The sequence below is a fragment of the Gilliamella sp. Choc4-2 genome (genome assembly GCF_001690355.1).
Lineage (GTDB): Bacteria > Pseudomonadota > Gammaproteobacteria > Enterobacterales > Orbaceae > Gilliamella > Gilliamella apicola_A.
Genome location: NZ_LZHG01000033.1, coordinates 1 through 55,089, shown reverse-complemented (window position 1 = coordinate 55,089; position 55,089 = coordinate 1). Strand labels below are relative to the sequence as shown.

Here is a 55,089-nt window from a genome sequence, read left to right as displayed (position 1 = left end):
AGTTGGAATTGTTTTACAAGCATTCGTAAGAAGTGTGAAATCAATAATGATTAGGATCACAATAATAATCCAATGCCAAAGTTCCGTTGCAGTGCTAAACCCCAAAATCCAACACAACTCAAAAAAGCAAGTTAGGATCACAAATGCCCATTCTTTATTTATGCTAAAAATCTTATTTATATTAAACATTGCTACCCCACTATATTTATTTTTTTACATTTATTATTTGATTATGCTCTTTTAGCGATATTAACCTATATAAAAGGAAGATGGTTCGCAAACAAATTATTTGCCACCGTAAGATCTAAATGTTTATGTGTAGAAAAGACAGCTCTTTTTATATTAAGACACCAATACTATCTAAAATATCTTTACACTGTATTATTTTTATTTATCCACTACTTGAACAATTCTATAATGGAGAAGTATAAATGACAAGATTAAAATCTTTATTAATCAATATATCACGTATTAACTTAACCGCTTTGCCATATATTGATTAGGCTAGTTCCTGCCATTTGACTTTCATATTTGTTAGTATGTGATTTCATTGTATTTGCTAATAGAATAATAGCTAATTGAAATTTTAGCTAAATTTATAAAATCAATTATGTTAAATAAGTTAATTAATTTAGCCATATTTCACTCATTATCTGCAAAATATGACTAAAATTACTATTTTAGTTGTAATTTCCGATATTCAACAATATCTTCAATAGTCACTACTGGCATATGATATCTTTTAGCAAATTGAACGACCTCTGGTGCCCTTGCCATTGTTCCATCATCATTAGTTAACTCACACAATACGGCAGCAGGTTTTAAGTCGGCTAATGTGACCAAATCAATCGATGCCTCAGTATGACCACGCCGAACCAATACCCCCCCTTCTTTAGCGACTAATGGAAACACATGTCCAGGGTGATTTAAATCACTTGGCTTAGCACTATCAGCTATAGCCGCTTTAATTGTTGTTACACGGTCTGTGGCCGATACCCCGGTCGTTACTCCTTCAGCAGCTTCAATGGAAATGGTAAATGCTGTATTATTTTTACTCGTATTATTGGCAACCATCATAGGCAAATCTAATTGTTTGCAATGTTTTGGTAGCAAACATAAGCAAACAATGCCACTACCATAACGAATAGTGATAGCCATTTGTTCAGGGGTAATTGACTCAGCAGCCCAAATAATGTCACCTTCGTTTTCGCGATCTTCGTCGTCTAACACGAGCACACCTTGACCTGCTTTAATAGAGGCAATCGCTTTTTTGACACGCTCAATCGGCGTTCCAAATTCATTTAAATTAAACTGATTCATGGTAAATACCTATATTTTTTTAACTTGCCCATTTCATTATTTACTTAATTAACCGTTTAGCAGTGATACTATTTAGCTATTAAATTAATTAAGTACAAATAAATAAAATACCAGAATCAGGGCAGTGCTTGACCAGCATGGCTTTGCCTTTCAGCAAATATTGGAAAGATAAGCAACTCTCTTTTATCCAGACTTTAACTGTCGGCTTTGGAATTTCACCAAATCTGCTTGACCTTAACCTATCAAAACTAACCGAACAATAAATAAATCATCATTGTTAACAAGACAAATTAAGCGCTCGTGGGCTATACCACCGGTGGGGATTTACACCCCGCCCTGAGAATTTTGCCAAAAAATTGGCAAATCACACTATAATACAAAATGATAAAAAAAACACGGGGATTTTTAAACGAAATATTGCCGCAAAGTGCGGCAAAAATAGAAAGTGCAACTTGTTAATGCATACCAGTTTCATTTATTTTACGTCGTTCCGTTTTACGCATCCATAACCATGAAATAAACCCAATAATTCCAACGATCAATAAAATAATTGTTGCAAGCGCATTAACTTGCGGATCGACCCCTAATTTTACTTTAGAGAAGATTAATTTCGGTAATGTCATTGCTCCAGGCCCCGTTACAAAATTAGCAATCACTACATCATCAAGTGATAAAGTAAAAGCTAATAACCAACCAGAAACTAATGCGGGCGCAATCATAGGCAATGTAATAATAAAAAACACTTTTAATGGATTAGCACCTAAATCTAAAGCAGCTTCCTCAATTGATTTGTCAAGTTCGCGGAGCCTTGCACTAATAACTACGGTCACATAAGCCATACAGAATGTAGTATGTGCCATCCAAATAGTAATTGCACCACGATCTTTTGGCCACCCAAGAATCTGCCCCATACCGACAAATAAAAGCAATAATGCCAAGCCCGTAATAATATCAGGCATAACCAGTGGGGCTGTTGTCATAAATGAAAACAGATTTGCGCCTTTAAATTGTTTGAAGCGAACAATAGCATAAGAGGCAAGAGTACCTAATACTGTTGCAAAAGTCGCAGCACACACGGCAATTGCTAAACTCAAACCTACAGCTTTAAATAATTCTTCATTATGCATTAGCACAAAGTACCATTTAGTTGAAAATTCAGCCCATACTGTAACTAAGCGAGAACTATTAAATGAATAAACAATTAGAATAATCATTGGGATATATAAAAACGAAAATGCCACCAATAAAATAAGCCCTTTAAGGCATCGGAAAATGAGTGCTAATGTCACAACCACTGTCACAATCAGGCTAAACATTAAACTGTTGACATATAAGCTTGTATTGGTAAGTAAATCTAACCCAGCCGAACTAATCAGTACCGATAGTAATAACGAGCCTAATAAAAATGAGATAAATACAATCACAGAAGATCGCAAAATAACAGGTAAATCATTCATCTATTTACCCTCCATTTGCCGGTTTTGAAATTTATTGAAATAGTAAATTGGCACTATCAAAATCAACAACATAACTGTCGCAACTGCAGCTGCTGCAGGCCAATCAGTATCTCGAGAGAATATAGTCCAAATTTGCGTACCAATCATAATACTTCGAGAAGGCCCTAACAATTCAGGTATCACATATTCACCAACAGCTGGAATAAACACTAGCATACCGCCAGCAATAATGCCATTTTTGGTGAGTGGTACAATAATCTTAAAAAAGGTTTTAATTGGCTTACAACCTAAGTCTAATGCGGCTTCAATTAATGTCGAATCGACTTTACTTAATGAAGTATAAATCGGTAATACCACAAACGGTAAATAAGAATACACAATACCAATATAAACAGCCAAATAGGTTTTTATAATCACAAGTGGCTGATCAATAACCCCTAACCACATTAAAAAGTGATTTAACAAACCTTCTTGATTTAAAATACCGATCCACGCATAAACTTTAATTAAAAATGATGTCCAAGATGGTAAAATAATTAATAATAACAGAATATTACGTGTCGATTGTTTACATTTTGAAATTGCCCATGCTAATGGATAACCAATTAAAATACATAATATGGTTGAAATAGCCGCAATTTTTAATGATTCTAAATAAGAATCAAAATAAATATTGTCATTAACTAAGTTAATATAATAACCAAAGTTCAAAGCAATATTTAGTAACCCATCATCATAACTAAATAAATCAGTATAAGGAGGAATGGCAAAGATTTTTTCAGAAAAACTAATTCTAAAGACAATTAAAAATGGTAATAAAAATAACAATAACATCCATAAATAAGGAATGGCAATAACAATTAAACGCCCATAAAGTGTCATCAGGTCAGTATCTGAACGTTGTTGCTGCATTTTTTTATAGGCAAAATAAATTGCCACAAGCCCAGCAGGAACAAACAATATACTACCAGCAATAATCAGCCGATAAGCAAACTTAGAAGGTTTATAATTTGCTAAATATAACCCCAAGCATGACAATAAAAAGCTCAATGTCATTGCGGTAAATAGCGCATCTAAAAATAAATTGTCAAAGGCACCTGTTGTTACAAAACGCCAATAAACATTGAGCAACACAAATGCATTTAACAACAATCCTAATACAATGGATCGCATTATGATATCCTTTTTTGTTTATTCAGTAAGCACAACACAACTATCAACTTCCCAACTTAAGTTAACTATGTCACCCCAAGTTGGCATGCCTTTACGATAACGATGTTCATTTTGTAGCTGAGCGATGATAATTTGCCCGCTTGGTAATTTAACATGATAAATAGATAGATCCCCAAGATAAGCAATTTCGACCACTTCACCAGTTGCCAGATTGTAGCCGTCTTCTGGAATTTCGTCGCATAATTTAATTTTTTCAGGGCGTAGTGCAACTTGTATTGGCACACCTTCAACCGCTGGCGAATCATAATCGACTTTTAATGGACGCTTAATCATAGGGCAGCTAATGATCAAACCATCTTCTTGCGTTTCTTGCAAAATACCATCAAAAACATTTACCGAACCAATAAACTCAGCACTATAACGGCAATTTGGGTGTTCATAAATCTCTTCAGGCTCACCGATTTGTACAAATTGGCCTTTATTCATAATGGCAATACGCCCTGCCATGGTCATGGCCTCTTCTTGATCATGAGTTACCATCACACACGTTGCGCCCACTTGCTCTAAAATGCTAACCACTTCAAGTTGCATTCGATCTCGAAGCTGTTTATCAAGTGCCCCCATAGGTTCATCAAGTAATAACAATTTTGGACGTTTAGCCAAACTACGAGCTAGTGCCACACGTTGTCTTTGCCCACCAGATAATTGATGCGGTTTACGTTTACCAAATTGCTCCATATGCACAAGGGCTAACATTTCATCAACACGTTGTTTTATTTCATCCTCATCTAATTCATCTTGTTCTAAACCAAAGGCAATATTCTGCTCAACCGTCATGTGAGGAAATAAAGCGTACGATTGAAACATCATATTAATTGGACGATCATAAGGCGGAACTTGTGATAAATCCTTACCATCAAGAATAATTTGCCCTGATGTAGGCTGTTCAAAGCCAGCAAGCATTCGTAACAATGTAGATTTACCACTACCTGACGCACCTAATAAAGCAAAAATTTCACCAGCGTAGATAGTCAAGTTGACATCATCAACAGCATAATAATCATCATTAAAAACTTTAGTTAAATTTTTGATCTCCAACAGTGGAGTTACCATCTTTTTTTTAGGCTGCACCTGATTTGTTGTTTTATTGTTCACTCTATTTCCCTCATAACAACAAGCCAAAAAAACGAGACGGAAAGGCTAAATAACCTATCCGTCTAGAATTATTATCTAAATTCGATATACAAAATATCGACTATTTACCAGTTTTAAGTTTAGTCCATGTACGAGTAATTACGCGTTCAAGTTTAGGATCTTTAACCTGCAAAGTGAATAGTTTTTCCATCACTTCTGGTTTTGGATAAACAGCAGGATCGTTTTTCACCTCTGGTTTTACAAATTTGTCATTTGCTTCTTTATTGGCGCTAGCAAAATTCACATCGTTGGTGACTTGTGCGGCAATTTCAGGTTTCATGACAAAATTTAAAAACTCATGCGCTTCATCAGGATTTTCTGAATCTTTTGGAATAGCAAAGGTATCAAAGAAGACTAATGCGCCCTCTTTTGGAATTTGATAACCAATATGCACACCATTTTTTGCTTCGTTAGCTCTATCTCGTGACTGTAAAATATCGCCAGACCAACCTAAAATGACACAAATATCACCATTTGCTAAATCAGTAATATATTGTGAAGAATGGAAATAACGAATATTTGGTCTCACTTTTTCTAACAACTCATAAGCAGCACCAGTATAATCTTTAACATCAGTACTGTTTGGATTTTTACCTAAATATCGAAGTGCACTTGCAAAGATTTCAGTTGGCGCATCTAAAAATGCCACACCACAATCTTTTAATTTTTCCATATTTTCTGGTTTAAAGACTAAATCCCAACTATCAACTGGTGCGTCTTCGCCCAAACGTTCTTTAACTTTATCAATGTTATAACCGATACCTGTTGTCATCCATACATAAGGGATAGCATACTTATTATCAGGATCATGCGTTGCCATTAACTTCATTAAATTTGGATCAAGATTTTTCCAATTTGGTAACTTGCTTTTATCTAACGGTAAATAAACATCTGATTTAATTTGTTTGGCTAAAAAACTATCAGAAGGTGAAACCACATCAAACCCAGAATGGCCCGCCATCAATTTACCTTCAAGGATTTCGTTTGAATCATACACATCATAAACAAGTTTGATGCCTGTTGATTTTTCGAAATCAGAAATAGTATTAGAACCGATTTGACCTGCCCAATTGTAAAAATGTACAACACGATCTTTAGCTATAGCTGATTGAGATAATGCTAATGAAACACCAGCAAGAATTGAAAGAATTGTTTTACGTTGAGTAAACATGCTCACCACTTCTCCTATTGTTATAGGGATATTACATGTCAAACACAAGCCCATTGAAAAGACACAATGAACCCCCCCAAATTTTACCAATATCAATATAGTTTATGAAAAAATATAGTATGGTGAAACCTAGGTAAGCAAGCAATTACTAGTTATTAATTAAATCAAAAATAATTAGAATTAACCTTGCATTACGTGGGATAAAATACCTTCTTTTTCAAAGATGTCTACATAAAATATAAAAAATCTTAAAATTTAGAGTTGATTGACTATATTTTAGTCTCTCAACTCTTATTTAGTAGTCTATTAACAATAAATTTTCATATTTTATTCGGCATTAGCTTGCAAAATTTTTGCATTTGGCTGCCAAATACGATATTTAACTTGCAAATCATTTGGCACATAAAGCACAATAGGTAGACGGCTATTGTAATCTAACCAACTAAGATTAGCAGTAACAAATTGATTTTTATTCGTTGATACTGGGCAAGCCATTAAGGTCGAAATTTCACCATAGACTTTATCAACAACATAATAATTATACCCCCAACCTTTTAACTCCTCCTGCTTTAAGGTTGTTGCTAAATGCGAAAAATTACAATCAACATTCATTTCTTTACCGACTAAAACTTCAACTTTAGCACTATTTTCATCTGTTAACTTTGGCAGATGAATAGCATAACGCGTATAACCTGTTGAAGCTTCTGGATAAGGTGCAACATCATTAATACTTTGCACTGTTTGTGGTAATTTAGAAGTGTTTGAGCAGGCTGATAAAGCTATCCCCATAAACATAATTAACGCTAATTTTTTCATTTTATTACTCCCAATAATATTATATTTCATTAATATAGTCCCATATGATTTTATAACTACAATGCGTATAATAGCACTGTATAGATTAAATATTATGGAAAAAAAATGTCAACCGAAAAAAAAACATACGATTTATTGAAATTAATCTTAAATCTCTTATTAATAGGATTATTTATTATAATCACTTACCGCATTGTTGAAGCCTTTTTATTTGGTTTTTTCTGGGCTGTAATGGTCGTAATTACTACTTGGCCATTAATGATAAAGATTCAACAAAAACTTTTCAATAAACGATGGTTGTCGCTATTAGTAATGGCATTAATTTTAGCCATTGTTTGTGTAATACCTTTTCTTTTGATTATTAGCAGCGTTGCTAAAAATGGGCACTATCTTATCGAATGGGTAAGGACACTTTCCCACCAAGAGCTGCCGACTTTTGATTGGTTGGAAAATGTACCGACATTTGGAAGTGAGTTACATCAAAAATGGTTAGATCTCATTAAGACTGATGGTTCAGATCTCATTACCAAAGCACAACCTTATATTGGAACAATGATAAAATGGCTCATTGAACAAGCCACAAATATTGGTATTTTTATCTTTCATGCAGGAGTAATGATTATATTTAGTCTTTTGCTTTTTTTAAAAGGCGAGAATATAGCAAAGTATGTTTATTTATTTGCTAACCGCCTATCTAAGCAATATGGCGAAATCACTATTACTTTAGCGGGACAATCAATTAGGGCAGTAGCATTAGGCGTCGTAGTGACTGCTATAACTTTGGCTTTAATTGGTGGATTAAGTTTCGTTCTAACAAAAATACCGATAGCTGGAATACTAACTTTAATATTATTTATTTGTTGTGTAGCCCAAATTGGCCCTGTAGTAGTTATGCTTGGCTGTATCATCTGGCAATTTTGGAATGGACATACAATCTCAGGCATAATACTAATTATAGTTGCCATTATCTTAACTACATTAGATAGTGTAATGCGTGCTTATTTAATTAAAAAAGGAGCTGATCTGCCATTTTTATTAATCTTATTTGGGGTGATTGGCGGTCTGCTTGGCTTTGGTATTATGGGGTTATTTATAGGACCTGTTGTATTGGCATTAACTTATAAAATAATTCAAACATGGGTTGATGAGCAATCTTAAAAAAATTATCATCAACTAAAGTTTTTAACAATTACTATAAAATTTAATTCGTTGACAACAATAGATATATCTCTACATTGATATTAAAAGGAGAATTATTTTTCTGGTGTAATTTATGTTATTCTACAAATTAAACCAGTCATAATGATATAAGAATTATGCAAATACCATTTATAAAGTATAATCACCAAAAACAGCTTGATGAGCTACCAAAAATTTCACAGGATGCCGATAAATATCGCATTTTATTTGATCCTAAAGCTTATCATCTTGCATTGCTTGATGCGATCAATAATGCGCAATACCGTATTTATATCGTTGCATTATATTTAGAACAAGACGAAGCAGGAAGTGAAATACTTGCCGCACTCTATCAAATTAAAAAACAACGTCCGAATTTAGATATTAAAGTGTTCGTTGATTGGCACAGAGCACAACGAGGACGAATTGGCGAAGAAAAAACTAAGACCAATGCTAGATATTATTATCAATTAAAAAAAGAAAACCCAAATATTGACATTCCAATTTTTGGCGTGCCAGTAAATCGCCGTGAGGTTCTTGGTGTGCTTCATCTTAAAGGGTTTATTATTGATGACACAGTGATCTATAGTGGTGCAAGCATCAACAATGTATACTTACATAAATTTAATAAATATCGATACGATCGCTATCATTTAATTACCAATAAAGTACTTGCCAATAGTATGGTAGAATATATTAATAGCAATTTTTTACCGTTTGAAGCAATCCAACGATTGGATGTGGAAAAACACAAATCACGGAAACAGATTAAGCCTGAAATTAGAGCTTTACGCCAGCATCTTACGAATATTAGTTATCAATACACTAATGAGGTAAATAATCAAACACTTTCAGTTTCACCTATTTCGGGGCTTGGACGAAATAACTCACTCAATAAAATTATTCGCCATTTGATTAATTCTACGCAACAAAAAGTGATTTTTTGTACTCCTTATTTCAATTTACCTAACATTTTGGTGCGTGATATTATTCGACTACTCCGAAAAGGACGTCAAGTTGAAATCATTGTAGGGGATAAAGTAGCAAATGACTTTTACATTCCCGAAGAAAAACCTTTTAATATTTCTGGTGGATTACCTTATTTGTACGAAATCAATTTAAGAAATTTTATTGAGCGTTTACAGACATTTATTGATAAAGAACAACTTATTATACGATTATGGAAAGATGCAGATCAAACTTATCATCTTAAAGGCATTTGGGTAGATAATCAATGGGTTTTAATTACCGGTAATAACCTTAATCCTCGTGCATGGCGTTTAGATCTGGAAAATGGAATTTTAGTCCACGATCCTAAACAGGAATTAAAGGATCAGTTCATTAAAGAGCTCAATACTATTCGGGAAAAGACAATTTTAGTTAACCATTTTCAACAAATTCAAGCCAGTCAATTTTATCCTAATCATGTACATAAATTAATAAAACGGTTAAGCCGAGTTAAAATAGACAGAATTATCAAACGGTTACTATAAAATCAATCTAAATATAAATTTGATTACCAACAAATATAATATTTTACAATTCCCTATTAAGAATAAACTTTCATTATTTTTATAATGGAAGTTTATTAAAAAAATTAATTAATAAAAATGATTTACTAATACCAACCACTCTTGGTTTTCGTAAGTTATAAAAACTTATGAATAACGACAAACTAAACAATAAGTAATTTAATTTACACTATAGCTGCAATAATACTTTCTTTTTAGAAAGAAATATTATTTAGGAACTGTACTCAAAAGATTATTCAAAGGTAAGACATCAGATAAATACAATAAATTTTGACCCCAGCAGGAATCTAAAACGATAGTTAACATATTGAATAATATAAATACTTAATATTAGTTTCTTTTAAATACCGTCAAAAATACCCATTAAATTTTTTTTGACGGTATTTTATAAAACAAAACCCTCTATACCGTGAAATAATCGAGGGCTTGAATTGGTGCTTTGACGCGCTAATTATACATCATAACATCGATTTCTTCATCACTATTTCACATCAAAATAGCACGAAAAAGCAAAAAAACACTTGACTTTGTAGAGCGCTCTACATATAATAACATCATCAACTAATCGCAATACAAATTAGATAATTTTTAGTTATTCAATAGAGAGGTAAATATGTTTGTATCAATCAAAACCATTAAAAACACTATTCATGTAAAAACTCAATACAACCCTGAATTCACTGAGGCAGCAAAACAAATTGGCGGGGTATTTGATTTTGATGAAAAATCATGGATCTTTGACAGCAAAATTACCGATATTGTAACTACTGAATTATTACGCATTTTTGGAACAGACGGTTACAATCAATCATGCGTTGATGTGGAAGTTACCGTTAAAAAAACAATGAAATCAGAGTTAGGTCCGATTTATTTAGCGGGACGAATTATTGCTCAAGCCAAGGCGCGGGACGGAGGCGCCAGAAATGGGGAGAAAATTACATTTACAAAAAAATCAGCGAACTCAGGCGGCTCAACTAAATATTGGACAACTGAAATTGAGGAGGGAGCTGTTTTTAGAATTCTAGACCTGTACAATGGGGCTGTTAAATTTTTAGATGAATGTGACGCTATAGAATACAAAATCATTCGAAATGTAACAGATGATAAATCTATTGAGCTAGCGAAACTAAAAGCCGAGCTACAGCGGATCACCGCCAGAATCGCGGAATTGGAGAGCTAATCACAGCTAAAGCAGTCACAAGGTAAGGCCTAGCTTTGGGCTTTACAGAATAACGACATTAAACTGTACGGAGGTAAAATGGCACAGACTGAATCGCGAAAACGAGCAATAAAAAAACAGATGCAAAAACGAGTGGGACAACCGAGAATGCCCGGTGCATATATTTCTGATAATGAAAATGCGCTATTAATTGAAATGGGTGAACTGTACGGCTCAAAAAAAGCAGCTATTTTTGCGGGTTTATTACTATTAAAAAAATTTCATTCAGATAAAAACAAAAAAAGATAAAAAAACCACTTGACTTTGTAGAGCGCTCTACATATAATAACATCATCAACTAACAAAACAGAGGAAATAAAAATGACAACTATCACTATTAACACATATGACCCAGCAGGAAGATTTAACATGGACGATGATGAGGCTAAAGCTTTTTTTAATTTTGTTGAAAAAGAGGCGATCGCAGCGGGGTACGATGTTGTACGAACTTGCGCTATCGATGTTGACCCAGAGAGTGAGGAGTTTATGGAAAAAACTTTCCAAAACTATAATGTTTAATAAGCCCGCCCGGGCTTATTATTATAATAACCATGCTCATTACTGTGGCTATGTAGTGAGTGCTAGTTCGGCTTTTTAACGGGAAACTATAATGTTAAATTTACTAACGGATGATTGGATCTGTTTAAACGGTGCATCAAAAACCAATATTGACGAGGTGCTCGACATACCAGTGTATAAAATTTTTGGAACTGTCACGGGTTATCAAAATGCAATAGTTGTATTTATGTTGTTGAAAAATTACTTAAAAAATATTAATGAAAATGATTTTATTAATTTTTTTCAAACACCTATTGATGAATTCATATCACCGAAAGAGGTTACGATTGACCAGCTAGTCTATAACCAGCCACGAGAGAATACAAAAAAGAGAAATACCGATTTTTTTATCAAACGTGGCATGATTAACTGTTTATGTGAGGCGTGTGCGACACAGTCCCTATTCGTAACCGCCCTATTTGGAGGACCCTGCGGAGTGGGTTATTCAACTAGTTCATATTGCAATAAATTATTAATGTTTAAAAATGGGGAAACGATTCGGGAAATAATAAAAAATAACAAAATTGAAAAAAAATATTCATTTAATGAGATATTTTCAAACCCATACAAAATTAAATTTATCAATACTGTTTTCGGTGAGTGTTCATTATGCGGTAAAAAAACAAATTGCTACACCCATTTTTTACGGGAGCCTGCACCACAAACAACCAGAATGGACAATTTACCGCTAGTAGCTAAAAACAAAAATGGGGAGCCGTTTTTTTATCGAAATCGACTAGCCAACATTCAGTTAGTGAGTAAAATAAATGATGGCAGTATAGTGTTGCCAGAAAATATTAACCCTACAGTTAATGATGAAATTAATGCATTTTCTATTTTATATAACAAAGCAAAGCCCCTTAGCACAGAGGAGCATTGTTTTTGTTATTCTGATGTAAATTTGAGTGGTGATATCTATTTTTTATCTCAACAAATAAAAACATTTAGCGTCCATCATGATGACGATTTGCAATACGAAATTGCTATGTTGTTTGAGATTTATTTAAAAAATAATAGCATTAATGAATCGGCAATTAAAATCATGAAACGATTCGTGCCGTCAGATATTACAGCTCTACGCAGTGAAAAACAAAAATCATTGGCTGTTGCTCTAAATCGGGTAGTATCTCGATACCAGGATTAACAGTCTGCTAATCCTCAGCAGGTAGATATAAAAATCCCCACGGATGTGGGGAACTGATAACATATTATTCAATAGCATTTATTTACTATCGGTTTATCCCTATTAATATAGGGAACGGTGTACTAACGAATAAATAGCAATTTTTTATCCCATTCAATGAGAGTAACATTGAAATTATATTATTTATTATTTATATGTCAACTGTTTTTTTTGGTTTTTTTGGAAATTTAGTATTAACATCAGACGCATCAACACGAGTTAATAAAATGCGGTATTTTTTCCACTGTTTTAGCAGTTCCTCCTCGTTTGATTCCTGCATATCCAAATCGATGATATCCTGTAAAACCTCTATTTTTTCATTCGCCTCATTGATTAATACTGTTTTTTTTGATTTATTCACCTCAATAATTTCATTTGGAGTTAAAACATACTCAATAGCTACTGGGCGTCCGTTTTCGTCTGATTTTATTTCCATTCCCATGGTTTGTTGTTGCAATAATTTTGCATGTAGTTCTCTACTGATTTTTATTGAATTTTTAGGAATTGTATTGATTTCTGAATCGTAGAATGCGTTTGCCGCCGCATTATAATAAATTGTCATATGGTCTCCAGTTATTAGTTGCCAATTGCTATCAATGAAAATCTGCCAGCTGCGCCAATAACGCTGCCGGGATTTATAACGCGGGATAAAATTTTAATTGTTGAGCGTGAGGATTTTCCTAGTACATAGCCATACGAGTACGCAGTGCGGTTATCCCACCCATCCCCATTTGCCTCTGCAACAACAACATTAAACAGATTGTTGGGGAACGCAATTGGCAATGTCAGCGTTAATGAGCCAGTTGAATTTGTTATTGAGCTACACCACTGAATTATTAGTCCAGATGGCAATTTTTGATAACCATTTGTTGAGTGTCTAGACTCGAAATCATTTAATACCACCATGCCAGAATTATCAAATTTTGGGCGTTGTTTAAAATAAGTTTCAACGGTCACCTCATATTGAATATCGTTGAGTTTATTGGCTGGCAGATATTTTCCATTAATGAGAGTTGTCCATTTGGTTGCACTAGTTGATGGTTTGGCGTTATCGTTTTCAGCTATTGCAGTGTACAGAATGCCGTTATATTTAATCATTGCATTAACTGGGTATTTTACGGTTTCACTCCATTCAGGTACGCCCTGCTGTAATAGATACAGCATATTTTTATCAATGCGATTAAATGCTCCATTCATCCATTCCATTGGCGGTTTTGATGCTGTTTGCTCAATAGTTATCCCCCACCCTCTATTTACATCAGGAAAATCGCTGATCTCCCCCGTTTTTGCTGAATCAGCAAAAATTAAATAATCTGGTTTTTTCTGAATTTTCATAAAGTTATCCTATTTTTTGAATTCGTGCAAATTTACCTAAATTAAATCCCTGTGAATGTTTATCGTGTGCAAACCCGAACGGTTCGCTATTAGCTAGAACCAAATAGCGATACATCACGCCGATCGGTCGCACTAAAATATCCATTTTACTAATTGCGTATAGTGTTAATGAATTGAGTTGATCGCTATCTACTAGCACATTCATAGTCATGTTTTGCGCATCAATGATATTTCCGCGCTCGCCGATCATGAATTTAATTGATTTAACAATATTTGATATTTCTCCAGTTTGATAATTTTTAGTGATTTTGGATTTAATAAAAAAACGATAGTCATTGTCATTTAAAACGACTGATGCGTGTAATGCGTCACCATATCGATAAAACTCACCAATACCGAACGGCAACGCTGACCTATCCCTGAGCCATCCAAAATATTTTTTAGCTATTGCTGTTGGTAAAATTCGCGATACACCAACATGCCTGCCAACCAAATCCAATGCATAGCCAGTTGCACGGTCAATATTGAGAATGTCCGCCAATTGAATAACATTTTTAAATGTGTTATCTGTTTCTCTGTAGATAGCTCTAATCGTTCCCAGCGCATTAGGTTTGGTTCGATACTGCCAGATGATAAAATTCTCCCTATTCATCAATCAGCACCTCAACATTATTTATCTGTGCATATTCTCGATAACCGATATTGGCAATATTTGAACTATTAACCGTGAGTGATTTAATATAAAACCCGTCAACTAAATTAATGCTTGAAATAATACGCGACGCGTAAACATTCTCACCAATTTCAAATTCTAAATGTTTTAAATTGGTTTTGATTTGCTCAATATTGATATCGTTAAATGACTCATAACGACTAATTACCATTGAGACATTGACATCAATTTTTTTCGGTCTGTCAAAGTAAACTTTTCTTGGTATATCATCTAACAGATAAGACGTTTCAATTTCCCCGAATAGCCCACATCCGCCAATTTTCTTCTTGGTGATCACTTCCGCTATTTTTTCATCAGCACCACCCAAAATAACGGCATTAAATGAGTGAGCAGGAACACCCGTTTCATCAATCTCATTAGTGTAATTTTCGTACACCTTACACTTTGTCACGCCAGTTATATTCATTAATGCAGATTGAATGCCTCGGCGGTCATCGTAATTATTAATTGAGTGTGACAACATGAATCGCCTCAATAGTTGCGCATCAGTTTCCTCATCAACGCCGCCATAACTGTTTGTATTTGCTGTGACTTTATCAACACCAATAATAATTGTGCTTGGTGTAAACTCATCAAGTGCGTTAACATTGTAATTACCCAGTTCTAACGATCTGAATTTAACGCGTGCGCTACCCAGGTCATTTAATGTTATTGATTCAGTTGTTACCCATTTGTTTTTGTTCTTGTCAACATAAATTGAATTATTTGGTATTGTCGTTTTTGGTGATCCAGTAAAAATCACCTCATCAATATACGAATACGAGGCTGTAATTCGTGTTATTCCTGCATACATAGCTCGCTGTTCTAACCAGTGCCCCGTTGCCTGATACGGATCTAACATCTGAACGATAAACGAAACCGCCTGATGAATGTTTGCTAGCTCTTGCGAGAATAAACCCAGTAATTGCCCGTCGGGGGTATCACTATCAAGGTTGACATTCTCACCGTAAATTGACTTGAACGCTCTAACTAATCTATTTTGAATAGTGTATAAATCGTCAATTTCAACGCCCTTATCTGTTATCTGTAACATTGAATGATGCCTCGTTGGTTTTATTATATTTGTCGGTGTAACTGATTTGGATTAGAAATTGTCGAGTATCGCTATCTAACAAAATGTCAAAACTATTGATATTGATCACACCGTCTACCTTGAAAATTTCCGCTTTTACATCAATTTCTAACTGTTTTGTATTCGGGTTTTTAGTTAGATAATCAAACCATGCGATACCGTCCTCGCGATTTAAAAACCAATCTCTTTTTAATGCTAATAATTTAGTTTTTACACATTGAGCTATCGCCTCAGAGCTATCTAAATAGTTACCCAACCCGTGTCCAAACGTCCAGTCATGATTATGATCTAACTCTCTAACTAGCATTTTGGTTCTCCTGTTGTTTCATCTCCGCTCATAACCCCAGTATGAACATGTTCGTTTAGATTAACGCCAATATTAGTTATCACATTTTTAACTCGTAGAACGCCAGTGCTATTTGATTCACCGTCGGTTTGTCCAAAATTACCAGATAAATTATAATAACCAATCTGGATTTTGTTACCGGTTTGAATGTAATCCCCTAATTGTTGATAATTACCGGTGTGAGTGTAATTTCCATCCTGATGATAGTTACCAGTTTGAGTGTAATTTCCTAGTTGTTGATAATTACCGGTGTGTTCAATATGCCCCTTGATATAAATTGTACCGTTCGTTAGTCGGATATGAGTTGAACCGTCGTCAGTTTGCATAGATGCGCCGTCATGATAAAAATCAGGTATTTTATTAGGTGCGCTATTACAGCCAACTATAAAAAAACCATCGCTGAGATCGTTAATTCGGTTATCTAACGGTTTTGATGCGTTACCCGATGCAAACCAGCCGTCTATGCAACGACTAGAAAAAACCACCAACCCCTCATCACCCTCTTTTATCGGCACAGTAATACAAAAACCACCAGCATGCGGAAATTGTGCGGGGACATCTACCAACGGGGGGATTTTTATTTCCTGCCCGTTTGCTATAACTCGATTAATCATCACCTGACAACTAACTGTGTGCCCATCAAATGAAATGACCTGAGCCGGTAGCGCAGTGTATATATTCGATTGAGCGCGCTTAATTTGATTTTCAACTGCTGCAAATAGTGAATCTGTCATAATGAATGTACCTAATTAATAAAATCGTTGACATATGTGTATATGTGTGTATAATTATTTTCAGGTTAGGAGGTAAACATGAAATCAACTGACCTGATAAAAGAACTTACTAACGCAGGATGTGTTCTGAAACGAGTTAGAGGTAGTCATCATATGTTTTACTCACCGATAACTAATAAAACGTTTCCAGTTCCTCATCCAAAATCAGATTTACCGATTGGCACAGTAAGATCAATCAAAAAATCGGCGGGGCTTTTATAGCCCGCCAACTTTTGGAGGGATTATGTTTTTTACTCTTGGCATTGAAACCCCGAACGATAGCGATACCGCTTACGGCATTGTCGTGCCTGCGTTATGCAATGAAAAATATAGTTGTTATTCTGCCGCCGACAAAGAACACGACATCCCAGCAATGGCAACTGAGGCTATTTTGTTAACTGTTCAGGATATGATTGAATCAGGTGATTATGATGTTAACGATATTCATAATGATCATGTTTCGTATAAAAATAACGGTGAATATGCTCATTACGATACATGGGTCATTATTGACGTTGATTTATCATCATTTGTTGGTAAACAAAAAAGAATTAATATCACATTGCCAGATATTCTGATCGATAGAATAGATAATGCAGTTAAAGCGCCGAGCTCGGTTTATAGGGATCGGAGTAATTTTTTGGCAGCGGCAGCCATTAATGAATTGGCGACGCAAAATAAAGCCCGTTAAATAAAACCCCCTCGAAAGAGGGGGGTTACACCCTGTGTATACAGGGAACTCTTATTTGAGGTATTACAATTTGTCTACGGTTTATCCCTGTGTATACAGGGAACGCGGTTAATGGACAAGAATTGAACCTTATCACCTCGGTTTATCCCTGTGTATACAGGGAACGTATCCACCCATGCTGGGTAGGTAATTTGAAGATATACTAAGATACAAACAGAGTCAACATTATTTGTTGGGCGTCAGGGGTTCGAAAACCGGCATCTAATCATTAATTCAGTAATTTTATTTTTTGTTTTTCAAACTCCTCCTGCGATAAAACGCCGCTTTCTTTTAGATCATTTAATTTTTTCAATTCATCAGAAACGGATATATTCGGATTCTGAATTGCTTGATGATTATTTGAATTTTGCAAAGCCTTCTCAGGTTTAACTAGTCTATCTCCGTGGCATAGTGGGCATCTTTTTTTGTAAAAAGGGATAAATAAAACCCAAATAAAGCCTGTAAAAATAATACCAATAAGCGTTCCCGTTCCAATTTTTCTTTTTGGTATTACATTTCTTTGACACAAAGTACAATATTTCATCGCCGTTAAATTCCTTGGGCTTAAAAAATCGGCATTATATCAAATTTTTTGAAATTTACCACCGGTACAAACCAATTTGCTATGCCAGTTTGTGTTGCATAAATCGCCGTTATGCTCAATCGAGCTTAATTTATAATCGCCGTTATACTCGGCGATCTTTGATTCAACACGAACAAGCGAACCGATCCTATAATGGGGATTGCATAGCGTTGTAATTTCTAGCCCGTCGTTAGTTTTTTTCGGGATTCCAATCATTCCTGTGTTTCTAGAAATTACCCAACCCTCACTATTAGCGAGGGCTTTATCTTTAGGGATAACAACCAGCTGATCATCCTGTATAGACCAATCAGCATTATTGTTTATAGCTATTTTATGCATCGCCTCACGCGTGTCGCACATGAAAATTTTACCGCGAGGCAACGCTCTATCATTTGGCAAATTAATGGCGCCCTTTTGTACTCCAAAACTACTAACCACCTCGTTTAGGAAATCGCTGTCCGTTTGCCCGCTCTGCATCGTTTTAATAATAGTTTTTTCTGTATAAGCTCGGTGTCCATCACCACAACGCATTGTTGTGATAATGTCCTGTCCTGTTAGTTTATTTTCCACCGTCAAAATATCACCACAAAATATTAATCTCAAAACATCCTCTTTATAGCATACTGATAACTCTAAAAAATGATATTGTTTGCTAGTGATGAGGTTTCTATTAGAATCATTGAGATTATATATTGATATTTCAGCGGTATTTGGCTCTGATGTTAGCGTTTTTTTTATAGAAAACGAAACCCTGAGATTATTAATTACAATACTCTCGTTGCGGTTGCCAATTTTAAGCTCTAACAACCTGCCGAATTGTCTCACGATATTCTCCCTTAGTCATTGTTAGTAATTGCATACGATTATTAAGATCAATTTTAGATACAGCATTAATTCCAAGCCCTGACCTGTCATCTAAAACCAATACAAACGGCAAATTAAATTCAATTAACGATGGGCTGTCAACAGATAGCCCCTTATTTTTCGTAATATATTCATTTTTATCAATATCAAATAAATCAAATTGATAGCCATTTGATATTGCGTTATATCTTAATGTTAATCGCAGGTTCATATCGTATAATGAAAATGATTGAATCAATACATTATCCGCTGTTGTTTGTATAACATGCATTTTAACCTCTAACAATATTATCTAGTATAGAACCCTGTTTTTCCTGCGGCTGGGTTTTTCCTAAATTCCGCGTTTCTGAGTTTGGTACGCTCATACCGCTAGCAATTTTCGTTTCAACTATGAAAATTTCACGAAACGTTAATAAAAACTCGCCACTCATTCTATTTTTTTGAGTGAGTCCAACAGATGTTAGCACCATGTTTTTATACTGCCGTGTATTTGTTTGTAGCGTTACAGGTTCACCGCTACGCTGTATTGCTAACAGCTTTTCATGAGCATCTGCTATACGATCTGATGATAAACTATTTAATAACGGAGACTGATAATCAGGTAGAAAATCGGCCACAATTTGATTGACTGTTTTTTTTACTCCATGGTTGCGTAACGCATAATAACGTTGAATGATTTTTTCAGCCTGATCCGTAATTGAATTAACTCTCATGGGTAGCGGGTATTTCTCAAAACTATAGCCAGTCATACTCTCAATCGCGCTAATTCGCGGTTCATACCCAACAACCAGCCCATAAACAGTAACCTCTTTAGGGTCTAATACCGCATGATCCGCAATATTAGCCCCGTTTTCGATCGGGTTTTCTGTTACTCGTAATTTTGATGCGTGCTGCTCAACAGTGTTGATATCCAGACCAAATGTGAAATTATCACTGATAATTAACCCCAAATTATTTGATAATTTATTTAATATAGATTTAAACATTAGTTATATCCTAGCGCCGTTTGTGTATTATCGGCTAAATTACGCACAGCGTTATTAGACAGGCTATTTAAACTATCGAATCCATCCTGTGGTGTTGTAACGTTCATTGTGTTATTGATAGTTACCGCATTGTTATTATTTATGTTTTTGTTTGCTGGCATAAAACTTCCTGCTTTAGCTCCATCTGTGCTGAGCTTCGCTTGAATGTTTGTATTAGTTAATCGCTTAGCTGTGACTTCTATCTCATCATCGTCACCACCTAATCCAATCCACGATAAAGCTTCCTTGACTTTGCTTTTAACTGAATCGATAAATCCATAAAATTTATCTCTTATCCAATCCATCGCGTTTTTGAATGGCGCAGTAATTGACTCATGCACTTTTAAAAACGTTTCAGCAAATTTCTTGGTAGCATCTCCGACATCTCCGACCCACGCTTTAAACAGGCTTTTTACAAAATTCCAAGCGTCTTTAAACGGAGATATAACAAAATCGAAAATAGCCCAAAATGTTTCGCCTATCTTGTCTGTAGTAGTGGTAGTGTCATCTTCCCAGATGTCAAAAAGGTCATTAATGAATTTCCAAGCAGCTTTGAACGGAGCAGTCCAAAACTCAAAAATAGCCCAAAACGTTTCTCTGATAGCATTGACAGAGTCTCCAGTATCAGCACCCAGCCAATCCATTATTTGGCAGATTACTTTATATGACATTCGAAACGGTAGCGTTAGCGCATCAATAATAAAGTTAAAAATCTTACCAATTCTATCTACCGTTTCACTTGCTGCACGTTCAGACATACCGAAAAACATTAGTATGTTTTTAAACACTTTTGACAGTAACGACTTGATACCAGCTATTAGCGATTTAAAACCACTTACTATTGAATCAAACAAACTCTTAGATAACGATTTTATTTTTTTAGTATCACCAGTCCACAATGCCTTGAGAAATTCCCAGAATGTTTTTGCAAATTCCCAAGCCGCTTTAGCCCCGTCGATAAACGGTTGCCAGTACTCGCCAAATAGGCTTTTACCACCGTTCATGTAGACCATGAGGTCATCTATTAACAGCATTAACGCAGTTAATAAACCTAAAATTATACCGAGGGGGCTAAATAAAAATGCTCGATTGAGCACCGCCCAAGCGATACCAAGCGCAATTAGTGCGTTTTTCCATCCAATTGTCCCTGATATGATTTTGTCAATAAATTTAACAAAGTTAACAACCACCTGAATTGCCATCCCGACTGCTTTAATGACTTTTGTAATGCCGTCAGCAATCAATTCTTTATTAACTGTTAACCAATTTCTGAACCCAGCAATTAATCTGGTCAGCGCAGGCGCAAGATTTAATGCAATTTTAGTTTTTACACTATCGAGAGCTAGCCCTGTTCTGTTCATTTCACGTTTATAATACTCTGCTTGAATGAGCTCTCTCTGTGAAATTTTGAACAGCGCCCCCTTTTGAGTTGCTAACTCACGGGCTTTATCGATTGCGTTATTAAACGCCCTCAATACCCGTTTACCATAGAGCGCAGATGCTGCTGTCAATCCGATAATCACAAGCTTTAGCTTGCTCAATTTTGATTTTGCCTCATCAGCAGATTTACCCGCCTCCTCTGTTGACTGCTGAGTTTGCTGAATCATCCTATTTATATCACTCTGCATCTCATTAGCGGTATCTGATAATCTATCAGCTCCAGACTGTAGCAATGCGATAATTGCGGCAATTTCGCCAGCTTTTGAGGCGTCAACTCCAATTTTCAATAAAAATTCTTCTAAAACCATTTACGCCTCGCTCTGCTGTTGTTTTTCTGCTAATTTAGTTTCAGCTATTACATTATGCATATCGATAACATCATCGAGAGAATAGACGGTTCTGAGTTCGTGGAGCGTTGCGTATTTATTTACGACAACGCCCCACACGAACCAATCTACATCGCTTTCTGAGTTATCTCCTCCAAGCTGAGCGTACTTAGATTGGACAATATGCCACCTGGTAAAAAACCCAAAAAATGAAATTTCAAACCCTCGATAATTACTTGATAGTAATGACTTCTGTGCGTGTTAAAAAATTCCCCTGCCTCTTGTGGTTTTTGAAACAGTACTTTTTTACCGTTTTCATCTACCGCAGTGACATAATCAAGAATGAATTTTTCTATTTCAGTAAACTGTTCAGAGCCGATATTTGATGCTAGTTGACCAATGTCAAAACCTGATTTATTTCCATCAAATGAAAAACAGCCCTGAAGTAGAGCTGTTAATTTTTTTAGGTATTTATTTGATTTGAAAAAATCTGCTTGTGTGAATGTATAAACTACATCATCAATAGTAAAATCCGTGCTTTGCATTATAAACCTCCCTTAATATCAAATTCTGCTTTAGTTGCTTTAAATGTCCACGTTACGCCGTTGTGCGCTGTTCCCCGTGCGTGCGTTGGTGGTGTTGTAAACCAACAACCTGTTAGCAAAAACTCATCACCGTTGCGTAAATCCTTATAAGTAATTAATTTACCCGTCGCTGTAGTCGGGTTATTAATTTGAGCATTACGTAACTGATTTAATTTCTGGTTAGTCTCAGAATGCTGTAACGTTTTAATAGTAACAGTTGCGCCACGATTGCATGAATGAACAAAAACACCTTTACCGTTAATGCCGTATGTGATATCGCCGTCATCGCCGATCGGTGCGATACTGATAGCATCCTGCGCATTTTCGTAGCCCGTAATTTCAGTGCCGTCGATAGTCAAAACGGCGTCTTCTAAAGAAAATGATTTAGACATATAAACCTCTATCGATTGAATTGAACAATAATATCGACGCTATGACCTGCGCCAGCAAGTTTAAGAGCACAGTTAATAGGCATCATCTTGCGAGCTTCTCTATCTGCTGTATCTTGCATGTCGAACGAATCAGAATAGAAATAATAACCATTGATTTGGTCGCCGTACGATAGTTCGCCCAGGTCGCCCAGTGTCCATTTGCCTAGCCCTAAGAAGCCGTTATTGATAAATTGCTCGCCAACCACCTTGATCGAACTGATTAAAATTTGCTGACCGCGGTCTGTTTGTGGGATTTTTGTAGGTTGACCTTGTAATGTATTGAAAGCTTGAACCTGCACTGCATTAATGAAAGCATCTAAGCCTGTCGTTTCATCAATAAACGTTCCACCAAGCATTACCCCTTCAGCCAACATGTTTACACCCGCGTAATCAGTGTAAAAATTTATGCCTAGGCGTCGGCATTTTGTTGCTTCGTTAATAGTGATTTTATCGTCTGATGTGACACTAACTTCTTGCTTAAATTTAACCGTTTTAGCCGTGTTTACACCTGTCCAAACCGTTGTCAAAGCAATACCGATTAATTCAGCCGCGGCATGAGTGTTACCCTTATTGTTATACTGAACCATCAAACGACCGCTATTGCGTTTTGATAGCGTTTTAAGCACGTTGTTATCAGTATATTCAATGTTAGCTGGTCTGGTTTCTGTGTACGCCATAACTTTTGCATTTTCAACGCCCTGAGCTACTACCCAATCATGAGCCTCAACTAATTCAGCATCAGTGATCGTATTAGCAAAATAAACGCCGTACCAATTTTGGTATTGATTTTGTAACTTGCTCAATGCCTCAGCAGGTGTTTCTTTATTGTAGGTGATTGCATCTTCACCGTTAATTAGTGTACCTCTTCCATCAATCAGATTAGTCATGCTACCGACATAAGTACCATCTAATTGCGCATCAAATACATAACCAAAATTAGCACCTTTACCCTCGGTATTTGCTGATAAGATGAATCGACTACCTACAGCGTCATAAATAAACTTAACATCAAGATCATTTAGTTTTGCATTAACGACATTTGCTACATCTTGCATACTTGAAACAGATGAAAAATCCAGCTCTTTAATATCGATTTTTGTATCACCGAAATAAAATGACAAATAACCGTCGATGATATTTTTAAATTGAACATATGAAACTGCCAACGCTGAACCGTTAATTTTTGAACCAATCGCTGATGATGTGAAATTTTCTTTCATATATCTAGCAATTAACGCGGTTTTTGGTTTTGGTCGTGCTGAAAATAACGCAGAAGCCGCACGGTAAGCATCTGAATTAGTGCCAAACAATGACGCTACACTGTTAACATCCGAAACAACGACATAACGATTATCTGGATTTGTAAATTCATCGCACATCTCACTTGTGAAAATAGCAACAACACTCAAATCACGTTTTTGTGCACCTCTCGGTGATTGTTGTAGAGTAACATCTACAATTTGACTAATTGGTAAACTCATTATTACCCCTTCTCTAAATTAAATTTTACTGTATCGCCACGGTCTACTTGAGCCTTGACGATTGGATTAATTGAAAATGTAAGATCGACCTGCGCACGCTGCTCTTTACCGCCTGCGATAGCTGTCGGCAGACTTCGAATTTGTGAGCATTTTAGATACCCCATACCTAAGCGTCTCAATCGCTGCCAAACCGCTGTTAATCGCATTGATTCAGTGAGTTTACACAGCATATCGTACGAATTGTTACCGTAAGCATTGATTGAGATAGTAACCTCTCTGAGAGTTGACGCTATCTCCTCTTCATCTGTACCATTAAATTTAACCTCAGTACCAATATCTGACTGATACGCATTTAGTACCGTGATAAATTTATCTAGATTTGAAACATCCTGCATATTGTTAGCATCAAATACTAGCTCCTCAGGTAACGTCAAAACCTCCGCTATCGTGCGCCTGACTTCCATCATATCGAGTCGCGAGACAGTCGTAATAGCCATAATCACTCCATATTGATTCTGAAATAATGCGGAATCGCATATTATGATGTTGAAATAACATTCCGTTAGTTAGCCGTGTACGCGAAAAAATACGAACTGTAGGGTTGTATCTATCTCCCTCGGGCAATATTTGCAAATCATCATTGCTAGCAGGTTGAATTATGCAGATAATATCACCCGCCGATTCAAAATTAACTTTAGTAGCAAAAAACGGATCTCTTAAAAAATGCGATATTAATTCACGTTTCATTTTCCCTTATCTCATAAGTTATTGATGCTCGAAGTTGTCCCGTGTCTATAAGCGGTTTGCTTGATTTCTTGCGCTTTGCTGTTTCTTCTTTATTTACCACAAAATCGCCATCAGTTATTTTCTCAACGATTTTACCTTGCAAATAAGCACCCACTTCAGCTAAAGCGTCGTGCGCAGATTTTTTACCTTTTAAAAACTCAGCAACACGAGATTTACCAAGCCTTCCCACGTTTTCAGCTTCTTCTGACGCTGTGGACCGCATAAAAGAACGTTCTGGAATACCTTTTTCTGGCGCTCCGAATTCATGAATAACACCGAGCTCAGCATTGGTTATACCAGTCGATCCTTTTCGTGAGTTTTCATTACTCGGAATACCGACAACTAATTGAATACGGTTTAGTCGCTCAGCTCGCTTCATAACTTCTTTTAGTTGTTTTACGATTTCTAATTCACTCATCCGATAACTCCGATTGGAGTTATTAAACGACGCAAGCGTAGATATTCTTGACCGTATGAAGTTGAGGTTAAGTCGTAGTCGCTGGGATTGCCTGATGATGTGTTTTGCGATGTGTAACCGATTGATAAACCGTCTGCGGACTTGCTCGATACTGATTTAAAGTTTTCGCCATTGTTAAAAATAACGTTATCGTCTAAATCCCGATTTAAAAAGCCCTTGATAGCTAATCTGTGTGCCGTGTAAGCAAACAAGCCAAGGTCGTATAGCTCACCCCATACTTTTTCATTCACTACAAGCGCGCCGCTTTCTAAAAAATGCTTGATTGTACTATCATCGACTTTTGAAAATTCGGGGTATTCATTGCGAAAGTTCATAAATACCCCTTATTTTTAGGATTTATAATCTACATACTGCGCAGATCTAGGCTCCTTCCACATCACACCGGTGAACGCCGAACGATAGCCGCTTTGATATGAGAGTAAATCCTTTCTCATCACTTCTAAGATTTCTGGCATGTGTACTTTCATTTCAAGATAGTCTTCGTCATGAGAATAAATAGCTAATCGAGATTTATTTTTATTTATCTGTTTAGCATATTGAGCGGGCACTTTAACGAAGTTGATATTAAAGCTCTCATTTTGTGATGCTTTACGTAACGCAGCCATTACGCGATCCATTGCCGCAATTGGTAGTAAATCAGTACCTACAATTTGAGGGTTCGGATCGAACTTTTGCATAGCTGTCATAAAATCGGCAGCGTCCATCGCTATATGTGTTGGTTGGATTGTGTAGTTTGAGCGTGACCACACTTTATCGTATGCGCTGAGAATCATTTTAACAAATTCCTCAGATGACATATCGGCTAATGTTTTGCCTGACGTGTCATTATGCACGTCAACCTGTAAGCCAGTTAATAAACCCTCTTGCCCTGTTTTTTGTTCGTGACCAACATATCCAGCATATTGAATTGTCGCCACGGCATTAGCGTACAAATCGCTTTGCTTTTTGGCAGGTAAATTAATACCTAATTTTTGTGCTTTCTCAATTTCTTGTTGAGTGTACACAAGACCTTTAGCCCATTGAACTACTGGTGATTTTTTCGCCTCAATGGTGCTGTCAATTGTTTCAAGTGATGTGGTTTTAATACCAATCACGCCGTTTTTAACAGACCCACGAACTTCAGTAACACCGTACTCCCATTCTTCGATTGCAAAGTCCAGTCCCTCGGTAACGGGTACAGCTTGACCGATATTGATTTCTGGTAGTTCTTTTTCTTGTAACTGTTTATCACGCTCTAACAGTTGTTCTGTGATAACGTCACTATAATCTACATTTTCATATGCCATTATGCTTTAGCTCCTCTTGTTGCAACCTTAACCGATTGCGCATAACCTAATGTAATTGCTGCGCAGTGATTACCATTGCTGACACGTTCAACCCAATAACCTAAATCAATATTACCTGCGGCAACATTTGTAATTTTTCCTGCATCGTCACCTGTAGGCACGATATAAACACGCTCACCACGTTTTAACTCGATATCATTTACTGCTAGCGCAACAACTGAATCACCGTGAGAAAAGTGTCCAATATTGATCTGGCGATTATTCGGATGTTTGTCACCGTAAATATCTCGGACGACAATCCCGTGAATTAAATCATCAGTCGAACCGATTGCCTTGATACCACCCTCAGCATTTACTGCCACGAATGTACCGCACAATAAATCTTTACCCGTTAAATTTTCTTCGCCCCAGACTTTACTGTCCGAGCTAGATACACGGTAAATAGAACCGGGTTGCATTGTCCCCTGTTCTGAATCCCAACTTGTAAAACTGTAACCCATATTATTTGCCTCCTAATCGTTTGCTTGCTGATTTTGCAGGTGCTTCTTTGCTGTCATTAAGCAAACTTGAAACGACCTTGTTTTTCTTTGCGCTGGTAGCTGCTAAACCTGCATAAGCGGCTCTAATTTCTGTATCAGTTAATTTTGCCGCTTGCTCTTTTGTGTAAATGCCGTGATCAACTAACACACCAACACGAACATCACGCCCACTTTTAGCATCATTTAACTTGGCTTTTGGAAATCGTGCTTTAGCATCATTCATCACACTGTCCTTGTCTTTTTCTGCTTCTAGTTCTTCAACACGCGCTTTTAGTTCATCACGCTCTTTCTTAACCTGTTCAAGCTCTGCTGTTAAAGCAGTAATTCGGGCGTCCTTGTCGCCTTCGCCTGTTGTTGGTTCTTCATCGTTCAAAGCTTCAAGTTTTGCTTTTAGCTCATCGATTTGTTTTTGAAGTTCATCAGCTTTAGCTTTTGATTCCTCATCTTCTTTACCTTGAACTTCTTCCAATTGCTTTGTGAGTTCATCAATCATTTTATTAATCTCCTCTTTTGACAACTCCCCTTCCGCATCATTTAGACGTTTACGAAACGAATTGATTAATGCGAGTAATTTATTTTTATTAGGCATTAAATTTGCTCCTATTTTTGGTTTACTATCGTTTAATCTGCAATCTGAGCCAGCGCGACCTTCGGCAACGATAGCGACATGATTGACCTTGATATTTTTGTGATAAAACTTACCGCTAACCTCTTGAATATCAGCAGGTTCATAACCAACAGATAATTCACGAATATCCTTGTTTTTGAGTAACTCAATTGCTGACGCATCTTGAATATACGCATCGCATACAATGTAATTACCCTCTGCTCTTGGATTTTGAACATGACCAACTGTTTTATTTTTCCAGTCAGTAGCATCAACCGATTTTTTGTCTGGGTGTGTAATTGTGATCGGCATACCGTCAATTGATTTAAGCGTCTCAGGTTTGCTGAGTTCATCAATTGTTCTGTTAACATCAACAAGCCTATTGGCTCTGCTATCAGTTAATCCAATTTCATGCCCGTAGTACTGCAAAACACTACCTTTTGTAATTCTTGCGGTTGTTTTTAGGTAGCCCTGCGGTGTTATTTCCCAAGCCATAAAGCCCTCTTTTAGACGTAAATAATCCTACTCAGTTAGAGCATTGAATGATTAATTTTGATTAGAATTTAATATACGGAATAGCTAAACATCGGCACTGAAAGTCTTCGCCACATTTGCCGATATACCCACCAATTGACTTACGCTTTTTCCATGTTTTACCCTCATCATCTGAATAGACTGTTGGGTCTGAATACTTGCATAACATGTTATTTAAAACTAAATGCGATTCACGTTCCCGTGCGTCGCCTGCGCCTTTCCACTTGTAGACATCAAAACCTAGCTTTTTATTACGCTCTTCTTCGAAATCTGCGTTGATTTTAGCTGTTTGGTCTCTTGCAATGAGTTTTGCACGAGAGTACGAGACATTGCCTCTGGCACGAATTTCATTAATTAGCTCGCCGTGTCTAAAACCTTTTTTGTAGTTTGTGAAAACATTTGAACCAATGTCATTGATAAAGTCGTTTTTGATTGATGTTATTAGCTCGACATTTTGCTGAATAGCTACTGCTAACGTATCGCCCAAAATTTCTTTTTCAACAATACTTGAAAGGTCAACATCAAACGCATTTTTAAAGTTACGAGTAAATTGTGTCTTGTTCTGATAGTGAACTTTACTCACAAATCGAGTGGCCAATAATTTAGCTCTTTCTTCGATGTGCTCGCCAGCAATTGACGCCAGCACTTCGATTAAAGAGTTAATGTAATCATCATCACTAATTGCGACAGCGTCAACCAGGTTCTTTTTACTCAGCGCATCGGTAATTCGGTTTATCATCGCTCGAATAAAATCGGCTAGCGCATCGCGATAATAAACCTCAGCTCTTTTACTGGGCGTTGTTGGTGGTAAAAACCTATCGCGACCCGATAGCGAATTCTTCAGTAGAGAATAAATCTCCATCTTTCAAATCCTCTTCCGTAGTGTTAATTAGCAGTTTGCGCGCGATTAACTCGGTTTGTGCCACTTTATCAGGAATAATATTAGCAGTAACCAAAGCAGAAAAAGCGCTAGCAAATTGACCAAATCTGGCGGCTTCCTTGTCTTCATTGACAACTTTGATTGACGGATATTCAAACGTTAGTCCATGATTTGGCATCATTTTATCGAGAATGAATTTATCGATAAATTCTTGAGCAGGTCGCAATCGGCTTTCTTGTAGTGCATTGATTGTACCGTGGTATGATTCTAAGTCTTCTTCACCAGTCGAAAATCCGCTCGCAGATAGTCCAAATAACACGGTAATCGGTCTATCTAGCGCACCTGCGGTAACAGTAATTAGTTTAGTTAAAACATCAGACAATCCGCCGTATGTTGCTGTTTTCTGTTCCCATCGCCCCTGCGCCTCGCTGTTTCCAGCATCTAACGCAATAGCATTCATTGATGATTTAGTATGACTAATTAAATTGATGAACTTTCTAATATCATCTTCCTTACCCTGAGCCACTTTTGCTATCAAGTCAGGAATGAATAAAACATCAACATTACTATCTTGAATAATATCGCCAATGCATGTAATTGTTGTGTCAAACAACCGAATCGCATTGTATTTGTTTTGCAAGTCCGATGTGCCAAATTGATTTCTGTCTGTCAGTTTTGATTTACCAAGTTTCAATCTGTGACAGCGTGAATGATGGACCTTATCATTCTGCCCGATTGTGTAGTAAATTGGTTTACCGAAATTCGCTGATTTCAAATCATCATCAATATTACTATCTGGATTAAACTCATTTTTAGTTAACACAATAAAGCGCTGTATATCCTCGACATCTGATAGCGGTTGCGACAAATCATCAGCATCAGTAATGGCGACAATTAACGCATCACCAAGCAATGAGCCAAACGCCAAAAATTTTTCTTTTATCTCGTTTAGCTTTAATCGATTTTCTTTTTCAATAACAAGCTTTAACAGGTTTTCATCATAATCACCACTAAAAACCCTTGGTAATTTGAGCATATCATCCGCTGTTTTATCGATGTATTTACCAGTTAACCAAGAGCTGCTATACATATTTAACAGCTGTCGGTCAGATATTTTTTTACTTGAATATCTAACAGAATCGTTTTTATTACCCAGCGATGTATACAGGCTCTCTACTGAATCAGTAATATAATTTGCTTGTGTCATAATACATCCAAAATTGATAATTTATGTTTAATGTAACCATCTAATGAGTATCGGATGGCATCCCAGCAATGATTGTTTTTATCCTCAATGATTGGCAGCACCTCACCCGTCATCCTATCGGTTTTATAGCTATATAGCCGCGCCTCAGTTGCGGTGTGTTTACATCGGGGATGAATAATAATTTTTTTAAACCCTCGCAGATATGCGATACCGTCCTCGACGCTGCCCTGCCATTTTTTTGCGGCTGAAATATTAAAGCTTTTGCGCTTGATGTGACTGATAGTCTCTGGTCTTGAACAGTCCGCTTTAATCGTCCATCTTCTTGACTCTGGCACTGAATCATAAAAAGCTGGCATTTCGTCGAGTTCGATATTAACGCCGTACGCTTCATATTCGATGTACAGACAATCGTTCAAAATAAATGAGCGGATTAATGTGTTCGGGTCATTAGCAAAGCCGAAATCTGCACCAAATAATAAACGCTCTGCTTTTTTATGTAGATTGTCATCAAATTCTTCAACAACATATCGACCGCTTAAAACTTGTTTATCTGAATTTTCTAGATAAGCACCTTCCCAAATCCACGCATAGGACGCATAATCCAATCGGGCTAGGTCATTTAATCGCTCCTGTTCTAACACATCAGGGAAAAATGGGTTATCGTTATAATTCATCTCAATGATGATGGCGTTATCTGGCGGGGTTTTCCTAAATCTTACATCAGTCGGGCTTCCTTCAGTTTCAGGGTTCCATGTAACCCAAATTTCTGAATCAGTTTCACGAACCGTTGGCGTTAATTTTCGCCACGCTATTTCTGATACATTTTCCGCCTCATCAACCCAGCATAGTAATATGCGTGCTTTCGATTTAATACTGTCGAGATTATGACGTAAACCACAAAACACATAGCTAACTAATCCATTTCTTGTTCTGATATAGTTTTGTCCAATGTCATAGTAATCATTAAGCCAATCAACTGAACGTATAGCCTGCTTGACCTCTTCCATTGACGAATCAGCTAATGAGTTCATAAACTCACGAGCGCATAGTATTACACCGCTTACCCCTGCCTCTGCAAATTGATAACCTTTAATAGCCGTCATTAATGCAAACGTTCGAGTTTTTGCACTACCTCGACCGCCGTATGCGCCGCGATATCTGACATTTTCGGCTACAAACACAGATATCAATTTTTTAGGTAACTGTATTTGTGCTGTTGTCATAGTGATTACTCTTTCGGTGTGACTAACTCTATTCGTGTTGGTTTAGGCGACATACTGCTATCTGATGATGTGTGGTCTATTTCTTGTTTGTCTCGCCATTTTTGAGGTTGTCTATTTTTAAGCCAGAATATTTGAGCTGTTGTATCTGGTGGAATGAGTTTTTTTACAACTCGTTTAGATTTGTTTTTACCATCTGTTTTTAACTCCACTTCCTCATACTCAATACCAATAGCTCTTTTATATAAAGAATCAACAACATTAATATCCGCAAACTCTTTTCCGTTTTTTACGGACTGACAAAACTCCTTATGATCAATTTTCCATCTATTAATGGTTCTTTCATTCACATTAAAAAAATCCGCTAGCTGTCTATCTGTATAGCCCAACAAGCACAGTTTTCTAGCCTGCTCAGCGTATTCTTTTCTGTAGTTTGTTGGTCTTACCATAAATTTAAACCTATTATTATGTGTTTTTTAAAATCCTCTCTATTATTCTAATTTTTAGAATCTTATAATTTTATTATTTAATATTAATAGAGAGGTGCTACATTATGACTAATGCTTTTTTCCCGCTTAAAAAAGAATATTTTAAAATGTTTATGAATGGAGATAAAAATATTGAATATAGATATTTTGGGAAAAGATGGAATTTTAAAACATTATCAGTCGGAAAAACGGCAATTTTAGCAAACGGATATCTATTTCCGAGAATAGAAGCTAAAATTGTGAAGTTAGAAATTATAAAATGGAATGATGCTCCTAGCTATGTAAAACTTGCTTTACCGATAGAAGTTGATTTAATAGCTATACATCTAGAATTTAAATCTCCACGAAGTTGTATATCTGTATCGACTGTCTGATGTTTTTGTTCTTTTTGAGCCGTGTATCTTGCCTCCTGTTGATACTTTTCTACCCTGATCAATAAGCACCCAATCAGGGGAATTAGATAGAGATAGTATTAACGGAGGAGACGATGTAATTATACCAAATTTGAATTTAGGTATATATAGCTTTGCTACATCATTTAACAGCCTCAAACCTATCCCTAAGCCTTGATAATCAGGGTGTATAACTAGGCGGTGAACCCTTTTTAGGTTTTTTAATATTGGATGAGGAAAGTGCAAAACGCTACAAAACCCAGCTAACTCCTTATCAATAAAAAGGCCATAACATTCAGCTGCAGGGTGATGGTAATGACTTAGATAATGGTACTTACTAAACCTGTTCCACTCTTTTCTATGTACTCTAGCCAAGGCGTAACTAATATCTGGTCTTTTTTTTTATTCCCTATGCGAAATGTCATGGTGTTGGTGTCAAATACCCAGTCTGGCATCAACCAATCTTCTACATCATAGTGACAACCAACAGCTATAAATTTTTTATTCTTTTTTCTAACAGCTTTTTGTGTTGCGAAACTGCTAATTTTAGCGACTTGACGATCTACCACACTAGTAAACTCATCAAAAACAACAACTTCCTGATCTGATAGTAAAGCATTTGCTAGATCAACACGCATTTTTTGACCATTGCTTAATACATGATAGGGCTTTATCCAACAAGGAGGAGAAGAAAAACCAACCAAATTAAACGCTTTACAAATTTCATCAACAGATAAGTTTTTAGGCATATCATCAATTACTGATTTTTCTTTATATTCGTAACCATAAACATAACTATCAGGAAACAATTCCTTGGCTATAGTTGTTTTACCAGTACCACTTGCGCCCACAATAAGACCTACATTCCAATGTTCTGGTAGATCAATATTACCGTCAAAATGTTCCGTGTTGTGATTATCATCTAAATCAAACTTACCAGCGATTGATTTTACTCTAAATGAGTTGCTAGGCTGCGTTGTTCTTACAATGTTAAAAGACGGCATGCGTACCCCCTCTCTGTCATTTCATTATATAACTGCTCTTGCTCTTTTTCTGTTGCTACTTCAATTTCAACAATAATTTTATTTTCCAAAGATTTTTCCGATAAATCATGGTTAGATTCTTCATATAAATTATTATTATCTAAAAGTTTATTTAATTCCGTATCACTAAAACCGAGTAAGCTGACATCAAAATCACTTAGCGATAAATCAGCAATCTCTGATTGTAAGATGTCAAAATCCCATCCAGCATTAAGAGCTAACTGGTTATCAGCGATTAAGTAAGCCTTTTTTTGCACATCCGTTAAACCACTCAAAACAACACAAGGGATATTATCAAGGTTGAGCTTTTCTGCCGCATCTAGACGTCCATGTCCAGCAATCATAATATCGTTTTCATCGATTAAAATCGGATTTGTCCAACCAAACTCTATAATACTATTAATTATTTGCTGAATCTGATCGTCTGAATGCGTTCTTGAATTTTTGATATGTTTTTTTAAGTCGCTAACTTTTTTATAAGTAATTTTTAATGAATTCATTAGAATGTCGCTAATTTGATTAAATATGCAGTTATTTTTTATAACTGCCCGTAAATTTTTATAGTTTATGCGGTAAAATTGAATAGTTATTTATTAATTTCCCTTATCGCCTTTTTATCGCTATTACACTGCCTAATCTCGTTCAATAATTCAGTGTACAAAACTGGACATTGTCCCCAAGTGATTCGTTTATCAATATGAGGCTCGTTATTTGGCTGTGTTAGTGATGCAGGAATATTGCATTGATAAACGTACTCAGTTTTTACCGCTCCGCATCCAGTCAGACACGTTGCTAGGCATAAAATCATTAGCACATTGATTATTTTTAAGCGCATCTTTTATTTGCTCTTGAAGTTGCTTAATTGACATAGCCCCTTGAGCTTTCTCTTGCTCTCGTTGCGTTATGATTTGATTGTTTCTAGTGATGTCCTGGTTCAACTGTTCGATTTTTCCGAACAGTTCAGCGTTATCTTTTTGTAGCCGTTTCTTCTCTTGATAATTGTTGTAACCGAAATGTATAGCTGAGATAAACCCAACAATGACTAATACTATGCCAGCGATGTTTAATTTTGGCATACCACCCCCATCATACGAAAAAGCAACAAAAAAAAAACAAAAAAAAACAAAAACAAAAAATCAATCCAATCAAACAAAAATAATCTAATTATTTTTAAACCGTAGCATTTTAATTTATTCATAAGCTTCTATAACTTCCAACTTAAATGACTGTCCATTAAGTTCGTTCATCAGCAAATTTAACGCCTTTCTGCTTTCAAATAACTGGGTGTCGTTATTGCTCATGCCGACTAAAATACAGCCTTGTGTATCTTTGGTCCAATTACCTGCATGGATTAAAATATGAGAGCGATTAGGAACGTCTTTGACTTGATATACGCGACCAAACTTTGGTGAATTAACGATATCGCATTGATATATAGAAGCAGGAATACATGAAATTTGACGTTGATTATCTTTCCACGGCAGTTCTAAGGTTGACAAAACCATACCTGACGGTAGTTGTAGTTTACCAAACGTACTATGCTCACTTGTTTTTAATCTTGTTAGCTCCATTAATTCCCTCCTGTTTTATCTTTAAATCTATCAGCAATATTCTTTATCATTTCAGCACCTAGCCAGCTCGCAATGCTTATAGCGCAATATTTTTCTTCATCTATCCAGTGCCTACTTGTAGCTATCCAAGCCATTAGCTGCCCTGCATATAATGCGACTATCACTTGACAAATGACTACTTTTAGCGTGAATGATTTACCGCTTAAAATATCAAACGCTATTTTTGCAATAGAGCCGACAACAGCAGCTATTAACTGGTATAGCCAATCATAATTATTAGGATCTTTGATTGGCATAATTAATTCTTCTTGTTAGTTAATGATGTGACAGCGTACTAGCTATTGTGTAGTTATGTGTGTGTCTAGCTTTGCTGTCGATTCTGTAGATGTTGACGACATCAATGTCGCCGACATGCGTGAAATTTGGGTATAAAAAAACCGCAATTAAGCGGTTTGATTAAATATGCAGTTATAAAGAATTAAGGCTCAATTAAGAGCCTTAAAGGGTTCAGTGTACCACCACTGAATATTAAGGTTACCCCGATCACCGTATAGAAAGTGAGTTACCTCAAACGCAATTAGATAATAATGTATTTATCTAAATTAGTCAAGTATTTCTGCAATCAAGAGTTGAAATCAATCAAAAAAGCGACCAAAAACGAGGAGTTAAAGTAAAAGCTTAGATATTCCACAAGCTAAGCTTCTTAATTGAGGCTTTCTTTATTACATTGCTCTGTAATAAATTTATTGTCATTGCCTTGAATTTTTGCGATAAGTTGATTACGTTCACATTCCCATTTTTTGGGTGGAAACATTTTATCCCATGCCGTCATCAACTTTTCTTCTTGATTAGATAAATTAATTTTGTATTTATCAGACATATAGAGATATGTGCGCGCTATTATTCCTCTAATTTCGTCACGAGGTTGGAATTTACGAGATTTAAAATCAACTGCTGATTGACATTGTCCATACTGATTAAATTGATTAGTGAATTGCGAATATCTATAATTAGAACGGTCACCGTTAACTTCGCCAATTGCTGGTTGCAAGTTGTGCATATCACCTTCCATTTGATTGAAAGAAACATCTTTTTTGCACGCTTTTCTACCACCGTCTCGCCAACATTGCAGATGACGCCCAAAATTTTCGGCTGGCATGACATGTTCCCACTCAATGCGAGACGCTCTATTTAAATTCTTTCTCGGCTTATAACCGCATTTACCAAAATCAACAACACCTTTTTTACCCACCCATGAAATATCACACCCGCAATAAAATTCGGTTTGCGCAGGATTTGATTTGTATAGCTTAGTCAGCTGAGTTTTCGCATTGTCAAAATTTTTCTTACTAATTGTAACTAGATCGGATGTTGGTAGTGATTTTAATTTATTCGGTTTTGGCGTTGGTGCCACTGAATACGTTTCGATTCGACAATTTTTCGCATTTGAAATCGACGGGAATAATAAAAATAAAACCAAAATTAAAGCTATTTTTTTCATAATTTAATATTACCTGCGCTTAGAAAGCGCGCAGTTTAATATAAAAATTACAAAATTAGAATAAAAAAGCCCGCATTTGCGAGCATTATATACAATAATTTCATGTTGATACCTTTATACTACTTCTTGCGTACGCAGTCAACACTTTATTTAAATAAATTTATTTTTTTAAATAGTTCCAATTCCATTCCTGTTTGTTGGGTCTGTTGAGCCAAAGCGCCTATAACGTGGCTTTCACCTGAGCTTTTAATTTTTCTAACATTACCCTCACTACAACCAAGTTCGCTTGCTATCTCTCTTAATGTTCTTGGTCTAATAAGAATAGAGCAAAACTCTTTTACTTTGTAACGCTCAATAAAAACATAATCATCATCTAATATTTCGTCGCCGTAATATGATTTTATTAAAACGAGAGCTTCCTCCTTTGTTTTTTGAAATCTAAGATTCTTCATACTTGAAATAATGCCGTCTATAATCAATCCATCGCTATCTGAACATAACTCCTTATATTCTGGTTCTTGAGATTGATACAAGCTTAGCGCACCTTGCTTCTTGTAAGCCTCCTTTCTTGACCAATTACCCCACAATCTCAACACGTCAGTAATTTCGTAATCAGCTTGAAACCTAACCCGCGTAACTGGTTTTACTATTTCCTTTGGCTCATCATCAACGTATACATATTCTGCTAGCATTATTATTCCTCGAGATTTTTAATTATTATTTGACCGACATTACCCCAAATTTTTGTTACTCGACCGTCCCAAACTCGACAATCCTCGCCAAAAATAGCATCCAACAAACCTTTTTCTAAATTATCTTTGTCTGGTCGTTGCTGATGAGGTTTTCCGTCCATTTCGGCGCGTTTTTTATTGCTCCACGACTTTGGCATAGGTATAACAAAAATAATGTGATAATGACTTTCTGGCAGTGTTACGCCGCTTGCCTTGCAAGCGTCTTTAAATGCAAAATATTGCAATACTGGTTTCCGTTTTGCCCATCTGTCGCGCTGTGTCATCCGCGGTTTAGGAACTGGAGTAATGTTATAAATCATGCTCTTATTTTTCCTTCCTTGATCAGTATGTCCTGAGTTCTAATTACACCCTCAGCGTGCGCTAATCTAACGAATTTATACTCATGATTTCTTGTCCTGCGGTCGATTTCATCATGACAAGCTGAGCAAGCCCATGCACCCTGCAAATCATTCGGCTTCATACCCACGCCACACGTTCCTGCTAATCGATAATGCGCTAGTACCGTGGTTTCTGGGTTATGATTACAACATGGTAATCGAACTGTGCAATCCCTGCCTCGTGCCTCTCTGGTTAACCAACTCATTACTCAACCCTCATTTTATTTGAAAAAAACCTACCGCAGGAGCCTAAAATATCGCCGTGAACATTGATAATCGGTCTATTGCAGACAAATAAATCCAAATCGACGTTATATAAACAGGCTCCGGCACATTTTGGACATTTAAAATCTGTTTTAATTAATTTGTGTTTCTTCGGCATTGTCGTTAACCATGTTTAAATTATGCTGATTAATATATTCTCTGCGTTGCTCTCTAACTATTGCTATTGCTCGCTCTAATTCCTGTTCTGTATCATCGTATCGTTTCAGTTGTTCCACGTGTTCGCTGTTCATCATGCTACCTTTGATAATTGGTCTTTGTACTGTTCTGCTAGTTTGATTGCCTCTTGAGCATCTGCGCTAAATATAACGCCGTTTTCAGCTCCGAATTGCTCAGCACATGTCACCACGTCAGCGAATTCTCTTTTGTTCATTCTTCGAGTTGATTGCCCCATAAACACCAGCCCGCCCTGGATACCCTTTACACATTTTTGACCGTGTAGGTTAGCTGTGATTAGATGTTTCCATTCTTCTGCCGTTAATTTCTCGCCATTCCAAACCACTTGCTTAGCAATATCATTTAAAACAGCCCACATCATGCGATTTTGAGCGTTACTGCGCTTTTCTTCATCAATCACAATTCTTAGCGGATGCTCGCTATCAACTGGTAATTGATTTATTACGTTAATCGCTGTAGTGCGTGCTGTTTCATGTGTTAAACGAAATTCTTTAATCATTGGTAACACCCAATCAATACATAAACATTTTTTACTCTCAAAAATTCGCTCGTACTCATTCGCCTTTGCAATGTCTTGTTCTAACGCATCTTTTTTGCCCGCTCTAATTCGATATTTCAGAATGTTACCGAGGCAAAAACCGCTAAACTGCTCTACAGTCATACTACGCGCTATGATGTCGATAGATTCGATGCCCTTGATTATTTGATAATGTTTTGGATTTTTTACGTTGTCGTTCATAATCAACCTCTACACACTAATTTTTTTATAGTTTTTTCTGCGTATATTGCTACGTTATTAGTCACCGCTAGTTGAATAAAATTAGTGCGCTCACCGGCATCAAGATTTACCGCATTAAAAAATGCATCGATTGCTTGCGCGCTCATCCCTTTTTGACGTTTTTCAATTGCAGATAACATTGCTCCGCTCACACCCATTTTTTTAGCTAGTTGCTCTTGAGTTAAACCTAAGCCAACCCTTGTTTTAATAATGAACCTACCAAGCTCGCCACTTCTTTCCGCCGACACTACATTCACAACGCCATCATTTATTAATAAATCACTCATTACTCACCCCGATCCCCGTCTAATTTAGCTCTTGCTGTGTTAATTTAGTTGTCACTTATACTCCAAGTAAGTATTAACTTCTGATACCGGAACTAAACACTGACCAATTGAAATTTCGCTACTGAAAAAACCTTTTTTCTTAGAATCTTCTAACTGTTTATTAAAACTCTCGTGAGCATAAGAAATGGCGTTTTCTTTATCTTCTAATTTAAAATATTTAAGAGCAAGTATTCCGTCATAAACACCTATCAATTTAACCTTCTTTTCAGATTTCAATTCGTTTGTTTTGTGTTGCGCTATTTCAATTAATTCTTCTAATTCATCAGAAGTTAGCCCTTTCAAAATATTAGATAATTTAGTCATTTTCTTTATTCTCTTGATGTTCGTACCATTCTTTTGTTGTAACTACAATTCGATGATTAGCTGTTTCATAAAAAACGAACCCATTTTCGTTAACCCTGTTTTTTATTGAGTCAAGAAATTTTCCAGCTTGTGTCAACTCATTGTTTGAAAAAAATGAATTGATAATGTTAATGCTAGCTACTGAAACATTGACAGCTAGCGCAATAACAACTAACCAAGAAACTAGCCAGTTCATAAGATTTCTAACCATTGTTAAACCCTCACACACTGAAAATTACGCACTTGAACATCAACTTTAGACGCACCAAAAACTGTTTTTGCTGTGCTGTATATTTTTATTAATGCTCGTTCTGTCATTTTTTTATCAGAACGTAAGTTCACCGTTCCCCACGACTGCCAACCTTTTTTAACTTCTGCTGTTATTTTGTAAGCCATTTTTGTATTAACTCCCTAAGTTTATTTTTGTCCTCTTCTGAATATTGTTTAACTCGTTCTGCTAACTGCTGTTTAATCTTTGCCGTGTTAGCTCCAGGTTCTCGTATTGCTCTCACATAGTCGTACGCTATTTTTTCTAGCATGTGATAGCGCCCCTGAGGGCAGTGGTTAACTAGCTGTTTTTGCATATTTGCGTTCTCGCCTCACTGGTTCTGGGTTTGCTCTAGCTTGTGATTCGAGCTGATCCACTTCATAAATACGACCATTACTAATACCCGCAAAAACAGTAAAATTTCCTGACCCGTGCCTGTTTAACGCAACGTTAATTTCCATTAAGTTTTTATCTGCGTTGTCGTTGTAAACAGCATCACGATAAATACCCACCCAGTAGTCGCAATCTTGCTCAATTTGTCCCGTATCTCTGCTGTCGCTTGGTATTGGTCGTTTATCTGCTCTTGATTCGAGATTCCGATTTAATTGTGTTAGCATGACAACTATACAGTTAAGCTCTTTTGCCAATGCTTTAAGCCCTTTTGTGATAGCTCCGTACGCCAAATCGTTTCGTGTATCATCACCAGTTTTTTCTTTCTCCATTAGAGTTAGATAATCGACCATGATCATGCCTATTTGTCCCTTTTCCCTCGCCATTCGTCGAGCTTCTGAACGGATATGCGACAGTGTGATCGCAGGTGTGTCGTCAATGTAAATGTTATCGGTGTTTGATAATTCGTTGAGATGATGCATAACGCGCGCAAACTCTGAATCAGAACCTAGTCCACCGTCATAGAAAATATTGCTATTTACCGCTGATTCTTGAGCTAAAATGTTTTCAAGCATCTGTTCATCTTGCATTTCTAACGAAAACATCAGTACAGGTAATTTCTCATTCATAGCGCAATGACGAGCCATGTTTATTTCAAAAGTTGTTTTACCCATTTTTGGACGAGCACCAACCACAAACAGCGAGCCTCGAACAAGCCCTTTAGGCGATAATTTTTCATCCAGTGCTTTGATTCCAGTTGATAAGCCACGCGCACTATCTGCGTTTTCTAATCGTTGTCCAAGGGTTTCGGTCCATTTATCAGCAATTGTTTTTAACGACTTAAGTCCAGTTGTTTTACCAGTTTTGTTATAGTCATCAATTTGTGTAAATAACGCATGAATAGCTGATATTTTGTCGCTAGTAGATAAATTTGATTTCTCAAAAATCATAGCGCTACAGTCGTTTAATTTTTGCAATGTGTAGCGTTCTATCGCTTTATCTCGAACGATTCCAGCATAGGCTGTAACGTTGATCATCGACGGCGTATTTTTGGATAATTCAGCCAGATAAGCTAAACCACCGCAATCTTTCAAAGTTCCTTTTGCTTCCATACTGTCTGACAAAGTAATCAGATCAATTGGGTAATTTTTACGATTTAATTCAAGCATTTCAGCAAAAATAACTTGATGATGTCTGCTGTAGAATGATTCTGGCTTCAATGAATAGATTGCTTTTTGGCAGCGGTCTGATTGAAAATCTAACATCATTGAGCCAAGCACAGCTTGTTCAGCAACTAAGTCATGTGGGATCACGTTCATAGCGTACCCTCCACAACTTTCAGGTATGTACTTGGTTTTATGATGTAATCAAAATCAGCACGCCAGCCTCGATCGTTTTCACCAAAGTAAAATGGTTGTGCTTGGTCCACAAAATCATAAAAATAATTAGCCAAGTTTTGGAATGTTGGTTGATCAAGCTCTTTGAGTAATTTCTTCACTGCGTTTTTTCTTGCAGTAGTCATTTTTTGAATCTGTGGCAATCTGTTTTCTACAGCATCGTTGTATGCATCCATGACTAAATCAAAATCAATATTATTTTCTTTTGTAATATTGTTTTTAATAGTGTCTTTTGTAGAGTGACATTTTTTGTCACTGGTGGTAGTAACATTTTTTGTCACTGGTTCTATGCATTTTTTGCTACCAGTAGCATTTTTTGTACCTGCATTTTTTGTCACTGGTTCTGACGTTTCCAACACTAGTGAATATTCAGTAATCTCACCATTGTTTTTAATTGCATTGATCAAACCTAAATTTGTTAATTCAGATAGAGCTGCATAAACAGTTCTCTTGTCTTTTATCCCTAAATATTGCATAAATTGAGATATGCTGATTTTATCGCTTGTTTTGCCCCACCCCGTGGTTTTGCGAGTAATCAGTAAATAACAACGTAACGCATTAGCTGACATATCAGCCATTAATTCATCAATAACAGCGTTGGGAATTTGAAATGAGTTAGATATAAACTTATTCATCAATTAACCCTCATCGAATATTCAGCATATTTCTTGCCGTTTCGGCTTTTTACCATGCGGCTATCTATTGAATGACCACGTTTTTTTAAGTCATAAATACGCGCACCTAGCCTAAAGCAATCATATTGATTCAATGCTTGTAATGGATTAATGGTCTTACCTCTTTGCAAATGGTTTAATATTTTTGTGCATTGGCTGCGTGTGTTTTCATCGTTCAATGTACTCATGATCGCCCTCGAATTACTGACCAGTTGACATCAGGGCGAAGCTCCTCACACGTTACTAACCCGTTCAGCGCATGCTCCAGCAAAATCGCCTTGTCCTCTCCGATTTTACTGACGCCATTCAGCCATTTACTTACTGCCACCTGACTAACTCCACAGATTCGAGCTAATTCTCTCTGCCCTCCTACTGTAGTTATTGCTTTTTTTAACGGTTCCATTTTTGCCCCCTAAATTGAAAATAAATTAATGATAACTAAAGTTATTGATTTAGTCAACAGCGTGATAACATTTGTTTTTTTATTTTTTATAACAATAGTTATATAATCAGGGCATAAGGAGGTCCTATGAATACATTTAATGAACGTTTTAAAATTGCATTTGATAAATCTGGTTTATCACAGCACGATTTAGCTAGGGCTGTTAATGTTTCTCAGCCAGCAATCAGAAAATTAGTGGCTGGTGAATCAAAAAGTTTTCGAAAAATATCTGAGTTAGCTCAGGCTCTACAGGTGAATTTAGAGTGGCTATCATCAGGAAACGGGGATTCAGGGCTGGAGGATCAACGATTTGAATTTATAGGTACAGTTAAAAACGGAGTAGTAAAGGTTAAGGGAGAGGCTGTGATGGGCGCTAATGGATCTTTTGAAATGGACGAATCTTTAAATGGGTATTTAAAATTTTATAGTGACGATCCCAGCGCGTTTGGATTGCGAGTTAAGGGGGATTCGATGTTTCCGAGAATTAATTCTGGAGAGTTTGTTGTTATCGAACCTGCAGTTATGCCAGCGTCGGGCGATGAGGTATTTGTACGACTACGAGATGGGAGAAATATGATAAAAAAACTTGAGTATTATCGGGATTCTGAATATCGATTCACTAGTATTAATCAAGATCATCCTCCAATTACAATCAATGATGATTTAGTTGATACAGTTATGTATGTAGCAGCTATTGTTAAATCGTCGAGATTTATTGATGTTCATGATGTTACAGCTTAAAAGTAAGCATTGCGCAAAACCGCCGAAGCGGTTTTTGAATATAACAAAATAGATAAGCTAAATAAGGCTAAAGAATGGCTTCTGAGATTTGGGATAGTAGAGGGTTATTACCGCCTTTCGGCGCAAATGGTTTAGAAATAGAAAATAGATATCCATATAAAACTGATATCATTAATTTTATTAATATTTTTGGTTTTAATACTCAAAGATTGGATATATTGGATAAATTTGTTGATTATACAAAAATAGTAAAAGAATCAGGGGTGCAAATTCATAAAATATGGATAGATGGTAGTTTTTGTGAGAATTGTGAGACTTTAAGAAAAAGACCCCCAAATGATATAGATGCAGTCATATTCTATACAGTTATTGATGAAAATTTACTAGAGAATAATTTTGACTTAATATTAAATAAAAATAATATTAAAAACGAATTCAAAACTGATTCTTATTTTGTGTTAATCCCACCTAGCTACGCAAATTTAGAACATCAATATGCATTTATAGAAAAAATAGTCTATTGGAGTAGCTTCTGGTCACATACAAGAAATTGTGACTGGAAAGGTTTTATAGAATTAGACAATTTTGATGTTGTTAATTATAATAACGCCAAAGAATTAATCACAAATAAGAGAGGTGAAATAAATGAATAGAAATGAATATTTCTCTCTTATGAGTGAAAAAAATACATTAATTAATTTAATATCAAAAACTCCAGATGATTTTCAATTTAAATTAGAGAAAATGAGTTTAAATTCAAGATTGGAGGAAGTAGAAAATAAATTAAAAAGAGTTGATAAAGATTTCTTGCACTTTCCCTCAAAATTACAGGTAACTTTTCGAGGTGCTCCTGTATTAGGTACAACAGGTATTTCAAGCAACTTCGGTACTATTGCTATAAAAGCTTTAACTGATGCAATAAATTGTATTCTTAAATCTCTTAATGTGGGTAAAAGTGAAAATGCCAATTTAATGATTACAGATATAGCTAAAGGATCATTCGGTTTTGTTCTTGAGGATATCGGAAATCAATCTTTTTCTTTATTGCCTGAAGATGACAAATCCTCAAATATAGCTATTAATAAATTTCAAGAAATTCTAGGTTTCGCAAGTAACTCTGATTCAAGCGAATTAATTGAAAATATAATTGAACTCGATCTTAATTCAATAAATAAAATTAAAGATTTTGTTGAAATCTTGGATAAAAATAAAGCTGTATGTGCAATTAATTTTAATGAACATTCATTCTCATTCCAAAACAACAATCAAGTTAAAACAGCATTATCTCATTTAGATATAGCAAAAAAATCAGATATAGATGAAACATTAAATGTAATGTTTTTAGGGGTATTACCGAATAAAAGAAAATGTGAATTTAAACTTGTAGGGGATGATAATGTTTATGTAGCAAGTATAGACAAAAAAATTAAAGATCCAGAACTCATAAATAAACATTTAAATTCTTACGTTAACGCTTCTTTCAAAACCTCTCAGATCGAAGATAGACCAAAAAAATATTTATTACTGGAATTACCCTGTTCTTGGTAATTAAAATTATTAAAACCCAATTAACCCGCACCATGCGGGTTTTTTCACGCCTAAAATTCCCCAGCACAATTTTAAAGTGTCGTATCGTTCAAAAAACAAGCAAACGATAACTTTTATTTAAACTTTGATAACTTTTGTTATTGACAAGTTTGATAACAAAAGTTATTATTATCACATCAAAACAAATCAACTTAACAAAGCAATTAAGCAATACCGAGAGTTACTTAATTAGTTAAGTGGGATTCAAGTAGCTAGCTGAGGCATATGAAAGTACAGCGGTTTTGATAGCAATCACAGCAGTACGCATCGGGTGAGCGACTTAATCACTCCTAGCCTCGGACAGAGATCGACTAGCCATCAAGTTCTTTAATAAATAGGTTGCTATTTAATTTCAAATCAAAGCGCATTCTAACAAGTGCGCTTGAGTTTGAAGTATAAGAAAGGAGATAGATTATGTTACATAGAGCTGTAGAAAATGGTTACGGAAGAGCATATTGCAAAATGATAAGCGATGTCGAAATACAAGACACTAAAGAAGCAGAAATTAAAGCTCATATGTTATGAAAAAGCTGAATTTATTTTTAATGAAAAAAATAAAAAATCATTTTATTAAGCTAACGAATTCTGACAACTCGGAAAGACGAGTACATGCAAGTCCGTTTGCCCTCTTTTGAGGGCTTTTTTTGAGGGATTCATTAAATGAATAAAAAAATTAAAGAAGCTAGCGATTTAACTAGCAAATTAATATCTGATGCTGTTAAAAATCTTCAATCAAATAACGACGATTACATCATAGATTATTTTGATGAATTAGTATCATCAATCAAAGCAAAACTCGGAGCTACTCAATTTAATGATGTAAAAATTGCATTAAAGAAGGAAATCAACATCCGACCAGATTTCATGAGCGTTCTAGATAGCGCAATAGTTTTTGCTAGGAGAATAATATATCTAAATTTAATTCTAAAACCAAGCACGGCTTGGCGCCTGCCTTAAAAGCGCCACCTTTCTTAGTGTATTTGCCCGTGAATTTAGTAGCGGGCTTTTTTACAGAATTAGCAGTTAGGAATTTACGGGGGATTAAACAATGACAAGTAAAAAAATTATTGAGCGATTACAGCAACAAGATTGGTATGTTGAATGTAAAACTGAGCATGAATTAGCGTTAGTGTTAAATTCTTGTCTAGATTCGGGTTTGCATTGGATTAGTGGAGATAAAGCTTCATTCATCCCAGAATTAATGCTTAATGAGATACCTGTTTTTATTGCGAGAGATACTATTTGTGATAAACAAGGTATTTGCTGGGATAACTCTGAATGTTTTCAAACCGACAGTTCTGATTGTGAAAACATAACAGATTGGTTTTTCGAAGAATTGAGGAAATAGCATGAACACAATACCGATTGACTACGTCGGCTGTAATGTACATGAAACAGACCGATTTAACATTAATTACAAATTAACAAAGGGCGAGCAAATATACGCCCTTTTTTGTACCTACATTTTGACGCTGGGCGGATTATTTATGTTGTTTCGCTGGATGTTGGAAGTGGCAACTAATTAAAGGGAATATAAAAATGGCAACAGAAATTATTGAAGTAGCAAGTTTAGTACCAGCTGAACACGTTCAACGAGAAAAACTATTTTTAAATGAAAATAATGAAGTACAACCGCTAATTGAAGCAGTTGCGTCACATTACAAAAACTTAATCTTTAGCGGTATGGATGGCAGTACTGATGCTGGCAGAAAAGCAATTAAAAAAGTAGCCGCTGAATTAAATAGCAAAATCAAAGAAATTGACGATATTGGTAAATCTGTCACGGATATTTTAAAAGCTAAACCAAAAAAAATTGACGCTGGACGCAAGTTAATTCGTGACGCGCTGACAGAAGTGTATAACGAAATTCGCAAGCCAGTTGTTGAATATGAAGCAGAGCAAGCTCGTATAAAGGCGGAAGAACAAGCAAGAATTGAAGCGCGAAGACAAGCAGAACAGGCAGAATTAGCTCGATTACGAGCAGAAAAAGAACAGCGAGAGCGCGAAGCAAAAATAGCCGAAGAAGCTGCTAATAAAGCAAAACTGGAGGCTGAAAATAAAGTTCGTGAAGCAGAACTAGCTCTACAAAGAGAGCGTGAAGAAAACCGACGTAAAGAGGCTATGCAACTCGCAGAAGAACAGCGCAAAGCAAATGAAGAAGCTAAGCGTTTAGCTGATGTTGAGCATAAAAGGAAGGTTAAGTTTTTAGCATATAAATGTTTACTTGAAAATGGAATTAACAAAGATTTGGCTGTCAAAGTTATCAATCTAATTGATGCAGGTGAGATTCAAAACGTTTTTATTAAATATTAGGAAATAATAATGAGTGGAAATAAATTAAATGAGCTAACTTTAACGTTGGCAAAAAAACTAGAATTAGGTAGCCCTGAGGGGTTGCTTGATGTTTTAAAAAATACTGCATTCAAAAACAATGCTAATGATGATCAGCTAACAGCTCTTTTGATTGTGGCAAATCAATACTCCTTAAATCCTTGGACTAAAGAGATTTATGCGTTTCCCGACTCCAAAAATGGGATTGTACCTATCGTAGGCGTTGATGGATGGTCGCGAATATTAAACAGTCATCCACAATATGACGGGATTGAATTTTGCCAAGATGAGCAATCATGTACCTGCAAAATTTATCGAAAAGATAGAAATCACCCAACTGTTATCACGGAACACTTGGGCGAATGTAAAAGAAAAGGGTTTGGACCATGGGAGTCTCACCCTCGTCGAATGTTACGACATAAAGCGATGATTCAGTGCGCAAGGCTTGCTTTCGGATTTGCTGGTATTTACGACCAAGATGAAGCGGAACGCATTATTGAGGGGGCAGCAACAGAGGTCAATATCGGAAAACAATCTGATGATAGACGCCCAGAGTTAATAAAGCAGTGCGAACATGAAGCAAAAAATGGATTAGAAGCGTTCGGCTCGTTTTGGATGTCATTAAGCCAAGAAGATAGAAAAATTATCGGTAATGATGAGAAAGAGCGAATTAAAGCAACGTGCCCAATTGACGCAGAGTATCAAGAGGTAAAACAAGATGATAGCAACCCTTTCTAGCGAAATAACACAGCGAACGGATGAATGGTTTAACGCACGGCTAGGCAAAGTAACTGCAAGTAGAATTAGTGATGTGATGGCTAAAACAAAAAGCGGTTATTCAACTAGCCGCCAAAATTACATGGCTCAGCTAATTTGCGAACGTCTAACAGAAAAACCAACCGAATCATACTCCAATGCCGCTATGCAACGCGGCACAGAGTTAGAGCCGATAGCAAGAGAAATGTACATACTAAACCAATTTGACGCAACCGTTAAAGAAGTTGGCTTTATACCCCACCCCACAATCGAAAACGCTGGAGCAAGCCCCGACGGGTTAGTAAATGATGATGGATTAATTGAAATCAAATGCCCGAATACGTGGACGCATTTAGAATTTATGCAATCACTAAAGCCAAAGCGTGAGTACATCTTACAAATGCAATGGCAAATGATGTGCACAGGTCGAAAATGGTGCGATTTTGTCAGTTATGACGATAGGTTACCAGATAATTTGAGTTTTAGGTACATACGAATTCATTACGACGAAGCATTAGCTCAAGAGATAGAAGCAGAAGTTATTAAATTTCTGCAAGAACTCGATGAACGAATCAAACAAATAGAAGCCGCATAACCACCCAAGTGACGGCTTTTTTTAAAAGGAAAAAATTATGACTAGATTAACTAAAAATATCAAAGAACAGATTTGTAAAAATGCGGTTGAGCAATCGCCAGCAAATAAAGAGCTAGAAATAGCAAATGAAAATTTATCTAAATTAGCTCTTGATGTTTATAACGATAACGTAACTGCTGAGCAACTCAAAGAGGCGGATGAGATAAGAGCCAGAGTAAAAGAGTTGCTATTTGATTATCTTGGTGTTTTTTACTCTTGCGAGGGCTTGGGATGTTATTTTAACGGGTTAAGAGCATATCTAATACTGCCGCCCATTCGTATTTTTTACGCATTAAAAAAGAGCCCAATGTACACCGCCGATCATGAGTTTTCAAAACGTTTTTTATCATTACAGAACCAGATCGAAAACTCAGAAAAACAAAAAAATGATTTAAAGCATGAAATTATGGCTATCTTAAATAGTTGTGCAACTCTCAAAAAATTACAGGAAATATGGCCAGAATCAGTCAACTTTTTAGACGGTATACAAGTGAATGTTATTAAAACTAATTTACCTGCCGTTGTCGTTGAAAACCTAAATAAAAAACTAGGTATAACAGCAAGCTAAAAAAATAGCGTCTGGTATATGCGCCGATAATTAGTGTTAGCTAGATAGCAGTCCTCCTTTTGAGCTATGAGTAACAGCCCACTAATTTGAAATATGCAAGCCGATTTTATGGGATAAGAGACGGTAGCCGCGCCGTTGGCGACAGAGTGGCATTAACTAATTGGAGATGAATAAATGGCAATAATAAACAAATCAAACACAAAACAGAATGAAAAAGATTATTGGCGAACAAGCCCAGAATTGGTCAATGATGCGTTAAAACTACTGAATATAAGGAGGTTCGGCGTTGATGTATGTTGCTCAAGCGGAGAAGTCAAAATTGAAAAAGCCGAGTTTTGCATAACAGAAGATTTGGACGCATTGAGAAAATATTCATGGTTTTTATTCGGCAACCAATATGTTTCGTTTTGTAACCCTCCATTCTCCAAAAAATGGGAATTTTTTCAAAAAGCGGTTGAACAAGTGAATAGATTCAGAGGACAGGTGTTAATGGTCTTGCCGTACACGCCTGTAACAAAAGCGTGGAGTGAAAACGTACACGGACAAAACTGTATTATTTATGTCCCAGACGGTCGTTATCAGTATTTATTACCGAACGGTGAAAAATCAGTGAATAACTGTAATTTTGATACGTGCCTAATTCTGATTGTGCCGTTTAAATGTGGTAACGTAATTGTTAATTATAGGAGAGGTTTAAGTGAGCGAAAAGTATATGACGTTGATTTACCGATACCAAAATTTAGTTTATTCGACCCCATTTTATATAACGGCATGAGAACAGAAATCGCAAATAATGATATTTATTATGCATATGATGAATCGGGTGTTATGTGCCCGTGGTATCACATCCCCATTTTTATGAACGGGTTTATTAGCATTCAACTAGTACCAGAAACAGATTTAACGGAGGTGGGTAATGATTAATTGGCGTGATGCTAGTAAAGAGTTGCCAGAAACCCTTACTGATTGCGTTGTAATTACTAGGTCATTTTTGCAGGACGGAAAAATTATAATCAGCACTCGGAACTCATGTTATTACAGAAGAAGCGATAAATGGGGATATGTTAATGGCTGTCATGTTTTAGCGTGGGTTTACACGCATGAACTAATACAGTTGTGCGGATTAAATCAATATTTAATAGAGGTGAGAAATAACTAAATAAGGAGTAATCATGTCAGAAAAAATAACGTTTGTAGTGAGCGCGCGAATTAGTCCTCCATACTATGGAGCCGCGGAATATATATTGAGGAGTAAATTATGAAATATTTTACATATGACCATAATGGTGAGGGTTTTGAATATCACAATACTAAAGAAGGGGCAAAACGCCATGCAGCAGAGCTGTTAGATTTTTATTTACAAAACGACAATGATGATTTCGTTGATATTTATTGGGGTGAGATAAAGCAATCTGTTCACGCAAATGATGCTGAACTGAAATTTAAAAAGGTGATGTGATTATGATTACAGATGAAGAATGGAAAAATTTAAAGTCGGGGGATGTTATTTGGTATGCAGATCAACATGCGTTAAAACCACAAACCCTCATAATTACAAAAATAACTGAAAATAGTGTTTATTGTGACAATACGAGAATTAATAAAAAGAGCTATTTATTACATTCGAGTTTGAACAACGCTACGCAAGCAGTGAATTTTAGATTAAAGATGCAAATTGAAAAAATACAGCAACAAATTGTTGAGAATTTAAAACAACTGGAGAACGAGCATGACAAATAAAACGATTAATGATTTTGAAAAAGAAATTTTACGAAAAATCGATAACAATGAGCCGTTAACTGAGGATGAGATCGAGGAGCTCTTATACTACAGCGTCGATTCTATGGTTGTTAATACAGGAAGGTGGGTTAATGACAAAATCGAAATTGTCCAACTTGAACATCGTACGTTTAGTATCGAGTGGAAACAGGGATTAACTGAGAATCAGGAGAGTTTATTTGCATCTCAGATACCGGTTGAGGTTAAATCGGTTACAAAAATAATCGAAACAACAGAATGGGTGAAACTGGAGCAAAAAAATGGCTAGAGGAATAAATAAAGTCATTTTAGTGGGTAATTTAGGTCAAGATCCAGAAGTTCGCTATATGCCAAATGGTAATGCTGTCGCTAATTTGAGTATAGCGACATCAGAAACATGGAAAGATAAACAAACTGGCGAGCAAAAAGATCGCACTGAATGGCATAGAGTTGTTATATTCGGTAAATTAGCCGAAATTGCGGGCGAATACTTAAAAAAAGGCACTCAAGTGTATATTGAAGGGCAATTACAAACTCGCAAATGGCAAGATCAAACCGGCAATGATCGTTACACTACTGAAGTTGTTATCAATCCAATTGGAGGTACATTGCAAATTTTAGGTTCTCGCAATAACAGCGATAGCGTGCAAAGCGCTACTAATCAGCAAACGTCAAAACAAACTGAAAAAACAGCGCAATCTGAGCCACCAATGGATTTTGATGACGATATCCCGTTCGCCAAAATCGGACTGCAATATCCAAAACACACTATTAACGTAATATAAGCATTTTATTTATCTGTGTTGACAATAATTTTATCGGGTTGTATATTGAGTGAAGTGATTGAACCTCACTCAAGAAGCGGAAACCGCACCCGATAGCCTATGCGGTATTTTTATATCCAGATTTTATGGTCGGGTGGCAAGCAGCACATACAAAACCGAAAGGGAAAACTGCTGACTGTCTTCTTGCAGGGTTCAATCACCTGACCACCCTATTGAACCTAGGGTTATATAAATCAAGAAGAGGATATAATCATGTCAAACACATCTATTAATTTATTTACATTTAACTTCAATAATTCACCCGTTCGCACTACAGAAATCAACAACCAAATATGGTTTTTAGCTAATGACGTTTGTTCTATTCTTGAATATAAAAACTCACGCCGAGCAATAGAATTACATTGCAAAGAAAAGGGTGTAACAAAACGGTACACCCTTACAAAGGGCGGTAATCAGGAAATGATTTATATTAGTGAAGCAAATTTATTTAGATTAATTATTAAAAGTAAACAAGAGAAGGCTTTTATTTTTGAAGAGTGGGTTATGGAGGATTTGTTACCCACAATCCGCAAAACTGGATCATATTCGTTAACAATTAACGCTGAACAACAACAGGCAATACAGCAAGCAGTCAACGAGCGAGTTTATCGAACGGGTGAGAGACATCAGGCTATCTATTATAAGTTACATCAGCAATTTAAAATCCCTCGCTACCAAGATTTACTAGCTAGTAAATTTGATGAGGCGATTAAGTGGCTGGGCGGTGTCCCAAGAATAAATAAAGATGTGATTGAGGTGAACAGGACTAATTTAATTTGTTTGGTACATCATATGCTTTGGTTGAATGATTTCTACATAGACAATCGTTTATATGATGTTTTTAAAATGCTGGGCTCTAATTTCGGTGTAAGAGTTCACGATCATTTTGGCGACGGCGCTTTTGTTGCTTCAATGTTTAAGCAACAGCTAGAAAAGAAACAATTACAGCAAGTATAAATAAAGGGCTTTAAGCCCTTTTTAATCCACAAAATCTGTTAATAACTCACTGAACAACCACCCTATTCCATAGTAATTCACAGCGTTATAAATGCCTAGGCAACGGCTAGACGGTTGACGTTATAGCTCATATTTTAAGAGCAATAGAATAGTTAAGTGAACATTTTTCAATCTTTGATCCCCCCGAATCGGTGAATCAAAGTACAAATAATAAACAATACACCCCGGTTTTGGGGGGATATTAGGTAAACAATCATGACTAAAAAATCAACTTTCAACGGCTGATAAAACATTCTCTATATCAACGCATTCAGTTTCAGCAGAAGATATTGTTGAAAAATAGGAGTAAATAATGTTAAATAATCTAACAATTGAAGATCCGCGCTACAGCAAAGCGCAAGTTTGCTCATATTTGGGCGAGCTAGATCAAACGACACTAGACAAATGGGTGGCAAAGGAAAAATTCCCAAAGCCCGATTTGTATTTAGGTAGACACCCACGCTGGAAATTGTCTACCATTAATGCGTATCTCGCCCAAAAAGAGCAAGAATATCAATCATGCGGTTAGGCTATCTATATAGTCCGCATACCACTGCATCATCTCACGACGCCCCTCCAAATATTGTGCGTGGTTGTAAATACCTCGCACACTGCCCTCCTCATGATTTAACTGTTTTTCTATCCAATCTCGATTAAAACCATGCTCGTTTAACACACTAGAAAATTGATGTCTAAATCCGTGCCCAGTTGCACGATTAGCAAATCCCAATCGTTTTATTAAGCCCAAAATAGCACCGTTAGACATGTGTTTTAAACTGCTATTTCTACCAGGAAAAACATACCCCCCACGTCCTGTAATTGGTTGTAAAAATTTCAGAATAGTAATAGCTTGATTAGATAACGGAACCACGTGAACCCTTGATTTTTTCATGGATTCTTTTGGTAGTATTATGTATTTTTTATCTAGGTCTACATACTCCCATTTGCAACTCAATAATTCCATAGTCCTGACAGCAGTTAATATTAATAATTCTGTAGCATAACGAACTAAAATATTACCCGAATACGATCGTAACGCTCTCATAAATTCACGCATATCATCCTCCATTAAAAACGCATAATTTTCTGGCGTATGTGTGATCATGGCTTTAGCTAATTCACGTGCAGGATTGTTTTCCGCTCTCTCTGTAATAATTGCATATTGAAAAACTTCGGTACATCGTTGGCGCATTTTTTTTGCAATCTCCAATGCGCCTCTATTTTCTATTTGTTTTAAACAGTTTAGCATTTCAAGAGGCTTGATTTGCGCAATATCCATATCGCCGACGAGCGGGAAAATGTCTTTTTCAAAATACCGAATAATCATTTCTCTGGTATTGATAGACCAATTCCGTTTTTTTGTATCAAACCATTCAAGTGTTATTTTTTTAAAAGTATTTCCTTGAGCGATATTTGCAAGTAAAGATTTCCTTTTCCTCTCGACAGCCGGATCTTTACCGTGAGCAAGCATCTGCCGAGCCAATTCTTTTTCATTGCGTGCATCCGATAAACTAATATACGGATATTTACCTATTGTTAACGTTTTTCTTTTACCGTTAAATTGATAATCGTAACGCCAAGATTTAGTACCTGACGGTGTGATGTATAGAT

The 55,089-nt window shown here is 36.1% G+C and carries 78 protein-coding genes and 1 riboswitch (1 of these 79 only partly in view); of the genes, 25 read left to right on the top strand and 53 right to left on the bottom strand.

What is annotated here, in order from left to right; all coding sequences use genetic code 11:
* From A9G34_RS04820 to eco, 7 genes are all read right to left on the bottom strand, one after another.
* On the bottom strand, positions 1–189 hold the 5' portion of the coding sequence (locus A9G34_RS04820; protein ID WP_034945141.1) for a DMT family transporter. It extends 153 nt beyond the left edge of the window; the window shows 189 of its 342 coding nt (coding positions 1–189); the start codon lies at positions 187–189; the stop codon falls past the left edge of the window.
* A gap of 486 nt (positions 190–675) precedes the next feature.
* Positions 676–1,320, bottom strand: a complete 645-nt coding sequence (gene ribB / locus A9G34_RS04815) for a 3,4-dihydroxy-2-butanone-4-phosphate synthase (RefSeq protein WP_034945139.1) — start codon at positions 1,318–1,320, stop codon at positions 676–678.
* Between the two features lie 171 nt (positions 1,321–1,491).
* A riboswitch (FMN riboswitch) is annotated at positions 1,492–1,668 on the bottom strand.
* A gap of 107 nt (positions 1,669–1,775) precedes the next feature.
* Positions 1,776–2,777, bottom strand: coding sequence for an ABC transporter permease subunit (locus tag A9G34_RS04810; RefSeq protein ID WP_218055675.1), 1,002 nt, complete (start codon positions 2,775–2,777; stop codon positions 1,776–1,778).
* Positions 2,778–3,689: an ABC transporter permease subunit gene (locus A9G34_RS04805; RefSeq protein WP_065569142.1), complete on the bottom strand. Its 912-nt coding sequence runs from the start codon at positions 3,687–3,689 to the stop codon at positions 2,778–2,780. It abuts the gene before it with no gap.
* Between the two features lie 279 nt (positions 3,690–3,968).
* A complete protein-coding gene (gene potG / locus A9G34_RS04800) occupies positions 3,969–5,105 on the bottom strand; it encodes a putrescine ABC transporter ATP-binding subunit PotG (RefSeq protein ID WP_218055674.1) in 1,137 nt (378 codons plus the stop codon).
* Positions 5,106–5,205: 100 nt separating this feature from the next.
* Positions 5,206–6,315 (bottom strand): extracellular solute-binding protein, encoded by a 1,110-nt coding sequence (locus tag A9G34_RS04795; RefSeq protein WP_034945136.1) that lies wholly within the window; start codon positions 6,313–6,315, stop codon positions 5,206–5,208.
* Between the two features lie 327 nt (positions 6,316–6,642).
* Positions 6,643–7,131 (bottom strand): serine protease inhibitor ecotin, encoded by a 489-nt coding sequence (gene eco, locus A9G34_RS04790; protein ID WP_034946071.1) that lies wholly within the window; start codon positions 7,129–7,131, stop codon positions 6,643–6,645.
* Between the two features lie 105 nt (positions 7,132–7,236).
* Between eco and ydiK the strand changes: the two genes are divergently transcribed.
* From ydiK to A9G34_RS04760, 6 genes are all read left to right on the top strand, one after another.
* Positions 7,237–8,289, top strand: coding sequence for an AI-2E family transporter YdiK (gene ydiK, locus A9G34_RS04785; RefSeq protein ID WP_034945133.1), 1,053 nt, complete (start codon positions 7,237–7,239; stop codon positions 8,287–8,289).
* Positions 8,290–8,447: 158 nt separating this feature from the next.
* Complete coding sequence (gene pssA / locus A9G34_RS04780; RefSeq protein WP_034945130.1) at positions 8,448–9,803, top strand: CDP-diacylglycerol--serine O-phosphatidyltransferase; 1,356 nt, start codon at positions 8,448–8,450, stop codon at positions 9,801–9,803.
* A 652-nt stretch (positions 9,804–10,455) separates the two neighbouring features.
* Positions 10,456–11,022: a hypothetical protein gene (locus A9G34_RS04775; protein WP_065569062.1), complete on the top strand. Its 567-nt coding sequence runs from the start codon at positions 10,456–10,458 to the stop codon at positions 11,020–11,022.
* A gap of 78 nt (positions 11,023–11,100) precedes the next feature.
* On the top strand, positions 11,101–11,310 hold the full coding sequence (locus A9G34_RS04770) for a hypothetical protein (RefSeq protein WP_065569061.1): 210 nt from the start codon (positions 11,101–11,103) through the stop codon (positions 11,308–11,310).
* 72 nt (positions 11,311–11,382) lie between these two features.
* Complete coding sequence (locus A9G34_RS04765) at positions 11,383–11,580, top strand: hypothetical protein (RefSeq protein WP_065569060.1); 198 nt, start codon at positions 11,383–11,385, stop codon at positions 11,578–11,580.
* A gap of 91 nt (positions 11,581–11,671) precedes the next feature.
* On the top strand, positions 11,672–12,763 hold the full coding sequence (locus A9G34_RS04760; RefSeq protein WP_065569059.1) for a hypothetical protein: 1,092 nt from the start codon (positions 11,672–11,674) through the stop codon (positions 12,761–12,763).
* 190 nt (positions 12,764–12,953) lie between these two features.
* Here the strand turns inward: A9G34_RS04760 and A9G34_RS04755 are convergent, their stop codons facing one another.
* From A9G34_RS04755 to A9G34_RS04730, 6 genes are read right to left on the bottom strand one after another with little or no spacing between them, the layout of a single operon-like run.
* Positions 12,954–13,364, bottom strand: coding sequence for a tail fiber assembly protein (locus A9G34_RS04755; protein ID WP_065569058.1), 411 nt, complete (start codon positions 13,362–13,364; stop codon positions 12,954–12,956).
* A 14-nt stretch (positions 13,365–13,378) separates the two neighbouring features.
* Positions 13,379–14,137 (bottom strand): gp53-like domain-containing protein, encoded by a 759-nt coding sequence (locus tag A9G34_RS04750; protein ID WP_065569057.1) that lies wholly within the window; start codon positions 14,135–14,137, stop codon positions 13,379–13,381.
* A gap of 4 nt (positions 14,138–14,141) precedes the next feature.
* A complete protein-coding gene (locus tag A9G34_RS04745) occupies positions 14,142–14,789 on the bottom strand; it encodes a DUF2612 domain-containing protein (RefSeq protein ID WP_065569056.1) in 648 nt (215 codons plus the stop codon).
* Positions 14,782–15,903 (bottom strand): baseplate J/gp47 family protein, encoded by a 1,122-nt coding sequence (locus A9G34_RS04740; protein ID WP_065569055.1) that lies wholly within the window; start codon positions 15,901–15,903, stop codon positions 14,782–14,784. The genes A9G34_RS04745 and A9G34_RS04740 overlap by 8 nt, the downstream gene beginning before the upstream one ends.
* On the bottom strand, positions 15,884–16,249 hold the full coding sequence (locus A9G34_RS04735) for a hypothetical protein (RefSeq protein ID WP_065569054.1): 366 nt from the start codon (positions 16,247–16,249) through the stop codon (positions 15,884–15,886). Before A9G34_RS04735 ends, A9G34_RS04740 begins: the two co-directional genes overlap by 20 nt.
* A complete protein-coding gene (locus A9G34_RS04730; protein WP_065569053.1) occupies positions 16,243–17,022 on the bottom strand; it encodes a Gp138 family membrane-puncturing spike protein in 780 nt (259 codons plus the stop codon). Before A9G34_RS04730 ends, A9G34_RS04735 begins: the two co-directional genes overlap by 7 nt.
* Before the next feature lie 78 nt (positions 17,023–17,100).
* Between A9G34_RS04730 and A9G34_RS04725 the strand changes: the two genes are divergently transcribed.
* The gene (locus A9G34_RS04725; protein WP_065563028.1) at positions 17,101–17,283 is read left to right on the top strand and encodes a type II toxin-antitoxin system HicA family toxin; all 183 of its coding nucleotides are present in this window, start codon (positions 17,101–17,103) and stop codon (positions 17,281–17,283) included.
* 22 nt (positions 17,284–17,305) lie between these two features.
* Positions 17,306–17,752 carry a type II toxin-antitoxin system HicB family antitoxin gene (locus A9G34_RS04720; RefSeq protein ID WP_065569052.1) on the top strand — a complete coding sequence of 149 codons (447 nt, stop codon included), beginning with the start codon at positions 17,306–17,308 and terminating at the stop codon, positions 17,750–17,752.
* A 268-nt stretch (positions 17,753–18,020) separates the two neighbouring features.
* On the opposite strand, the gene A9G34_RS04715 is transcribed toward A9G34_RS04720, so the two are convergent.
* The 18 genes from A9G34_RS04715 to A9G34_RS04625 all read right to left on the bottom strand — a co-directional run bounded on the left by A9G34_RS04715 (position 18,021) and on the right by A9G34_RS04625 (position 32,511).
* Positions 18,021–18,335 (bottom strand): SHOCT domain-containing protein, encoded by a 315-nt coding sequence (locus tag A9G34_RS04715; protein WP_065569051.1) that lies wholly within the window; start codon positions 18,333–18,335, stop codon positions 18,021–18,023.
* A gap of 39 nt (positions 18,336–18,374) precedes the next feature.
* Positions 18,375–19,199, bottom strand: coding sequence for a phage protein (locus A9G34_RS04710; protein WP_065569050.1), 825 nt, complete (start codon positions 19,197–19,199; stop codon positions 18,375–18,377).
* Positions 19,168–19,509 carry a phage baseplate plug family protein gene (locus tag A9G34_RS04705; protein ID WP_065569049.1) on the bottom strand — a complete coding sequence of 114 codons (342 nt, stop codon included), beginning with the start codon at positions 19,507–19,509 and terminating at the stop codon, positions 19,168–19,170. The genes A9G34_RS04710 and A9G34_RS04705 overlap by 32 nt, the downstream gene beginning before the upstream one ends.
* Before the next feature lies 1 nt (position 19,510).
* Entirely contained in the window at positions 19,511–20,224 is a 714-nt protein-coding gene (locus A9G34_RS04700) for a phage baseplate protein (protein ID WP_065569048.1), read from the bottom strand.
* Positions 20,224–22,011 (bottom strand): phage tail protein, encoded by a 1,788-nt coding sequence (locus A9G34_RS04695; RefSeq protein WP_065569047.1) that lies wholly within the window; start codon positions 22,009–22,011, stop codon positions 20,224–20,226. Before A9G34_RS04695 ends, A9G34_RS04700 begins: the two co-directional genes overlap by 1 nt.
* 146 nt (positions 22,012–22,157) lie before the next feature.
* Entirely contained in the window at positions 22,158–22,574 is a 417-nt protein-coding gene (locus A9G34_RS04690) for a phage tail assembly chaperone (RefSeq protein ID WP_065569046.1), read from the bottom strand.
* Positions 22,574–23,005, bottom strand: a complete 432-nt coding sequence (locus tag A9G34_RS04685; RefSeq protein WP_065569045.1) for a phage protein — start codon at positions 23,003–23,005, stop codon at positions 22,574–22,576. The genes A9G34_RS04690 and A9G34_RS04685 overlap by 1 nt, the downstream gene beginning before the upstream one ends.
* A gap of 8 nt (positions 23,006–23,013) precedes the next feature.
* Positions 23,014–24,525 carry a DUF3383 domain-containing protein gene (locus A9G34_RS04680; RefSeq protein ID WP_065569044.1) on the bottom strand — a complete coding sequence of 504 codons (1,512 nt, stop codon included), beginning with the start codon at positions 24,523–24,525 and terminating at the stop codon, positions 23,014–23,016.
* Positions 24,526–24,527: 2 nt separating this feature from the next.
* Positions 24,528–24,959: a phage neck terminator protein gene (locus tag A9G34_RS04675; protein ID WP_141670339.1), complete on the bottom strand. Its 432-nt coding sequence runs from the start codon at positions 24,957–24,959 to the stop codon at positions 24,528–24,530.
* 302 nt (positions 24,960–25,261) lie between these two features.
* On the bottom strand, positions 25,262–25,729 hold the full coding sequence (locus A9G34_RS04665) for a hypothetical protein (protein ID WP_065569041.1): 468 nt from the start codon (positions 25,727–25,729) through the stop codon (positions 25,262–25,264).
* Positions 25,726–26,103, bottom strand: coding sequence for a DUF4054 domain-containing protein (locus tag A9G34_RS04660; protein ID WP_065569040.1), 378 nt, complete (start codon positions 26,101–26,103; stop codon positions 25,726–25,728). Before A9G34_RS04660 ends, A9G34_RS04665 begins: the two co-directional genes overlap by 4 nt.
* Before the next feature lie 15 nt (positions 26,104–26,118).
* The gene (locus tag A9G34_RS04655) at positions 26,119–27,075 is read right to left on the bottom strand and encodes a major capsid family protein (protein WP_065569039.1); all 957 of its coding nucleotides are present in this window, start codon (positions 27,073–27,075) and stop codon (positions 26,119–26,121) included.
* Complete coding sequence (locus A9G34_RS04650; RefSeq protein WP_065569038.1) at positions 27,075–27,575, bottom strand: structural cement protein Gp24; 501 nt, start codon at positions 27,573–27,575, stop codon at positions 27,075–27,077. Before A9G34_RS04650 ends, A9G34_RS04655 begins: the two co-directional genes overlap by 1 nt.
* Position 27,576: 1 nt before the next feature.
* A complete protein-coding gene (locus tag A9G34_RS04645; RefSeq protein ID WP_065569037.1) occupies positions 27,577–28,716 on the bottom strand; it encodes a DUF2213 domain-containing protein in 1,140 nt (379 codons plus the stop codon).
* Between the two features lie 61 nt (positions 28,717–28,777).
* Complete coding sequence (locus A9G34_RS04640) at positions 28,778–29,617, bottom strand: phage head morphogenesis protein (RefSeq protein WP_065569036.1); 840 nt, start codon at positions 29,615–29,617, stop codon at positions 28,778–28,780.
* On the bottom strand, positions 29,571–30,842 hold the full coding sequence (locus tag A9G34_RS04635; protein WP_065569035.1) for a phage portal protein: 1,272 nt from the start codon (positions 30,840–30,842) through the stop codon (positions 29,571–29,573). Before A9G34_RS04635 ends, A9G34_RS04640 begins: the two co-directional genes overlap by 47 nt.
* A complete protein-coding gene (locus tag A9G34_RS04630; protein WP_065569034.1) occupies positions 30,839–32,065 on the bottom strand; it encodes a PBSX family phage terminase large subunit in 1,227 nt (408 codons plus the stop codon). The genes A9G34_RS04635 and A9G34_RS04630 overlap by 4 nt, the downstream gene beginning before the upstream one ends.
* Before the next feature lie 5 nt (positions 32,066–32,070).
* A complete protein-coding gene (locus A9G34_RS04625) occupies positions 32,071–32,511 on the bottom strand; it encodes a terminase (protein WP_065569033.1) in 441 nt (146 codons plus the stop codon).
* A 104-nt stretch (positions 32,512–32,615) separates the two neighbouring features.
* Here A9G34_RS04625 and A9G34_RS04620 point away from each other — a divergent pair, with 104 nt between their 5' ends.
* Entirely contained in the window at positions 32,616–32,924 is a 309-nt protein-coding gene (locus A9G34_RS04620; protein ID WP_065569032.1) for an ASCH domain-containing protein, read from the top strand.
* Here the strand turns inward: A9G34_RS04620 and A9G34_RS11095 are convergent.
* The 21 genes from A9G34_RS11095 to A9G34_RS04525 form a co-directional block, all read right to left on the bottom strand.
* Positions 32,877–33,317 (bottom strand): GNAT family N-acetyltransferase, encoded by a 441-nt coding sequence (locus A9G34_RS11095; RefSeq protein WP_176701473.1) that lies wholly within the window; start codon positions 33,315–33,317, stop codon positions 32,877–32,879. The genes A9G34_RS04620 and A9G34_RS11095 overlap by 48 nt on opposite strands.
* Positions 33,263–33,946, bottom strand: a complete 684-nt coding sequence (locus tag A9G34_RS04615; protein WP_065569031.1) for an ATP-binding cassette domain-containing protein — start codon at positions 33,944–33,946, stop codon at positions 33,263–33,265. Before A9G34_RS04615 ends, A9G34_RS11095 begins: the two co-directional genes overlap by 55 nt.
* On the bottom strand, positions 33,925–34,485 hold the full coding sequence (locus A9G34_RS04610; protein ID WP_065569030.1) for a ParB/Srx family N-terminal domain-containing protein: 561 nt from the start codon (positions 34,483–34,485) through the stop codon (positions 33,925–33,927). Before A9G34_RS04610 ends, A9G34_RS04615 begins: the two co-directional genes overlap by 22 nt.
* A gap of 86 nt (positions 34,486–34,571) precedes the next feature.
* The gene (gene lysC / locus A9G34_RS11090; RefSeq protein ID WP_442902684.1) at positions 34,572–34,793 is read right to left on the bottom strand and encodes an Rz1-like lysis system protein LysC; all 222 of its coding nucleotides are present in this window, start codon (positions 34,791–34,793) and stop codon (positions 34,572–34,574) included.
* Positions 34,741–35,061 carry a DUF2570 domain-containing protein gene (locus A9G34_RS04605; protein WP_065569029.1) on the bottom strand — a complete coding sequence of 107 codons (321 nt, stop codon included), beginning with the start codon at positions 35,059–35,061 and terminating at the stop codon, positions 34,741–34,743. Before A9G34_RS04605 ends, lysC begins: the two co-directional genes overlap by 53 nt.
* 114 nt (positions 35,062–35,175) lie before the next feature.
* Positions 35,176–35,556 carry a DUF5675 family protein gene (locus tag A9G34_RS04600; protein ID WP_081295268.1) on the bottom strand — a complete coding sequence of 127 codons (381 nt, stop codon included), beginning with the start codon at positions 35,554–35,556 and terminating at the stop codon, positions 35,176–35,178.
* Positions 35,556–35,852 carry a hypothetical protein gene (locus A9G34_RS04595; protein ID WP_065569028.1) on the bottom strand — a complete coding sequence of 99 codons (297 nt, stop codon included), beginning with the start codon at positions 35,850–35,852 and terminating at the stop codon, positions 35,556–35,558. The genes A9G34_RS04600 and A9G34_RS04595 overlap by 1 nt, the downstream gene beginning before the upstream one ends.
* Positions 35,853–36,259: 407 nt before the next feature.
* A complete protein-coding gene (locus tag A9G34_RS04590) occupies positions 36,260–37,057 on the bottom strand; it encodes an endonuclease (protein ID WP_081295267.1) in 798 nt (265 codons plus the stop codon).
* 146 nt (positions 37,058–37,203) lie between these two features.
* Positions 37,204–37,749 carry an antiterminator Q family protein gene (locus A9G34_RS04585; protein ID WP_065569027.1) on the bottom strand — a complete coding sequence of 182 codons (546 nt, stop codon included), beginning with the start codon at positions 37,747–37,749 and terminating at the stop codon, positions 37,204–37,206.
* Positions 37,750–37,751: 2 nt separating this feature from the next.
* The gene (locus A9G34_RS04580) at positions 37,752–38,108 is read right to left on the bottom strand and encodes a RusA family crossover junction endodeoxyribonuclease (RefSeq protein WP_065569026.1); all 357 of its coding nucleotides are present in this window, start codon (positions 38,106–38,108) and stop codon (positions 37,752–37,754) included.
* Positions 38,105–38,392, bottom strand: coding sequence for a DUF1364 domain-containing protein (locus A9G34_RS04575; protein ID WP_065569025.1), 288 nt, complete (start codon positions 38,390–38,392; stop codon positions 38,105–38,107). The genes A9G34_RS04580 and A9G34_RS04575 overlap by 4 nt, the downstream gene beginning before the upstream one ends.
* Before the next feature lie 150 nt (positions 38,393–38,542).
* Positions 38,543–38,701: a hypothetical protein gene (locus A9G34_RS10740; RefSeq protein ID WP_176701472.1), complete on the bottom strand. Its 159-nt coding sequence runs from the start codon at positions 38,699–38,701 to the stop codon at positions 38,543–38,545.
* On the bottom strand, positions 38,701–39,384 hold the full coding sequence (locus A9G34_RS10570; RefSeq protein WP_141670338.1) for a recombination protein NinB: 684 nt from the start codon (positions 39,382–39,384) through the stop codon (positions 38,701–38,703). Before A9G34_RS10570 ends, A9G34_RS10740 begins: the two co-directional genes overlap by 1 nt.
* 2 nt (positions 39,385–39,386) lie before the next feature.
* Positions 39,387–39,710, bottom strand: a complete 324-nt coding sequence (locus A9G34_RS04565; protein WP_065569024.1) for a helix-turn-helix domain-containing protein — start codon at positions 39,708–39,710, stop codon at positions 39,387–39,389.
* A gap of 51 nt (positions 39,711–39,761) precedes the next feature.
* On the bottom strand, positions 39,762–40,073 hold the full coding sequence (locus A9G34_RS04560; RefSeq protein ID WP_065569023.1) for a hypothetical protein: 312 nt from the start codon (positions 40,071–40,073) through the stop codon (positions 39,762–39,764).
* The gene (locus A9G34_RS04555; RefSeq protein WP_065569022.1) at positions 40,066–40,323 is read right to left on the bottom strand and encodes a hypothetical protein; all 258 of its coding nucleotides are present in this window, start codon (positions 40,321–40,323) and stop codon (positions 40,066–40,068) included. Before A9G34_RS04555 ends, A9G34_RS04560 begins: the two co-directional genes overlap by 8 nt.
* Before the next feature lie 2 nt (positions 40,324–40,325).
* Positions 40,326–40,508: a DUF1187 family protein gene (locus A9G34_RS04550; protein ID WP_065569021.1), complete on the bottom strand. Its 183-nt coding sequence runs from the start codon at positions 40,506–40,508 to the stop codon at positions 40,326–40,328.
* A 168-nt stretch (positions 40,509–40,676) separates the two neighbouring features.
* On the bottom strand, positions 40,677–42,089 hold the full coding sequence (locus tag A9G34_RS04540; RefSeq protein WP_065569019.1) for a replicative DNA helicase: 1,413 nt from the start codon (positions 42,087–42,089) through the stop codon (positions 40,677–40,679).
* The gene (locus A9G34_RS10565; RefSeq protein WP_065569018.1) at positions 42,086–42,802 is read right to left on the bottom strand and encodes a replication protein; all 717 of its coding nucleotides are present in this window, start codon (positions 42,800–42,802) and stop codon (positions 42,086–42,088) included. Before A9G34_RS10565 ends, A9G34_RS04540 begins: the two co-directional genes overlap by 4 nt.
* Positions 42,802–43,029, bottom strand: a complete 228-nt coding sequence (locus A9G34_RS04530; protein WP_065569017.1) for a helix-turn-helix domain-containing protein — start codon at positions 43,027–43,029, stop codon at positions 42,802–42,804. Before A9G34_RS04530 ends, A9G34_RS10565 begins: the two co-directional genes overlap by 1 nt.
* Positions 43,026–43,244: a transcriptional regulator gene (locus A9G34_RS04525; protein ID WP_065569016.1), complete on the bottom strand. Its 219-nt coding sequence runs from the start codon at positions 43,242–43,244 to the stop codon at positions 43,026–43,028. The genes A9G34_RS04530 and A9G34_RS04525 overlap by 4 nt, the downstream gene beginning before the upstream one ends.
* A gap of 126 nt (positions 43,245–43,370) precedes the next feature.
* Between A9G34_RS04525 and A9G34_RS04520 the strand changes: the two genes are divergently transcribed.
* From A9G34_RS04520 to A9G34_RS04440, 16 genes are all read left to right on the top strand, one after another.
* On the top strand, positions 43,371–44,024 hold the full coding sequence (locus A9G34_RS04520; protein WP_065569015.1) for a LexA family transcriptional regulator: 654 nt from the start codon (positions 43,371–43,373) through the stop codon (positions 44,022–44,024).
* Positions 44,025–44,098: 74 nt separating this feature from the next.
* A complete protein-coding gene (locus A9G34_RS04515; RefSeq protein WP_065569014.1) occupies positions 44,099–44,677 on the top strand; it encodes a DUF6932 family protein in 579 nt (192 codons plus the stop codon).
* Positions 44,670–45,572 (top strand): hypothetical protein, encoded by a 903-nt coding sequence (locus A9G34_RS04510; RefSeq protein ID WP_065569013.1) that lies wholly within the window; start codon positions 44,670–44,672, stop codon positions 45,570–45,572. Before A9G34_RS04515 ends, A9G34_RS04510 begins: the two co-directional genes overlap by 8 nt.
* A 699-nt stretch (positions 45,573–46,271) precedes the next feature.
* Complete coding sequence (locus tag A9G34_RS04505) at positions 46,272–46,568, top strand: hypothetical protein (protein ID WP_065569012.1); 297 nt, start codon at positions 46,272–46,274, stop codon at positions 46,566–46,568.
* Between the two features lie 91 nt (positions 46,569–46,659).
* Positions 46,660–46,959 carry a hypothetical protein gene (locus A9G34_RS04500; RefSeq protein ID WP_065569011.1) on the top strand — a complete coding sequence of 100 codons (300 nt, stop codon included), beginning with the start codon at positions 46,660–46,662 and terminating at the stop codon, positions 46,957–46,959.
* A 191-nt stretch (positions 46,960–47,150) separates the two neighbouring features.
* Positions 47,151–47,924, top strand: coding sequence for a hypothetical protein (locus A9G34_RS04495; RefSeq protein WP_065569010.1), 774 nt, complete (start codon positions 47,151–47,153; stop codon positions 47,922–47,924).
* A gap of 9 nt (positions 47,925–47,933) precedes the next feature.
* Positions 47,934–48,680 (top strand): phage recombination protein Bet, encoded by a 747-nt coding sequence (bet, locus tag A9G34_RS11015; protein WP_065569009.1) that lies wholly within the window; start codon positions 47,934–47,936, stop codon positions 48,678–48,680.
* Positions 48,661–49,293, top strand: a complete 633-nt coding sequence (locus tag A9G34_RS04485; RefSeq protein ID WP_065569008.1) for a lambda exonuclease family protein — start codon at positions 48,661–48,663, stop codon at positions 49,291–49,293. Before bet ends, A9G34_RS04485 begins: the two co-directional genes overlap by 20 nt.
* A gap of 37 nt (positions 49,294–49,330) precedes the next feature.
* Positions 49,331–49,900: an Nmad5 family putative nucleotide modification protein gene (locus A9G34_RS04480; RefSeq protein WP_065569007.1), complete on the top strand. Its 570-nt coding sequence runs from the start codon at positions 49,331–49,333 to the stop codon at positions 49,898–49,900.
* Positions 49,901–50,074: 174 nt separating this feature from the next.
* A complete protein-coding gene (locus A9G34_RS04475; protein ID WP_065569006.1) occupies positions 50,075–50,824 on the top strand; it encodes a DNA N-6-adenine-methyltransferase in 750 nt (249 codons plus the stop codon).
* Positions 50,825–51,158: 334 nt separating this feature from the next.
* Positions 51,159–51,359, top strand: coding sequence for a hypothetical protein (locus A9G34_RS04465; protein WP_065569004.1), 201 nt, complete (start codon positions 51,159–51,161; stop codon positions 51,357–51,359).
* 2 nt (positions 51,360–51,361) lie between these two features.
* On the top strand, positions 51,362–51,640 hold the full coding sequence (locus A9G34_RS04460; RefSeq protein WP_065569003.1) for a hypothetical protein: 279 nt from the start codon (positions 51,362–51,364) through the stop codon (positions 51,638–51,640).
* Positions 51,630–51,947, top strand: a complete 318-nt coding sequence (locus tag A9G34_RS04455; RefSeq protein ID WP_065569002.1) for a hypothetical protein — start codon at positions 51,630–51,632, stop codon at positions 51,945–51,947. The genes A9G34_RS04460 and A9G34_RS04455 overlap by 11 nt, the downstream gene beginning before the upstream one ends.
* Positions 51,940–52,443, top strand: coding sequence for a single-stranded DNA-binding protein (ssb, locus tag A9G34_RS04450; protein ID WP_065569001.1), 504 nt, complete (start codon positions 51,940–51,942; stop codon positions 52,441–52,443). The genes A9G34_RS04455 and ssb overlap by 8 nt, the downstream gene beginning before the upstream one ends.
* A gap of 252 nt (positions 52,444–52,695) precedes the next feature.
* Complete coding sequence (locus A9G34_RS04445) at positions 52,696–53,439, top strand: BRO-N domain-containing protein (RefSeq protein ID WP_065569000.1); 744 nt, start codon at positions 52,696–52,698, stop codon at positions 53,437–53,439.
* Positions 53,440–53,791: 352 nt separating this feature from the next.
* The gene (locus A9G34_RS04440; RefSeq protein WP_065568999.1) at positions 53,792–54,007 is read left to right on the top strand and encodes a helix-turn-helix transcriptional regulator; all 216 of its coding nucleotides are present in this window, start codon (positions 53,792–53,794) and stop codon (positions 54,005–54,007) included.
* On the opposite strand, the gene A9G34_RS04435 is transcribed toward A9G34_RS04440, so the two are convergent.
* Positions 53,996–55,089, bottom strand: a 1,094-nt coding sequence (locus tag A9G34_RS04435) for a tyrosine-type recombinase/integrase (RefSeq protein ID WP_065568998.1), incomplete at its 5' end; no start/stop codon positions are given. The genes A9G34_RS04440 and A9G34_RS04435 overlap by 12 nt on opposite strands.

Coding starts and splice junctions, on each gene's coding strand:
- ribB (WP_034945139.1), bottom strand. CDS start 1,320: ATGAATCAGTTTAATTTAAATGAATTTGGAACGCCGATTGAGCGTGTC.
- A9G34_RS04810 (WP_218055675.1), bottom strand. CDS start 2,777: ATGAATGATTTACCTGTTATTTTGCGATCTTCTGTGATTGTATTTATC.
- A9G34_RS04805 (WP_065569142.1), bottom strand. CDS start 3,689: ATGCAGCAACAACGTTCAGATACTGACCTGATGACACTTTATGGGCGT.
- A9G34_RS04795 (WP_034945136.1), bottom strand. CDS start 6,315: ATGTTTACTCAACGTAAAACAATTCTTTCAATTCTTGCTGGTGTTTCA.
- eco (WP_034946071.1), bottom strand. CDS start 7,131: ATGAAAAAATTAGCGTTAATTATGTTTATGGGGATAGCTTTATCAGCC.
- ydiK (WP_034945133.1), top strand. CDS start 7,237: ATGTCAACCGAAAAAAAAACATACGATTTATTGAAATTAATCTTAAAT.
- pssA (WP_034945130.1), top strand. CDS start 8,448: ATGCAAATACCATTTATAAAGTATAATCACCAAAAACAGCTTGATGAG.
- A9G34_RS04775 (WP_065569062.1), top strand. CDS start 10,456: ATGTTTGTATCAATCAAAACCATTAAAAACACTATTCATGTAAAAACT.
- A9G34_RS04770 (WP_065569061.1), top strand. CDS start 11,101: ATGGCACAGACTGAATCGCGAAAACGAGCAATAAAAAAACAGATGCAA.
- A9G34_RS04765 (WP_065569060.1), top strand. CDS start 11,383: ATGACAACTATCACTATTAACACATATGACCCAGCAGGAAGATTTAAC.
- A9G34_RS04760 (WP_065569059.1), top strand. CDS start 11,672: ATGTTAAATTTACTAACGGATGATTGGATCTGTTTAAACGGTGCATCA.
- A9G34_RS04755 (WP_065569058.1), bottom strand. CDS start 13,364: ATGACAATTTATTATAATGCGGCGGCAAACGCATTCTACGATTCAGAA.
- A9G34_RS04750 (WP_065569057.1), bottom strand. CDS start 14,137: ATGAAAATTCAGAAAAAACCAGATTATTTAATTTTTGCTGATTCAGCA.
- A9G34_RS04745 (WP_065569056.1), bottom strand. CDS start 14,789: ATGAATAGGGAGAATTTTATCATCTGGCAGTATCGAACCAAACCTAAT.
- A9G34_RS04740 (WP_065569055.1), bottom strand. CDS start 15,903: ATGTTACAGATAACAGATAAGGGCGTTGAAATTGACGATTTATACACT.
- A9G34_RS04735 (WP_065569054.1), bottom strand. CDS start 16,249: ATGCTAGTTAGAGAGTTAGATCATAATCATGACTGGACGTTTGGACAC.
- A9G34_RS04730 (WP_065569053.1), bottom strand. CDS start 17,022: ATGACAGATTCACTATTTGCAGCAGTTGAAAATCAAATTAAGCGCGCT.
- A9G34_RS04725 (WP_065563028.1), top strand. CDS start 17,101: ATGAAATCAACTGACCTGATAAAAGAACTTACTAACGCAGGATGTGTT.
- A9G34_RS04720 (WP_065569052.1), top strand. CDS start 17,306: ATGTTTTTTACTCTTGGCATTGAAACCCCGAACGATAGCGATACCGCT.
- A9G34_RS04715 (WP_065569051.1), bottom strand. CDS start 18,335: ATGAAATATTGTACTTTGTGTCAAAGAAATGTAATACCAAAAAGAAAA.
- A9G34_RS04705 (WP_065569049.1), bottom strand. CDS start 19,509: ATGCATGTTATACAAACAACAGCGGATAATGTATTGATTCAATCATTT.
- A9G34_RS04700 (WP_065569048.1), bottom strand. CDS start 20,224: ATGTTTAAATCTATATTAAATAAATTATCAAATAATTTGGGGTTAATT.
- A9G34_RS04695 (WP_065569047.1), bottom strand. CDS start 22,011: ATGGTTTTAGAAGAATTTTTATTGAAAATTGGAGTTGACGCCTCAAAA.
- A9G34_RS04690 (WP_065569046.1), bottom strand. CDS start 22,574: ATGCAAAGCACGGATTTTACTATTGATGATGTAGTTTATACATTCACA.
- A9G34_RS04685 (WP_065569045.1), bottom strand. CDS start 23,005: ATGTCTAAATCATTTTCTTTAGAAGACGCCGTTTTGACTATCGACGGC.
- A9G34_RS04680 (WP_065569044.1), bottom strand. CDS start 24,525: ATGAGTTTACCAATTAGTCAAATTGTAGATGTTACTCTACAACAATCA.
- A9G34_RS04665 (WP_065569041.1), bottom strand. CDS start 25,729: ATGAGTGAATTAGAAATCGTAAAACAACTAAAAGAAGTTATGAAGCGA.
- A9G34_RS04660 (WP_065569040.1), bottom strand. CDS start 26,103: ATGAACTTTCGCAATGAATACCCCGAATTTTCAAAAGTCGATGATAGT.
- A9G34_RS04655 (WP_065569039.1), bottom strand. CDS start 27,075: ATGGCATATGAAAATGTAGATTATAGTGACGTTATCACAGAACAACTG.
- A9G34_RS04650 (WP_065569038.1), bottom strand. CDS start 27,575: ATGGGTTACAGTTTTACAAGTTGGGATTCAGAACAGGGGACAATGCAA.
- A9G34_RS04645 (WP_065569037.1), bottom strand. CDS start 28,716: ATGGCTTGGGAAATAACACCGCAGGGCTACCTAAAAACAACCGCAAGA.
- A9G34_RS04640 (WP_065569036.1), bottom strand. CDS start 29,617: ATGGAGATTTATTCTCTACTGAAGAATTCGCTATCGGGTCGCGATAGG.
- A9G34_RS04635 (WP_065569035.1), bottom strand. CDS start 30,842: ATGACACAAGCAAATTATATTACTGATTCAGTAGAGAGCCTGTATACA.
- A9G34_RS04630 (WP_065569034.1), bottom strand. CDS start 32,065: ATGACAACAGCACAAATACAGTTACCTAAAAAATTGATATCTGTGTTT.
- A9G34_RS04625 (WP_065569033.1), bottom strand. CDS start 32,511: ATGGTAAGACCAACAAACTACAGAAAAGAATACGCTGAGCAGGCTAGA.
- A9G34_RS04620 (WP_065569032.1), top strand. CDS start 32,616: ATGACTAATGCTTTTTTCCCGCTTAAAAAAGAATATTTTAAAATGTTT.
- A9G34_RS04615 (WP_065569031.1), bottom strand. CDS start 33,946: ATGCCGTCTTTTAACATTGTAAGAACAACGCAGCCTAGCAACTCATTT.
- A9G34_RS04610 (WP_065569030.1), bottom strand. CDS start 34,485: ATGAATTCATTAAAAATTACTTATAAAAAAGTTAGCGACTTAAAAAAA.
- lysC (WP_442902684.1), bottom strand. CDS start 34,793: ATGATTTTATGCCTAGCAACGTGTCTGACTGGATGCGGAGCGGTAAAA.
- A9G34_RS04605 (WP_065569029.1), bottom strand. CDS start 35,061: ATGCCAAAATTAAACATCGCTGGCATAGTATTAGTCATTGTTGGGTTT.
- A9G34_RS04600 (WP_081295268.1), bottom strand. CDS start 35,556: ATGGAGCTAACAAGATTAAAAACAAGTGAGCATAGTACGTTTGGTAAA.
- A9G34_RS04595 (WP_065569028.1), bottom strand. CDS start 35,852: ATGCCAATCAAAGATCCTAATAATTATGATTGGCTATACCAGTTAATA.
- A9G34_RS04590 (WP_081295267.1), bottom strand. CDS start 37,057: ATGAAAAAAATAGCTTTAATTTTGGTTTTATTTTTATTATTCCCGTCG.
- A9G34_RS04585 (WP_065569027.1), bottom strand. CDS start 37,749: ATGCTAGCAGAATATGTATACGTTGATGATGAGCCAAAGGAAATAGTA.
- A9G34_RS04580 (WP_065569026.1), bottom strand. CDS start 38,108: ATGATTTATAACATTACTCCAGTTCCTAAACCGCGGATGACACAGCGC.
- A9G34_RS04575 (WP_065569025.1), bottom strand. CDS start 38,392: ATGAGTTGGTTAACCAGAGAGGCACGAGGCAGGGATTGCACAGTTCGA.
- A9G34_RS10740 (WP_176701472.1), bottom strand. CDS start 38,701: ATGAACAGCGAACACGTGGAACAACTGAAACGATACGATGATACAGAA.
- A9G34_RS10570 (WP_141670338.1), bottom strand. CDS start 39,384: ATGAACGACAACGTAAAAAATCCAAAACATTATCAAATAATCAAGGGC.
- A9G34_RS04565 (WP_065569024.1), bottom strand. CDS start 39,710: ATGAGTGATTTATTAATAAATGATGGCGTTGTGAATGTAGTGTCGGCG.
- A9G34_RS04560 (WP_065569023.1), bottom strand. CDS start 40,073: ATGACTAAATTATCTAATATTTTGAAAGGGCTAACTTCTGATGAATTA.
- A9G34_RS04555 (WP_065569022.1), bottom strand. CDS start 40,323: ATGGTTAGAAATCTTATGAACTGGCTAGTTTCTTGGTTAGTTGTTATT.
- A9G34_RS04550 (WP_065569021.1), bottom strand. CDS start 40,508: ATGGCTTACAAAATAACAGCAGAAGTTAAAAAAGGTTGGCAGTCGTGG.
- A9G34_RS04540 (WP_065569019.1), bottom strand. CDS start 42,089: ATGAACGTGATCCCACATGACTTAGTTGCTGAACAAGCTGTGCTTGGC.
- A9G34_RS10565 (WP_065569018.1), bottom strand. CDS start 42,802: ATGAATAAGTTTATATCTAACTCATTTCAAATTCCCAACGCTGTTATT.
- A9G34_RS04530 (WP_065569017.1), bottom strand. CDS start 43,029: ATGAGTACATTGAACGATGAAAACACACGCAGCCAATGCACAAAAATA.
- A9G34_RS04525 (WP_065569016.1), bottom strand. CDS start 43,244: ATGGAACCGTTAAAAAAAGCAATAACTACAGTAGGAGGGCAGAGAGAA.
- A9G34_RS04520 (WP_065569015.1), top strand. CDS start 43,371: ATGAATACATTTAATGAACGTTTTAAAATTGCATTTGATAAATCTGGT.
- A9G34_RS04515 (WP_065569014.1), top strand. CDS start 44,099: ATGGCTTCTGAGATTTGGGATAGTAGAGGGTTATTACCGCCTTTCGGC.
- A9G34_RS04510 (WP_065569013.1), top strand. CDS start 44,670: ATGAATAGAAATGAATATTTCTCTCTTATGAGTGAAAAAAATACATTA.
- A9G34_RS04505 (WP_065569012.1), top strand. CDS start 46,272: ATGAATAAAAAAATTAAAGAAGCTAGCGATTTAACTAGCAAATTAATA.
- A9G34_RS04500 (WP_065569011.1), top strand. CDS start 46,660: ATGACAAGTAAAAAAATTATTGAGCGATTACAGCAACAAGATTGGTAT.
- A9G34_RS04495 (WP_065569010.1), top strand. CDS start 47,151: ATGGCAACAGAAATTATTGAAGTAGCAAGTTTAGTACCAGCTGAACAC.
- bet (WP_065569009.1), top strand. CDS start 47,934: ATGAGTGGAAATAAATTAAATGAGCTAACTTTAACGTTGGCAAAAAAA.
- A9G34_RS04485 (WP_065569008.1), top strand. CDS start 48,661: ATGATAGCAACCCTTTCTAGCGAAATAACACAGCGAACGGATGAATGG.
- A9G34_RS04480 (WP_065569007.1), top strand. CDS start 49,331: ATGACTAGATTAACTAAAAATATCAAAGAACAGATTTGTAAAAATGCG.
- A9G34_RS04475 (WP_065569006.1), top strand. CDS start 50,075: ATGGCAATAATAAACAAATCAAACACAAAACAGAATGAAAAAGATTAT.
- A9G34_RS04465 (WP_065569004.1), top strand. CDS start 51,159: ATGAAATATTTTACATATGACCATAATGGTGAGGGTTTTGAATATCAC.
- A9G34_RS04460 (WP_065569003.1), top strand. CDS start 51,362: ATGATTACAGATGAAGAATGGAAAAATTTAAAGTCGGGGGATGTTATT.
- A9G34_RS04455 (WP_065569002.1), top strand. CDS start 51,630: ATGACAAATAAAACGATTAATGATTTTGAAAAAGAAATTTTACGAAAA.
- ssb (WP_065569001.1), top strand. CDS start 51,940: ATGGCTAGAGGAATAAATAAAGTCATTTTAGTGGGTAATTTAGGTCAA.
- A9G34_RS04445 (WP_065569000.1), top strand. CDS start 52,696: ATGTCAAACACATCTATTAATTTATTTACATTTAACTTCAATAATTCA.
- A9G34_RS04440 (WP_065568999.1), top strand. CDS start 53,792: ATGTTAAATAATCTAACAATTGAAGATCCGCGCTACAGCAAAGCGCAA.